This window comes from Paenibacillus sp. 2TAF8 (assembly GCF_052114825.1).
Lineage (GTDB): Bacteria > Bacillota > Bacilli > Paenibacillales > Paenibacillaceae > Paenibacillus.
This window is the reverse complement of record NZ_JBFRFN010000003.1, coordinates 115,344-173,014: the sequence shown is the minus strand read 5'-3', so window position 1 is coordinate 173,014 and position 57,671 is coordinate 115,344. Positions and strand designations below refer to the sequence as shown.

Sequence of the window (57,671 nt, the reverse complement as noted above, 5' to 3'; positions counted from 1 at the left end):
ATAGACAAGTTATAACGTGTATAGCTGCATTTCTTCTTTTTGTGCTGAAATTGGTAGAATTTCAGGGGGGAGAAGGTTTATTTTGTTCAGGGAAAGCGCATTCATTATCCGTTATGATGAAGAAATAAATCTGCGAGGAGGAACCAGGATGTCTACCGAAATTCCGTCCCTACATACTGCTTATGCCGATGCGTTCAAAATAGGTGCAGCAGTACATACAAGAATGTTACAATCTGAAGGGGAATTTATTGCGAAGCACTATAACAGTGTTACTGCGGAGAATCAGATGAAGTTTGAAGAAGTTCATCCGCGAGAACATGAATATACGTTTGAGGCAGCAGATGAGATCGTTGATTTTGCAGTGGGCCGTGCGATAGGTGTACGTGGTCACACGTTGGTATGGCATAATCAGACGCCAGCATGGATGTTTGAGGATACTTCCGGGGGCCCGGCTTCGAGGGTACTGATGTTGTCTCGCTTGAAGCAGCATATCGATACCGTTGTTGGCCGTTACAAAGGACAGATCTACGCATGGGATGTGGTAAACGAGGCGATCGAAGACAAGACAGATGTGATCATGCGAGATACAAAATGGTTGCGATTGCTGGGAGAAGATTACCTGGCGCAGGCATTCCATATGGCTCATGAAGCTGATCCTGATGCGCTGCTATTTTATAATGATTACAACGAGACAAACCCGGTCAAACGGGAGAAAATATACAATCTGGTTCGATCCCTGCTGGATCAGGGGGTTCCGGTTCATGGTATTGGTATGCAAGGACACTGGAATATTCATGGTCCGTCTATTGAAGAGATCCGTGAAGCCATTGAACGTTATGCTTCACTGGGTGTGCAGCTTCACGTCACTGAATTGGATGTATCTGTGTTTCAACATGATGATAAGCGCACTGATCTGACAGAGCCAACGTCTGAGATGATGGAGTTTCAGGAGAAACGGTATGAGGAGATTTTCCAGCTGTTCCGGGAGTATCAATCCAATATCACTTCTGTAACATTCTGGGGTGCGGCTGATAATTATACGTGGCTGGATAATTTCCCGGTGCGTGGCCGCAAAAACTGGCCATTTGTGTTTGATACACAGCTGAAGCCGAAGGATTCGTTCTGGCGTATTCTCGATAAGGCCAAGGTATAAGCAAGGTTCAATTTAGGTCTATATTCAAGCAAAACAACCAGCAGTCCACTGACTGGTCTGGCATCGTAGCCTTGCATGCAAACCCCATAAAAAGGGCGAGCCTGTAAGGCTTTTTTGAAGTATCTTATAAATAGAGCAGGTTTATTCTAATCTTAGCATTGTCACATTGACTTTACAGTGCCATACTGGAGAAAAAAAAAGGGGAAATGGCAGGTGAATTCATGTATAAAGTCATAGTAGCAGATGATGAGCCGTTTATGCTGGAAGGCTGGAGAACGATGATCGATTGGCAAGGCTGCGGATATGAGTTATGTGGAACTGCAACGGACGGAGAAGAAGCACTTGAACTGATCAACCATGTAAATCCGGATTTGGTCGTAACCGATATCCAGATGCCTGTGCTTGATGGACTCGGTCTGATTCGAACTATGCGTGAAGAATTAAGATATGATTCCCAGATCGTTATCGTTACAGGGTATTCCGAGTTCGGCTATGCACAGCAAGCGATACGATACCGGGTGAATGAATATGTGCTCAAGCCTCTGGTACCCGAAGAGATCCACGAATTATTACGGAACCTGATTATACCGCTGGATACACAGAGACAGGAAATAGAGAACAGGCAAGCGGAAGAAGATGAAGTAATAGGGATAATGGATACACATATGGAAGATGACGGTATGATGGAAGAGGCGGATCTGGAGAGGATGACATTTCTTGCAAAGCAACTCCTGGCTTTAATTGAAGCGGGGGATGTAACAGGCATTGATCGTACTGTGGATGATATGCTCCAGGAGATGCGTGAATCTCGGACTGCGATGCTCTGGACTCAAAGCGCAGTCAGGTATATCCACGGAGAACTGCTACGAAGATATGGAATGATTGGAGCAGATCAGGCCCTCCTTCAGGGACGGACATGGCATCATACAGAGAGTTGGTTCATGGGAGACTTGAAGAAATTGTTTATTCGAATTGCGGGCTCCTTTGCCTTAACGGCTCAGGCAGATCCGGGTTCCAGTGGGCTGGTGGCAGAGGCTGTCCAGTATTTGAAGGAGCATTATCGTACCAAAATCAAACTGCAACAGCTAGCGAATCACATTCATGTCAACGCAGCTTATTTAGGCCAGCAGTTCAAGCGAGAGATGGGAGTCAGCTTCAGTGAATACGTACATCGTCTTCGCATTGAAGAGGCGCGCAGGATGCTCCGTCGAACCAATATGAAAATATCGGATATTGCATTTGAATTGGGCTATCATGATGCGGAGTATTTCACGGAAAAATTTAAAGCGCTTACAGGTGAGCTTCCATCTCTATATAAAAACAACAATCAAGGGTGATTATGTGCATAAGAAAAAGAGGACTTTTCATACGGTAAACGATATCCCCCTTCGATATAAATTTTTGCTGATCTATGTGGTTAGCATCCTCCTTCCGATTATTGCCATTAATCTGTTTTTTTATCAAAGGACATCGGCAGATATCAAGGTCCGGGAACAGGAAAATTTGCGCAAATCGATTGACAGAGCCGCAGGTGAATTGGTCGGTATGATTGATGAGAGCGTGGCGCTAAGCCGCATGATTGCCGCAGATGATTCCTTGTATGAAGCTCTGGATCGTACCTACGAGTCACCTGTGGAGTATTACAATGAGTATCATCTTTTCCTGCGTGACAAATTGACACGGTATATGTCTGCCAATATTCTGGAAGTCCGAATTTATACGGATAACGATACCATCCAGACGGGCAGTCACTATATCGTCATGAAGGACAAAGGGGCATTACTGCCAGGCATGGAGGAGTTAAACCAAGCGAGTGGAGATATTTTAGTTATTGATTATGAGGAACTGTCCGGCTTCAGCCGGGGGAAACGAATCAGTGTCATTGGGAAGATGAAGACCTTTACTTCATACGCTAACTATGCGAAGTATTCCAAAATTGATCTTGAAGTGAATCGCATTCACAGCATCCTCAATCGTGAGACGAATAGTTTGCAGCTCCGGCTTGTGGATGGCACTAGCCGTCCGGTCGTTTCCAGTGCCCACTTTCCGGCAGATGAACAATGGTCTTCGAATGTGAATTCCGAATATATCATGGAGAAGTCACTTGGCAATTTGGCTTATCTGGATGGCTGGAAGCTGATCGGGGTTGCCGATACGAGGCATGTGGATCAGTTATTGGATGAAGCACGTAATTCTATTTTGTGGCTGGCAGTCATTAGTGTCATTGTACCTTCGGTGCTCATTTACTTTATTCTGCGTTCTTACCATTATCGTATCCGTAAATTGTCACGGCATATGGAGAAAGTACGGAATGAACGCTTTGACCTGATTGAAATCCAGGAAGGTAGGGACGAGATTGGAGGGTTAATTCGTACGTTTAATATGATGATCAGCAAAATCCATTCCCTGATTAATGATGTCTACAAACTGGAGATCAGGCACAAAGATCTGGAACTGGATCAAGTTCGAACGGAATTATCTATGCTTCAGAGCCAGATGAATCCGCATTTCCTGTTTAATACACTGAACGCACTGCTCGTCGTGAGTACCAAAAACGGCTATACCGAAGTGTCTGAGATTATCAAAAGCCTGTCTTTGTTGATGAGGCAACTGCTTAGCAGATCAGACAACCTGATTTCACTGGAGGAGGAGTTGCAATTCACAACGCTTTATCTTCAAATTGAGAAGTTCAGGTTCGGAGAGTTGTTCGATTATACCTTGGATATTGATCCACAGGCTGCAGGTAAGCGTATTCCGCGCATGAGTATTCAGCCGTTAGTGGAGAATGCGTGCAAGCATGGTTTACAGGCCCGCAAAACGGGACGATTAATTCATATCATTGCTAAGCTCGGTGAATCCGGACTGGTTATTCGTGTCGTTGATAACGGAATCGGAATGGAGCAGGACAAACTGCGACAATTAATACAGGATGTACGCTCAGATCAGGCGAAAGACGGATCACATGTGGGCATTCGTAATGTCTATCGTCGCCTGGAATTATTTTATGAAGGGGACGCAACGTTCACGATTCGCAGTGAGAAAGGCAGCGGTACAGAAGCTGGATTTCATATTCCGACAGAGAGACTGTGACTTATGAACAAGGGGGCAGGAAGATGTATAAAGTGCTACTTGTAGACGATGAGCCGTTTGCAATCGAAGGTCTGCAGTTGTTAATTGATTGGCGAAAATTCGGTTTTGAAATTAACGGTGTATGTGCTAACGGAGAAGAAGCAGTTGAAGCTATACGTACAAGTAAACCTGATCTGGTTGTCACGGATATTCATATGCCCGCAATGAACGGGCTCGAATTAATTGAGGAGGCACGCCGTCTGGGCCATGATTCCACGATGTTTGTCATAACAAGCGGATATAGTGATTTCAATTACGCAAGGCAGGCTATTCGTCTTGGCGTAAGCAATTATTTAACCAAACCCGTGGACACGGTGGAAGCAGATGACATGCTAGAGCGTCTGGCGCAGGAATTGAAGGAGAAGCAGCAGCGTGAGACTGTGCGTGAACAGGCCAAAATTCAAGAAATACGGCATATTTTGGCTACACTGGTCAACGGACAGGAAGTCGAGGACGAAGAACAGATGGCTCATGATATCGCTCATTTATATGAGCAAGCTCAGAAGTGGACGTATGTAAAAGTAAGATTTCAGCGTGCTGATTCTGGTCAGATTCGCTCGATTATTCATGAGGCAGTGAGCCGTGAACATTGCTCTTATGTTGTGGAAAATGAACAGGATACCTGCGGTATTGTATGGGGTGAAGTATCTTCGGGTCCAGAAACATGGCAAAGAAGAAGTCACCGGGATTTTGCAAAGGAGCTGTTATCTGCCTTGAATGAAGAAGTCCCGGGTGGAGTTCAGCTTGCTGTAGGTCTGCCTGTTCAGCAACCGGAAGCCTTGTCTCTTTCCAAAAGTATGGCTTCCGAGACGGAGCGATTTTTGTTTTTGCACCAGGGAAATGTGCTATTCGCCGAAGATATTCAGGAGCAACGACTGAGATTTAATCCCGAATCTCTTCGTGAAGTAGATCTAATTATGGAGTGTCTGGAAAACGGTTCGCCTGAACAGTTAAGTCTTTCTATAAGAGAGGCCTTCCAACAATTTGTGATTAACAAAACCGCACCTGAATTTGTACACATCTTCATGACCCAGATTTTGTTCCGCGGCTTTTCTCTATGCAAGGAGCTTGGGGGAGAAACCAAGGATTTAATGCTAGATACAGCCTTTCACCCCAATGACAGGTATCACTGGAACATTGAAGAATCAGAGAGCATGCTGGAAGAGTTTTGCCTGAAGTGTCAGGCTGTGGCGACATCTCTCCGTCAAAAGCAACTAGGCGGAACACAGGCGATGGTAGCTGAGTATTTGCGGGAGCATTTCAGAGAGACCTTTACGATTAAGGAGCTGGCCGAACGTTTCTTCATGCATCCGGTGCATCTGGGCCAATCTTTTATGCGCAAATATGGCAAGGGTGTTCTTGATATGGTGCATGATCTAAGAATAGAGGAAGCGATGAGACTGCTAAGAGATTCGGACGATGCCTCATGTGCAATTGCAGAGCAGGTTGGTTATAAGAGCTACCAACATTTTCTAAAACAGTTCGAGCGGAGAACGGGGCTGAAACCGGCTGAGTATCGACTTAAGTGTGTGCGATAAAGCACACATGGGGAGGTATGATCCGGTTCAAGACCTCCTGAAATTAAGGGGGGGAGATGCTTAAATCTGTTTATTTTGAAACCGCATACATTTCCTCATAATGAAATCAGTAAGGCAAACCACTTCCAAGGAGGCGCAATACATGGGGGGATTGAAGAAAAAGAAGCTTTGGGGTTCCGTTTCTCTTGTTCTGGCATTAACTCTGGCACTGGCAGGATGCAGTGGAGAAGAAGCCAAAACGACCACACCCGATGGTAAGGAAATATTAAACATTTCAGCATTTATTAGTGAGCCGAATCAGGCACCGGCAGCGGATAACCGGATATACAAAAGGATTGAAGAAGAGCTGGGTGTCAAATTAAACATGGAGTTTCTGGTCGGTGACCTGCAACAGAAGCTGGGGGTAATGATTGCGGGTGGAGATTACCCGGATCTGATTACGGCAGATACCAAACTGGTTGCGGCTGGTGCGGTGATCCCGCTGGAAGATCTGATCGAGCAACATGCTCCAAACCTTAAAAAGCATTACGCGAAAGACTGGGAACGGATGAAAGATTCCAGTGATGGGCATATTTACTGGTTGCCTAACTACGGTGTATATACTGGTGAATTCATTAGTAACTATTATTCCGGACCTGCGTTTTGGGTTCAAAAGCAGGTGCTTAAAGAAGCTGGATATCCAACACCGAAAACACTTGATGAGTACATGAAGCTGATTCGTGATTATGCGGCTAAGCACCCGACGACATCGGATGGTCAGCCAACCATTGGTTTCACAACACTGGCTTCTGACTGGAGAACCTTCCCTCTCCTTAATCCGCCAGAGCACTTGACCGGTCATCCAAATGATGGTGGTGTTGTTGTAGATGACAAAGGTGTTGCAACCGTATTCGCGGATAAAGACATTTCAAAACGATACTATAAAGAGCTGAACAGTCTCTATAACGATGGACTGCTCGATAAAGAAGCCTTCGTTCAGAACTACGACCAGTATTTGGCGAAAATTTCTTCGGGCCGTGTTATCGGCATGTTTGATCAGCACTGGAACTTCCAGCAAGGGGAGGACCCGCTTGTAGCTCAGAACAAAATTGCTCAAACATATGTTGGCTTCCCGCTGGTTTATGACACAAGCATCAAGGATCATTACCTGGATCGTCCGGTAATTAACTTGAACAACGGTTTTGGTATCAGTAAAGATGCTAAAGATCCTGTTGCAATTCTGAAATTCCTGGATAAGTTGATGGATGAAAAGTATCAAAAGTTGCTGTCCTGGGGTGAAGAGGGCGTAGACTACATGGTTAACGATAAAGGCAGATTCTATCGTACACCTGAACAACGTCTTCAACAGGACGACCCGGCATGGAAACTGGCTAACAAAGCGGAAGGTTTCTACAAAGCATCACCGAAGCTGGAGGGGACTTTTGAGGACGGTAATGCTGTAGGAGCGCTTAACCAGCCTGAGGAATTCTACGATAGCTTGAAGCCGGAGGATAAAGAATTGCTGGATGCATACGGTTTCAAAACATGGAGTGATTTCTTCTCTCCTGCACCTGAAAACCCAGTGTATTATCCAGCGTGGCAAGTGGACTTGAAAGAAGGTTCAGATGCTTCGGTAGCCAACAAACAAATGACCGATACGTCGCTGAAGTACTTGCCTAAAGCAATCATGTCCAATGCAGATCAATTTGATTCGATCTGGAGTGAGTATGTGGACGCTTACAAGAAAATCAACGTGAAAGCGTATGAAGACCGAATCAATGAGCAATTACAATGGCGGATTCAGAACTGGACCGTGAAATAAATAAAAGCGGTTGTTAGATTGGCTCGGAAGGTGTCAGGTACATTGGATATAAATTATGCCCTGTGCCTTCCGAACAATCTATCCTCAAAATCCGCGTACGTTGATAGGAGGAGTGAAAGATGGCGAATACGCCAGGAGCCATACAGGAAAAATCTGCTCCAACCGTTGTGACCAAGACGCCTCTGATGAAGCGCCTGCGCAGTCAAAAACAACTGATGTTTATGTCTCTGCCCATCGTCGCTTATATTTTGGTTTTCTCGTATTATCCGATTTGGGGCTGGGTTATGGCGTTCCAGAATTACAGTCCAGCGAAGAAATTCTCGCAACAGGAGTGGGTCGGACTTAAGCACTTCAAGTTTCTGCTTACGGACGACGCGTTTCTGAACGTGCTTCGCAATACGATCGCGATGAGTTTAATTAACATGATTCTTGGCTTTGTGACAGCCATTGTTTTTGCAATTTTGCTGAATGAAATCAAACACAATCTGTACAAGCGCACGATTCAAACGATCTCATATCTGCCTCACTTCCTGTCATGGATCATCGTTACGGGCATTGTAGCCAGTTCGTTATCTGTTGATGGCGGGATTGTGAACGTGGTGCTGATGAAGCTCGGATTCATTAAAGAACCCATTATGTGGCTCAGCGTACCAGAGTATTTCTGGGGTATTGTCGGTGCATCACACGTATGGAAAGAAGTCGGCTGGAATGCAATCATCTATCTTGCGGCGATCACTTCCATTGACCCCTCACTCTATGAAGCGGCTGAGATTGATGGAGCTAACCGGTATAAAAAAATGTTGTATGTTACGTTGCCCGGCATCAAGTCCATCGTCATTATCTTGTTGATTATGAATATGGGATGGATTCTGGAAGCCGGATTCGAAGTACAGTACTTGCTTGGAAATGGTGTAGTTGTTGATTGGTCTCAGACCATTGACATCTTTGTCTTGAAATACGGGCTACAGATCGGTAACTATTCACTTGCTACCGCAGCCGGTATATTCAAAACCGTCGTAAGTATAACACTGATCTTTGCAGCTAACTCCATATCCAAACGATTCGGCGAAGACCGATTAATATGAGGAGGGCACATCGATGGGAATAAACAAGTCTCGGATTGAGCCGATTGTCTTCCACACATTTAACGGCTTGCTGATGATCTTTATTGCAGTAGTGACCTTATATCCATTTTTGAACACGCTGGCTATTTCTTTTAATGCGGGTAACGATACGATTCGAGGCGGAATCTATTTGTGGCCGAGGGAGTGGACCAGCCAGAACTACAAAGCCGTATTTGCGGGTGGTACCATCTTCGCGGCTTTTGGGATCTCGGTTGCCAGAACTGTACTTGGTACTGTGCTCAGCTTGTTCCTCACTTCCATGTTGGCGTATACGCTGAGCCGCAAAGACTATATTCTGCGTAAACCGATTACGATTATCGTTGTAATGACCATGTATTTCAGTGCAGGTCTCATTCCAACGTACTTCCTGATCAAAGACTTACATTTGCTTAATAACTTCCTGGTGTACATCATTCCGGGGCTGATTAGTGCATTTAACATGATCGTTATTCGGACGTATATCCAGACTTTGCCTGAAGGACTGATAGAGTCAGCCAAGATTGATGGTGCGGGAGATTTTAGAACCTTTATGTCCATCATCTTGCCACTCTGTCAGCCAGTACTTGCAACTGTTGCGTTGTTTATAGCAGTAGGGCAATGGAACTCTTGGTTTGATACGTTCCTGTACGCTTCATCCAAGCAAAACCTGAGTACGTTGCAGTACGAGTTGATGAAACTGCTGTCCTCCTCTATGAACACCAACAGCAGTGCTTCGGTATCCAACGGGGCAAATTTGGGGCAAGCGCGTAACATGGTTACGCCAATATCAATCCGTGCAGCGATCACTATTGTTGCAGCATTGCCAATCCTGGTCGTGTATCCGTTCTTGCAGAAGTACTTTGTACACGGATTGCAACTGGGTAGTGTGAAGGAATAGTAAGAAGCAGAAGCAACAGTGTAAATCAAGGAAAAGAATGAAATCGGTCTAAAGTAATGATCGATTTCATTCTTTTTTTTGTATAAATTGTAACCTTTTGATTTTTTAGATGTTTATTTATTATAGGCGATCAATTACACTAAAACCATTTTGAAATTTTTGATAACTTACTATTGATAAAATAAATACAACTATAATACAAATTGAAAGTTCTAATGGTTTGTTCGACATGGTTGGACTTCCTTTATGTCGGAGGATCTGCAGCATGCCGCGAACCAGTCTTGCAGCATCGTCTTACTAGGAGGGAAATATGAGGATTAAATTTTTTGCTGTTACTGTGCTTATTCTTATGCTTATGCTTATGGGTTGTTCAAACAGGGTGATATCTTTTGATGGGGAGAGCGATAACTGGAAGGTGATGCTCACAAACAGTTCTGAAACAGAAATGGCCGAGTTCACTATACGATATATCGGTGACGAATATGCCGTGAAGGATGTACATTACCAGTTCAGCGGTCAAGAATTCGAAGCAAACGGATATGAGGAAAACCTGGGAAACCCGCAACGAGATATCAAACATGCTTCAGGCGCAAAGTTTCTAGATCTTGAGCAATTTCCTCTTTCCATTCATATTCAATGGAATGAAGATCGAGCCGAAACGATATCTCTTGAAAAGCTATAAATTGAATTCAGACGGAGTTGAATAAGATGGAAAGTATCCGTAATATTGCGGTAACCTTTATCGGCAATTTTGCGATGACCTATTTTATATTCGGTGAGGGAACGATCGGTAGGCCGTTGCTATTCGCACTCTTTATGCTCATGTTGATGATGGGGATGGACTGGTACAAAAGCAGGGGGAATCATACGCTGAATTAGCATATGTGTACTTTGGAGCCGATTCTGGCAGAGGGTCGGCTATTCGCTGTACAATTTTAGAGAGGAGGTGCTGGATCGTTGTTACGAATGCTTTCGCTTGACTCATTCCGATGTTGGATGCAGCGGAAACAGGAACAACTGCAGGTGCTCCAGATCTCAACGGAAGAGAGAAAACAAAATCCTGAAATGGAGAGGGATAGTACTTTCGATCCTTTCATTGGATATGTTCATGAATCGGAGAGAACTATTGGCCAAGTCACGATTTGGGCTTCTGGGCAGATGGAATTTGAGGTGATTAACATCGGCACAGAAGAACGTTTATTGTGGACGTATGTTGAGCAGATTGAAGAACAAGACGCAAATTTCGAAACGATGTTGGAACCTTACTTTGTCGCACTACAGTCCGGGGTTAAGACTTAGAAGAGCCTATGGTAACCTTATATTGAAGTGAGAATGGGGACTGCCATTTACATTAGAGCTTTTGTTCATTACACTTGATAAGTAACGCTTATAAATAGGGTATATGTAATATCAATTCAGATTATCAGGAGGACGTTATTATGCATCAATCAGCACACATTCAGGAAGCACGCGATTACATATTAAACCGGATCAACTCCAAGCCAGTGGTAGGTATGATTCTGGGTTCAGGATTGGGAGCACTCGCGGACGAGATTGAGAATGCAACGGTAATCCCTTATACAGAAATTCCGTATTTTGCTCAATCTGAAGCCATCGGACACGCCAATGAATTGGTGATTGGAGAATTGATGGGTCAGACGGTTGTGGCTATGAAAGGCCGTCTTCACTACTATGAAGGTTTTACATTGGATGAAGTTACGTTCCCGGTTCGCATTATGAAGGCGCTGGGCGTTGAACAACTGATCATCACCAACGCATGTGGTGCGGTTAACACCGGTTTTGAACCGGGCCAGCTCATGCTGATTACCGATCACATCAATTTGGTTGGTAACAATCCACTGATTGGGCCGAATAATGCTGAACTGGGTGTTCGTTTCCCGGATGTATCCCAAGTATATAACCGTGAATTACGCAGTATCGCACTGCAGGTTGCTGAGGAGCAAAATGTCAGCTTGCAACAAGGGGTATACGCTTGGTGGAGTGGCCCGGCCTATGAAACACCTGCTGAGATTCGCATGATTCGCACGATGGGTGCGGACGCTGTAGGGATGTCTACTGTACCAGAAGCCATTGTTGCTATTCATGGCGGCATGAAGGTGCTCGGTATTTCCTGTCTGACAAACATGGCTTGTGGTATTCTGGATCAACCGCTCAGCCATGAGGAAGTTATTGAGGTAGCCGCGAAAGTGAAGACCACTTTTATTGGCTTAGTTAAAGGCATTTTGCAAAAAATGTAACATCGCATCTTACTATACTAGTAGAACCAATTCGCAAGCATTGTCTCATCAGAAACCTCTGATGGGGCAATGTTTTTTTGTGAAAAAGAGGATGCAGGAATATATTCCTGCATCAGCTTGTGCCACTTATAACTTATAAGTGGAAATATATCTATATGAAGATATGTATAACTTAGCCATCCATAGCGTTCATAAGACCTACTCTAATGAATTCATGAGAATGACTCTTCTTTCTTGAGCGTTGATAAATCTCCATCCAAGAATTTCAGATTCGGCAGAAAGGCTGCGGCTATGGAGCAGAATATAGGAAGCAATCCAATCGTTAGGAATAATATGGGTATTCCGAATTTCTCAGCTATTGCCGCACCTGCAAAAGCACCCACAGGTTGTAACCCCCCACCGATTAAGAAACGAATTGAATTGACTCTACCTTGGAGTGAGACAGGTACAAGTGTGCCATGGAGTGAGGAACTAAGCACACCAAAAAAGGGACCTGCTGCCCCAGATATACATAAAATAAGGAGTGCAAATGGATAACTGGGAAATGCCCCGAGTAAAACGTAGCTGAGCCCAATCGTAGCTAAACTGCAAAGCATAACAACTTTTCTCTTCTTAAACTCACCTAGCTTGGATATGATCAGCAGCCCGCCGAGGGTACCGAATGCAGAAGCTGAGGTCAAGGTACCCATAGTCGCAGCATTTTTATGTAACACTTCACGCACAAACGGAATCATCATCGTCCAGACAGCTATAGAAGACATATTACTTACGGAAACCATGAGCATGATGGTTAACATTGCGGGGAACTTTCGATAGAAGGAGAACGCTTCACCAATATCTTGAATATATTCTTTGAATGAAAATGTAACGTTAGAAATGGATTGTTGATGGATCGTAGGCATATAGAGCAATGCAGTTAATGCTAAAAGGTAACATGCAGCATTGACACCCAATGTGGGCAAGGAACCGGCAAGTGCGATCAGAGCTCCAGCCAAAGCGGGGCCAATCAAGGCAGAAGCATTGCGAGCACCATCGATTACAGCGAATGAGCGTATCAATTGATGCTTGTCTACTGCACCAGGTATCACGGCCATGGCTGTTGGCATAAACAGCGCAGAACAAGCACCGCTGAGTGCTGCTGCTATGAAGAGATGCCAGAGGTGCAGGTGACCTGTAATACTCATAGTCAATGGGATTAGAAGAGCCGCTAGCCTAATGACTATAAGTCCGATCATGAATTTCCGTCGGTTCAGCCGATCGGATAGTGGTGACCCAAACAGGCGGAATAAAACCTCGGAAATACTGAAACATAGTGCCATAGCACCCATAGCCAGTTTGGAAGCTGTTAATTCATAGACGATCCATTCCATAGCCAATAGACCAAAAACATCGCCGAAGGAACTCAGAGTAACGGTGCCTAATAAATAGTAGTAACTTCGCTTCAGCATGAAAATTCCTCCGTAGATGTCAAATAGAACTTAGTAAATACGAAACCAATGAGATGCAATCCTTAGCTATGAATATAGTCATCGATCTGCTGAGGAAGTTTGTCCAAGGCCTCCGACCGCAAGCTATATTCCGTATTTTTGTGATTATAGTGAACGAGAACTAGACCGGCTGCTCGCAGAAAAATCAGATGATAGTGTATTGTACTCTTCGAAAGCTTGACTTCACGGACAATCTCGGAAAAGGATAACTGCTTACCCGTAAGCAGACGTAGAATAACTAATCGCGTCTCATCGGACAAGGCTCTTGTAAGACGAAGCAATTTAGGGTCGGGCCGACCCGGTTCTATCGGCATGATGTCACAAGCGTAATTCGTGAAAATGACCTCGTCTAAGATGGTTGACGTGACAAAAGGACGAGCATGATACTGGGGAATCAGAATGACCTTTTTCAACTTAGAGGTGGGATAAATGCGCATGCCTTGTGTTGCATCTTCATATACCACTTTGTCATTAGTACCATCAAGAAGAACACGTCTTTCCTCTGCTTCGCTTATGAGCTCATCTATGATGATTGGATTAACTTGACTGAAGTACTGGCTATTCCATTCTCTTAATACCTCTAAAGTTTGGTTGCGCAGTGACGATAAATTAGAGGGCACAGACATGTGAAACCGGGATGCAATGTCGAATAACTCACCTGTTGACAGTTTCTCAAGCCAAACCATAAATCCATTCACCGATCGTTCGCCAGGACAAGTCCAAATGTAAGGAGCAAGAGTAAAGTTGTCTGTCGCTTTCATCATATCGCGCATCAGTTGGAGCTTGGCTGGAGTGAAACGGTTCTGGACTTCACGTATCCAAGATTTTCCCGCGTCTAGGGCGTTATGGTTTTGTTTGTTCGTAAAAGCAATCAAGCTGTTTACGCACTCGTACATCGGAGAGAAATCAACCTCAACTTTGTAATCCATAAATATAGAACCTCCTATTTGTTCTATGTATATAGAACTAATTACTTTTAATATTATATGATCCAGCATTTTTTTTCAACTTCTAACCAATTCGAATGTAATGACCTATGTTCTCATACAACCGAAATTGCTATGGATGGATATATAATAAACACGAATAGACCTATTCATTGAATCCATGAATGGGCCTATTCGTGTTTGTATTTTCATTTTTTTGTTGAGTTAATGCACAATGTAGAGTCATTGTTCATGTTGAATTACCATGATTAGAATGCCTGAAATGCGGTCCAGATGGCGACGATCATGCACAGGACGCCTCCTATTTTGCACATAACATAATAAAAGTCACTAGGCTCGGGATTATTCACCCATACCCATTGGAAGGAAATCCAGAAGAGCAACCGCTGAAATGGTTGGTAATAAAATGTGCACCACCCGTAGATGAATACGGCAATGGCGAGGAATAGAAAAGCAGGCATACCTGGTTTCTCGTGGTACTCTGGGAAGGCAGCCGTTACGAGCATAACCGGTGTATATTGTTCCTCGCCCTCTGCAATTATGCGTTCCCCGTTTAGAACGTCACTTTCCGGAGGAGCCATATTTCCTTGTTCATCATAACTCAATAAAATACCGTTCTGTTGCTCGACTTCATATTTGTTCCCTTGAGGGTAAAATACATTATACGTTGCAATGGGCTTGGAATCGGTTTGAGTTACAGTGTAATTCTGCTCGCCAATCGTTACGATACGTTTGTGTTGTTCGACTTGTACCTGAATGGGGACTGCATCTTGGCTTCGACAGATGATGCTTGTGCCATCCTCTTGATCTGATACATATTTGTGTTGATCGATATAGAATACAGGCTGTGTAAAATAAGATTTCGAACTGATCCCGACAATGATGGATAGGGTTGCAATACAAATTAGCATAATGAGGGTAGGCCCATGTTTTTTTAATAAAGAATTCACAGAAGAATAACCAATCCTTTCCTGTAAGTAAGTGTTCTTTTTAATACGCAATATTTGGTAAAGGGTTGTGTTTGTTCTGTTGGCGAGTAGGCATTTCGTATACAATGGAATAAGCATCTGAAAGGACAGACAGGAGGCAAAGTTATGATTAAGGGATTGACCAAGGCAGGACTTGGCAAGCTGGAGTCCGATGAACAATATATTACGTATGCAGCTAGGTATAGTTTTGGGGCAGTTGATTTGAATCCGCTTTCATTCGTACAGACATATGGCACAGGACAAGCCCAGCATCTGCTGGAAAGCAATCAAATTATCATTGGATCAGCGGATTTTCCAGTGGAATGGCGTTCAGACGATGAACAATTCCGAGAGGGGATACCGAACCTGGTAGCGATGGCCGAAGCATCTGCCGCACTGAACGTAGACAAGTGCTGTACCTACATTCTACCCTCTACCGATCAGCCTGCTGCGACATTTATGGCTGCAGCAACCAAACGATTAAGACTTTGTGCTGATATTCTGGATGCGTATGGTATCCGGCTCGGACTGGAGTTTGTGGGATGTCATCACTTGCGTACGCAATGGAAGAATCCGTTTCTTTGGCGTGTAGAGGATACATTGGACTGGATCGATACGATACATGCACCCAATGTGGGTCTGCTCGTCGATTCGTATCACTGGCACACGAATGGTCTGAAGATGGATGAGCTGTTGAAGCTGAAGCGGGAGCAGGTGATTCATGTGCATATCAATGATGCGTATGATCTGCCAATTGAGGAATTGAAGGATGGCGAACGTCTCTATCCGGGAGAGGGAGTCATTGATCTGAGTGGTTTTCTGAAAAATCTGAAGGCCATCGGCTACAATGATGTCGTGGCTCAGGAAGTGCTGGCACCTGCATCCGAACTGGATGTGGAGACACGGTTTGCCAAGTCGAAGGCAGGCTATGATCTCGTATTTTAATTTTGAGAGATATCTTGTACAGGATTTTATTGTGTTTTAGCCATGAACGATTGAATCAAACGAGCTGCCGTTTGATTTCAATCGTTTTTTTTGTCGTTCTATACGCCCTTTCTGCTCCTCGGACTCATGTTCAGTGATTGTTAAGAGCGTCCTTGTATAGTGAATGATACAGAATGTAATAACAATTTTTAAGGAGGAAAAGGTTTGAAACTATATCCTGTCAATGCTGCGAAAATGACAAACATGCGCTGGACATTATTACTTACGCTCGTCTTTGCGGTATTCACAAGCGTGAGTTATCCGGCTTCATCCGCACTGGCCGCAACAACTTCCATTTCATTAAGCCGACCTACAGATATCGAGTTCTATAAGACGGCTAATGGCGAAACGCAAATGCTGATTGCAGACAGCGGTAACAATCGCGTTATTCGGGCTATGGGGCATTCGCCTTATAAGAAGAAGCCTATCGGTGCGCTATGAAAGCTTATTTATCCTTGGGAAAGCATGATCAGGTGCTGCGAATTTATCGAGATCTGGAAGCGAGGCTGAACGAATTGCACATTGGCCCTTCTGCGGTGACCAAACGTTTATATGAGCAAATTAAAGCCTAAGTTGTGAGGGAAAACCTTGCTAATACAGCATTATATACGATCAGACGAATTCAATAAGACGATCCAATGATTGAATAGAACATGTCCGGATGAAACCATTTCACCGGCACGTTTTTTTTGTTTTATGAAAACATTGACAATGCGTTAACAATTCCAAGATTTCCCGTTTACAAATCACTTCTATAATTACAAACGTGATAGGTCATTTTTACTATGAACGTGGATGGTTTGGGGGGATGGGCGAACAAGCTCTCATATTGACGATACATGCAAGCATACCAAACATACCAAGCAGCAGGGCACAGCATTATCAGGCAAGATTATATGGAGAATAGAAGGGTGACAAGAGACAATGTCAATGAAAAAGGCGTTTTTAGTGTCCATGGTAGCTACAGTATTAACAACTTCTGTAGTTGGTGCAGTATCGGCTGCTCCTGCAGCAAAACCTGCGGCTAGTTCAAGTACAACTCAGGTGAAAAACTCCACGTTTGTCATAAACGGTAACAGTGTCATTGTACGTTCCATTGTGAAAAATGGAGAAACGTTAGTCGCTGTTCGCGACGTCATCAAAGCGATTGGTGCACAGGCTGAAGTTGCCAGCGGAGCAACGGTGATTCAATTGAATGGTCACACAGTAAGTTTGCAGAACAAATCGAAGCAACTCGTGGTCGACGGAACAAAGGTGAATCTGAACCAACCAGTGACGATCATTGGAGGAGTAAGCTACGTTGCACTTCGTCCGTTGGTGGCTGGCGTAGGCGGTACCGTTGGATTGAAAAATGGTCAGCTTGAAGTCAGCACGATTGCTCTGATTGAAGGTACAGAGAACCCACGTTTTGCCGGAGCAAATGAGCTAATTGTATCCAAAAATGATGATGAGGGCAGAAGTGATTATCTCATCCATACACCCACTGGAAAATATGAGCTGTTGTTAACGACTGAAGGCGGTTCTGACCTCGTTGTGTCCCCGAGTGGTAATCAAGCAGCCTATACGAATGCAGAAGGAGCCGTATACGTTATCGATCTGAAAACGAAGGCTTCGAAGCTCATTACGAATGATACAAGCATCAAGCCGGAACTGGTCTGGGCTGCGGACGAGAGTTCGATCTATTTCCTGCAAGGAGATAAAGGATCGGTGATCGCGAACTTGAATCTGGCGGACGGTACCATCAAGAAACTGGTGGAAGATAAAGTCGATTACAAAGAAAACCTGAATGTGTCGGCAAACGGCAAACGATTCGTCTACACGGTGACCACACTGGGTAAAGTAACAGCGGATTCGACGAATGTAGATGAAGACAATGTAGACATTGATTTCTCAGCCAATCAACAGCAATTATTTTCATATAACAACGGTTCTGAAAAACCTGCTGCTGTGAAATTGACTACTTCAACCGATGATAAAGTATTTATCTATTCGGCAGATGGACAGAAAGCTTATTACGTAAGCGTACCGTCTGAGGATGGTAATGCTTCACTGATGTCTGTAGATGCATCCCAGAAGCCAGTCATCGTGTATAACGAGCATGATGTAGAACAAGCAGTTTTGTCAGGCGGTACCTTATACGTACTTGCTGCGCAGGATGACAAGAACAGCGTAATTCTGTCCATCGATACGGTAACCGGACAACAATCCAAGTTGTACACCGTGTCCTCTGATGTATCTTCTATCGTTGTGAAGGGTTCACAGATTGCTGTCGTTGAGAACGGACGAGTGCTGGTGCAAACAGATGGCAGCTGGAAAGCCGTAACGAAGTAAAAAGATAAGCTTCGATGCGTATGTGAAATGAAAAAGCCTAATTAAAAATGAAATGAATAATAAACCGCAAAATTCGAGAGGAGCTTTTTACAATGAAAAAATGGATTAAACCTTTCACAGCCATGCTGATGGCTGTATCCCTGGTTGGTGGACTTGGTGGTGCAATGACAGCATCGGCTGCCAAAAGCACGGAGAAAGGCAAAATTGTTATCAATGGATCTTCTGCACTCCTTCCATTGACGCTTCAAGCTGCAAGTGAATTCAAGAAAGACAATCCAAAAGTTAAAATCTCGGCATCCGCTGCGGGTTCCGTAACTGGCCCACAATCTGTTCGTAAAGGCATTGCAGATATCGGTGCGGTAGACTGGGATGCATCCAAGGATGTTCCTGGCTTCAAAAAATTCGATGGACAGGTTGCTCACCCGGTAGCTGTAACCGTGTTTACAGCGGTAGTAAATACAAACGTAGGTGTAACGAATCTGACTACAAAACAACTGCAAGACATCTTCTCCGGTAAAGTAACGAACTGGAAAGAAGTTGGAGGTTCAGACGGTAAAATCGTTGTCGTTAACCGTAAATTCGGATCAGGAACACGTGTTAACTTCCAACAAAAAGCGCTTGATGGTAAAGACTTCATGAGCAAGGGTGATAACTACAAAGAAGTAGGTTCCAGCGGTGACATGAAAACAACGATCGAAACGACACCTAACGCAATTGGTTATATCGACCTGCCGTACGTAACAAGCAAAATGAAAGCTGTATCCATTAATGGCGTAGCTCCAACAGAGAAAAACGTGTTGAACAAAACGTACAAAGTATGGGGCATCGGGTACTACATGACCAAAGGTCAACCAACGGGTGCAACGAAAGCATTCATCGATTACATCCAAAGCAGCAAGTTCCAGAACGGTTCCCTGAAAAAGCTGAAATTCATTCCGCTGGCAGCCGTTAAGTAAAACGTCCAGTCTGGTTCAGATCAGACTTCAGCTAAACATCCTGCATTTCATAAGAAAGGGATAGCCAGCTTCCGCGCGTGGTCGCCAAGCTGGCTTCTCTATGTGAAAGGAAGAGTCCTCTATGATGGAAATGAATCCACCGGCGAACAGCCCGGCTCCGAATGAGCTGGGCTCAAGCCTTGGCAAAGCGCCCGAGAAGAGAAGGCGTTTTGACCGTAAAGCACGCCTCCGGTGGTCTAACCGCATGTTTCGCATCCTCTGCATTGGCAGTGCGGCCTTTGTCTGCCTCGTTCTGCTCTGTATTCTGGTGCTTATGCTTCGCACAGGAGTTCTGACTTTTGAAGACGTCTCGCTGAAAGAATTCTTTTTCTCTACGAACTGGGACCCGGAAAATGAGCACTATGGTGCGCTGACTTTTATTCTGGGTACGTTTGCTCTCACCGGACTTACGATGCTGATGGCGATTCCTCTATCCGTAATCATTGCGATATTTCTGGCGGAAATGACACCGAAATGGCTTCGTCGCCTGCTGCGTCCGGTGCTGGATCTGCTGGTGGGTATCCCGTCCGTCGTATACGGTTATCTTGGTTTGACGGTTCTGATTCCATGGCTCCGGGACTTGAGCGGACGTGATCTGGCAGATGGTCTGCTAGCAGCATCTATTGTGCTCACCATTATGGTACTGCCGACGATTAGCCGGATTAGTGATGATGCGATCTCCGCCGTGCCGAACAAATACCGGGATGCGGCGTATGCACTCGGTACGAATCGGTTTCAAACGATTACCCGGGTCGTGCTTCCTGCGGCAAGAGGCGGCATTATGTATGCGGTCATTCTGGGTATGACACGTGCCATTGGTGAGACGATGGCGGTGGTGATGGTTATCGGGAATACGGCGCAGCTGCCGACCAGTCTGTTTACGCCAACCGCCGTGCTGACCAGTAACATTGTGATGCAAATCTCCAGTGTAGAGTTCGATTCGATCTGGAATCATGGCTTGTATATGATGGGCTTTATTTTGCTGGCGATCTCCATCCTGATGATCGTTGCCGTGAGAATGCTGCAGAAGAGAGGGGGCCGTCACCTGTGAGTGTGAAAAGAGAGGTTAATCCGGCTACCGCGTATTCCTTTGGCAAACGGCGAGCGTCCTCAGCATGGATGAATCGGCTGTTTACGGGGACAGTGTGGGGCGTAGGTATCATCGTTATTTTATTTATTGTGGGATTGTTGTTCCTGTTGTTGCAAAAAGGGTTGCCGATGCTCAGCTGGGATTTCCTGTACGGTGTACCGAGTGAGATTGAAGAGGGCGGAGGGATTGGCCCGGCACTATTTAACTCTTTTTACGTACTGATTCTCTCTCTTCTCATCTCGATTCCGATCGGGCTTGCAGCAGGTATATACCTTGCTGAATTTGCACCAAACAACAAACTGATTGAGGTTGTACGTATATGCGTGGAAGGGCTGTCGTCCGTGCCATCGATTATTTTCGGTTTGTTTGGGATTGCACTGTTTGTAGAGTATTTCGAGATCGGTCTGACGATTCTTGGCGCCGCGGTCAGCCTTGCCTTCCTGAACTTGCCTGTGTTAACCCGGGTGACGGAGGAAGCGGTTCGTGCTGTCCCAACCGAGCTTCGTAACGGTTCGTTTGCACTGGGTGCAACGCATCTGCAGACGATTCGGCAAGTGGTTCTTCCGGTTGCGCTGAACGGAATCATGACGGGCATCTGTCTGACCGCAGGCCGTGCTTTTGGGGAAAGTGCCGTTATTATTCTGACTGCGGGTGTATCCACGTCCGGCGAGATGTGGGATTTCAATTTGTTATCGCCAGGCGGAACGCTGGCGGTGCATCTGTGGTATATCCAGTCCGAGGCCATTGTGCCGGATGCGGAGCAGATTGCCCAGAAATCCACGGCCGTGCTGATTTTTGTCGTACTGCTTATCAATATTTTATTCCGTGTGCCACTGTGGTTTAATTCTCGTAAAAATCAAATGTAACGTAGAGCCATAGTCAATGCGGATGAACCTGTTATGTCTGCTGAAAAAAATAGTATATTCTAATTCATCGCCAGGAGGACACATGGTGCAATCGATTATTAAAACGAATAAGCYGAACTTATTTTACGGTACTTTTCAGGCGCTGAAAGACGTTTCTATTGAAATTCCGGAACGCGCCATTACGGCATTTATCGGTCCGTCCGGCTGTGGCAAATCTACCTTGCTTCGTACCTTAAATCGTATGAATGACCGAATACCTGGCACACGAATTGAGGGGAACGTGGCTGTTGGGGGAACCGATATCTACAGCGGTGATGTGCATGTGGAGACATTGCGCAAGAAGATCGGTATGGTCTTCCAGTCACCGAATCCTTTTCCGAAATCGATCTATGACAACATTGCATTCGGACCAAGACAACACGGGATTCATGGCAAAAAAAAGCTCGATGAGATCGTTGAACGCAGCTTGCGTTCTGCCGCTCTCTGGGATGAAGTCAAAGACAACCTGAAGCGCTCAGCGCTTAGTCTGTCCGGTGGACAGCAACAGCGACTATGCATCGCGCGTGCCTTGGCGGTTGAGCCGGATATTCTGCTCATGGATGAAGCGACAGCCTCTCTTGATCCGGTCTCTACCTTCAAGATTGAGGAGTTGACTCATGAGTTGAAGGAGCGTTACACCATCGTGATGGTCACCCACAACATGCAGCAAGCCGCGCGTGTCTCCCAGCAGACGGTGTTTTTCCTGAACGGCGAGGTTATAGAATATTCAGCTACGAAAAGTATGTTCTCCGAACCCGTCGATGCGCGCACACAGGATTATATCAGCGGCCGATTTGGCTGATGTATGCTTGCGGAGTGAGATTAATTTGGGATGAATGTGAGTGCTTATATCGTAGAGCAAGAATAGAGGAGCTAGCCCCTCTAGATATAGCTTATGTAGTAGACGAGAGCCTTTCAGAAGTGGTCTGAAGGGCTCTTTTATCGTTTACATTTTCCAGGGGAGATGAGGGTATTTGTAACGAAAAATGGTATTATTCTCATATTTAACATAAATCCATGGAGGTGGTACGGGGGTGCCGAACGCTTTGTATAAAGTTGTTCCGTCATCACTTGTCGAATATGCTTCAATGCCGCCCAGAATGTCCTCTGCATCAATTCTTCCTTGATAAGATAAGGTCTGTCCCTGCGTGCTAATCTGAGGTGCGTCTGAAATAAATCGGTAGGATGTATTGATCAAGCCCACCTTTTGGGAGGACAACATCATGAATTCGCTCAGGAGTAGTATGCTGATGAAAAGCATAAGAATTGCACTCGTAATCCAGCGTTTTTTCTTCATTTGCTTACCTCCAGCATCATTTTCGAATATAAAAATTTGTTTGAGCTAAATTTTGTCTCACCAGTATGTATTAGAATCAGAAGACGTTGTTAGAGGAATGAAGTCCATCCATGTAGTTACTACTATTCTGATCATACCAAAGTCAGGGTAACAAGTGCTGTTGAACACTTAGCTCATTGATAAAACCAACCGATATATAAACAAGAATCACAATACTTCCGTTGGGGGTTGAAGATCATTAAAATTTGGATGGTTGTGCCTTCACATAAGGCGATGAGAATTGGGCTTGAATCTTATGATCGGGATAGTGACAGGATGGAGGCTTATATCAAGGGAAAGAACGAGCATTGGGAGCCGCCAGTCTTTGTAACGCAGCGAAAGGGTAACAAAAGTGATTGCATTAAATACTCGATTACCTTTCTGGTTTTCTCAAAAAAAGCAAAGGAGGTTCTCACACCGTTAATCGGAATGGACGTCGAATTTCTCCCATTAATCCACGCTGAACAAGAGATGTTCGCTGTTAAGGTGAACCGGATACAAGATTTTATTGATATGAGTAATCCTGTTGAGCGAAAGACGGGATACGGTTATTTCTCAGAATACGTACATATTCTGCCGGAGCGTATTGATACAGATGCACACTTGTTTTGTTTACCGCAGCATCATCACCTTCAATTTTATGCCACAGATACATTTAAACAAGTGGTGGAGGAAAATAAACTTAAGACTTTTGAATTTATTGAGCTATGGGATACAGAAAACACAGAAGATATGCGAAAAGAACGTCTAAAGGCTTATGATACATATTATGCAGACATTGCTGCAAGACAGCAGGTGTCTTATGAAACGGCGAGAAGCATCGTTGAATCAGGAAATATTTGTCGTCATGATGATCACATTTTAATACAGAGTAGCGGCCGGTTTCTGATTGGGAAAATACTTGATAATGAATCGATTCAGTGGATAAGTCCAACGCATATCCCGCCGATTTATTTAGTGTGGCAATGGTACGTATATGAGGCTAATGAGCTGGAGAGAGTGAAACAGGAGTATTTTGCAGAAGTTTCTTATAAAGTTAATGGGCCTAGAGGTAACAAGGTCTTTTTCAAGGACGAACACTTGGAACAGGCTATTCGGTCTAAGCTTCAAGTGTTTAAAGAAGATTTGACGGATATGAACCTGCTGGAATTGAAAGTTATCATCAGCTATTACTTCAAAGGACCAGTGTATCATCTGGATGGCATTCAGTATGCCAAAAATCTGCGAAGTTACAGTGTGGAAGAAAATCCGGATTTTGATCTTGCAGAACTCTGTTATCTGCCTGAGAGTGTCGAAACATTATGTATCAACAATATGAAATTGAACAGTATATCGGAATTGACCAGGCTGACCCATCTTTCTAATCTGGAAACCATTCACATTGATAATAACAAGCTGGTCGATGTATCTCCATTGTTGACGTTTCCTCATCTAGACTGGATCAGAGCTGATTATAACCAGATAGAGGATATCACGCCACTTAATCAGCTCAAGAAATTACGTAATTTGATATTGAGTCATAACCCGATCAAGAATATTCATTTGTTAGCTTTACCGGAGCTTCTCAACTTGCGCATTGAGGGAGTGCTTACGGAAGACTGGGGGTTTTTGCTTACACAGTTTCCAAAACTGGAGTACTTGGAAATTTCGGAGAGTGGCATGTCAGAGGCTTCGCGTAAAAGTATGAGAGCGGTCATCAAAAGTAAGAAGTTTGAGGTTGAATGGGGACTGGCTGATGGAGGTAGCAGGAGGTATAACAGGAAGAGATAGAAGTGGTACTTTTGCTGATTTTTTAGGCAGCCTTTTTTCCTTACAAAAGGAATACCTTGTTGTAGCCGTTTACGGCAACGATGGTCTCATCCATGATATGATTAAACATGTACCGGAAGCATGGAAGTAAACCATAGGGGACTGAATGAAGCATGAACAAAACAGAGCGACAGCTCGCCATTACGCTTGAATTACAACGAACAAAACTGATCAGGGCGGAGGATCTAGCTGCTCAGTTTGAGACAAGTGTTCGTACAATATATCGCGACATCCAAGCATTAAGCGAGGCTGGAGTGCCCATTGCAGGTGCACCAGGTCATGGATACTCTCTGATGGAGGGATACTTTCTTCCCCCAGTTAGTTTTACTGCGGAGGAAGCCGTATCTCTGCTCATGGGAGCGAAGTTTATCGAACAGAGATGGGATACTGCCTATGGTATTCAGGCCAAGTCTGCACAGCGCAAGATTGAAGCGATTTTACCAGAAGCTGTTCGCAAACAGTCGACACGTGTACAGGAAACGATGCGTGTGCTTCATCCGATGGGACCTGATACAACCGGGATGGTGAGAAGCTACCTTAACGATATACGTAATGCGATTCTGGAGCAACGTAAAATCAGTTTGATGTATCTGAAAAAAATGCCGGGAGCGGACGGGGAACGCTCGAATCAGCGTGTGGTGTCTCCATATGGACTCACCCTGGTGCGGGAAAATTGGGTGTTGATCGGAAGGTGTGATCTGCGGCAAGACATTCGTCATTTTCGTTTGTCCCGCATGTCGGAGCTTTCTGTTCTGGAAGAGAAATTTGGTCTGCCGCCAGATTTTGATCTAAATCGGTATCAGCCGCCTGATGATCGCCATGAACTTGTAATTGTCCGCGCAACATCAGAAGTTGCTGACAAAATAATGGAGACCCTTCACTTTTATATCGATCACGTGGAAGAACACGAGGACGGCATTCATTTCCACTTTCGTGTCCGCTATCCTGAGGAAATTCTGCATCATCTACTTGGTTTGGGTGGAGATATCGAAGTGATGGAGCCGAAGTACCTGCGTGTTCGTATGCGGGAGATGGCGACAAATATCTTAAAACACTACTGACATACTCTTGTCAGTAGTGTTTTTTTATACTGGAATTAATCAAGATGAAGAGGAGTTGTTTGCAGGATGAAAAGCACAAATGAAATATTACAATCTTTCGAGACTACAGTAGAGAGGTATGTAGCAGAATTAAATCTTTTGAATATGGATGAGTTACTACAAAAAGAGAATGAGGAGGAATGGTCGATCGGACAGATGTACATGCATTTGATTCAATCGGCGCTGTTCATGCAATTGCGTAATATCGAGCATGGTTTGGCCAAGAATGAGCACACAGTAGATGTGGATGCGGAAAAAACAGAGCTGGGCAGTCAGGTATTTGAGGCAGAACAATTCCCTTCTGTTCGGGTCAAAGTACCAGCTTCGCCGCAATATACACCATTGCAACCCGAAAGTAAGGAACAACTGGCTCAGGGACTTCAGCAGGTTGTGGATCGGATGCGAAGTACAGCAACTGTCCTTGATCTAGAAGAAGCGGCTAGAGGCTCTAAAGTGCTTCACCCCCGTCTTGGAGCGTTAAATGCACAAGAGTGGTTCCACTTGATCGAGATGCACTATAGACATCATCTTTTACAGCTGGATCGCTTGAAAATGAATCTGGGAAAGTGAATTTAATAACTAGTACGGACTGGAGTGAATTGTCCGTAATTGAGTTCGGGACAGAAAGAAGGTGATGGTTAAGCGTTGTCGAATGAAGTAGTAATACTTCAAAGGAGTTGTCAGTTTATGCGGTATGATCCGGATGTATTAACGGCTCAGGATGTTTTTGAATATGAGTCTCATGAGGTAAGAAGTGTGTTACGGTCTGTTAAATATAGCATAAGGGTAGGAGACCTTTTTTTTATTATTACTCCTTACGACGATAAAATGTATGTTGTAGAAGAGATCGAGGAACATTATGACAGTTGGACTGTTATCTATAATGGTGGAAGAAGAGTAGCAGAGAAAGATGTATTTCCCCTATTCACCGTGGGTTCATTAATAAATATGTTATCTTATGATAATGATTTTGATTTACGGACTGCTGGGGCTAAGTGGATTGTAATTATYGATCATTGTCATGAGTATGCTTCAGAGGAAAGTGAGCTTCTTGTTACATTTTTATGGTATGTGCTTGTTGATTTGAGTGTACGGGGACTAATTAGTCGTGATTAAGCAGACGAGAGGAAGATACCTGTGGCAGTCCAGAATACCAATCCCAAAGTAGATGCGTATCTAAGCAAAATCAAAACGTGGAAGGATGAATCTGTGAAGCTGAGAGAGATCATCCTGGATTGTGATCTGACCGAAGATTACAAATGGATGCATCCGTGTTACACGGTAAACGGGAAAAACGTAGTGCTGATTCATGGCTTCAAGGAGTATTGTGCGATCATGTTTCTCAAAGGCTCTCTGCTCAAAGACCCGCATGGTATTCTGATTCAGCAAACGAATAATGTGCAGGGAGGTCGCCAGATTCGTTTCACCAACCTGGAGCAGATTATTGAACAGGAAGAAATTCTGAAAGCTTACATTCGGGAAGCGATTGAAGTGGAACAAGCCGGATTGAAAGTGGAGAAAAAGGAAGTAGAACAATTCGCTGTTCCAGAGGAACTTCAACAACAATTCGCCGCAAATCCTGCCTTCCAGGAGGCATTTGAAGCGCTAACCCCTGGACGCCAACGGGCGTATCTATATCACTTTTCACAGCCAAAACAATCCAAGACCAAGACATTTCGCATTGAAAAATGTATGCAGCCTATTATGGAGGGAAAAGGATTGAATGACTGATGCTTCAAACGCTAACGATCTCCACGGAGCTTATTTGGTGGTTTTCTCGCGTCGTAAAATTCTAACGATCCTGAGGAACGCTATTTGATCCAAAGTAGGCTTCAAATCCTGAAAAAGGTCGAACTTCGTCAAAATAACGTCTCCTGAGATCGTTAGAACTTTTAAAACACCAAAAGGCCATTCCCTGTCATCTGCATGACGTGTGGAATAGCCTTTTTATATCCAAACGAAAAACAAACGATTCCCAAATTCACTTTTTGGTAGGGAAAGCTTTGTTCTAGCTGTCAAGATAAACCATCTTTATTTGCATGTCATTGTACCATTGTTATAGTAACTTAAGAAGCACATTAGATGTAAATGGCAAGAAGGAAAATATGGGATTTGCTAAAGGATAGCAAAACAATACTTCATATTATATATGAAGCAGCAAAATTTGTTGAAGTATAAGCTGCTTGGTTTGAATTCATTTACTGTATCATTTGATGTTTTTAGCCACGCTTGTTTTTTAAAGCATTGCTACCCTTTCACTAATCCATATTTGCTGTTACAACCAAAGGGGGGAATACCCTACGGTAATCTTATTTCTGTCATAGTGATGATAATACTTATTGACCTATATCAGTTTTTGATTGTCTTGTTTGACAGCTATTGTGGACAAGAGCATGACGTCTCAATCCATTGCCCTAATCATATTTTATATTCAGATTTTTTTAAGCGTTTACCCAAAGAGAGGAGAGAATTGAGCAAAATAGAATTCTATTTTCTAAACTTCCTTTAAATAGACCTTAAATTTGGTTTTAATTGAACTTAGAAGTAAACAAAAAAATGGTGGTGGGCGAATGACGAAGAGTATACTGAGTGAAAAGTTAAAGCAGTATCGTCAACAAAAAGAAATCACACAACAGGAACTTGCAGAGTTATTAGATGTTAGCGACAAATCGGTCTCCAAGTGGGAATTAGGAAATGGCTATCCAAGCAAAAAAAACATGATCAAAATTGCAGAACTGCTTGATGTTTCATTAGAGGTTATGTTAATTGAGGAGAAGCATGRGGGGAATAACTTCAAARGAAGTTTGAAATACAGATTAATTAGTTACTGTGTCATTTTTGCGGTGATAATACTAGTTAAAGGGTGGAGAGAGCAAGAACGTTATCAAGATTTGTGGAGTGAGAATTTAAGCGAAGTGGTTAAATTAGTGTTTATTACGTTTGGACAGAACATATTTACTTCTCTAGTTCCATCTGTGATCATTGGTTTAGTTTTTTATTTTTATATTATACCGCGACAGGAAGTCGATTGAATTTTAGTTGTAATTTTGTGCTAATTGTAGGGGGAAGCACACACATTCTATGCAATTCAACGCCGGGAGAGTAAGTAGAGTAGCTCTACGTGGTAGTTTATAGACTGCTGATCCCCACAATGTTAGCAAAAGCAAGGATCTCCGGATAGCGGGTCCTTGCTTTTATCGAGGTGTCTCTGAATTAAATTCATCTATATTTATAGGGATAAACGATTTATATATCGTTTTTCTAGAAGATTCGTAAAGTTGGTCTGCTTTTAATTCGAGATTTAAATTGGTGATCTTCTTTTGAATGAAATAGTCTTTGGGGATCTCAAAGTGGAACTCATAAATTATGCTATCTGATGTTTTTGAAATTGTCTTTTGTTCAATGAGAGTGGCTATTTTATTTATAGACTCAGGCACTGCAAATTCAATGGTTGATCCTTCAATATTAGTGAAATCAATAGTATATATTAGCGTTCCATTGATTTGTTTATAGTGCTTATTACGAATAAATACTTCCTTATCGGCTGGAATCGTATCATCAGTAATCTGACCTTCGTAATAGTAATCACCGACAGGGATCTTTATATTGTTTTCTTGATCATCATTAATTACTACAGTATCAAAGTGGGTCAATCGCTGATTCGTATTTAGAATACGAATATGTTTATCATTAACTATGATATTGTTTTTACCAGAGATTTCAGTAACAACGGATCCATCAGAAAGTAATTTTATTTTATGGGTATCTATAGAATCTATGGCATCAGGAAAATAAATATCAACCTCTTTAGATTGGAAAAAATAGCTCTCTGTTGGAGCGGAGTTTTCTAAATGAATGGAAGAAGAATCATTTGGAGAACAGCCGAGTAATAACAAGAAGATTGAGCAACTAATTAGAAATTTTATCATGTTTCCTCCAAATCRCGAAAGGCGGCTTATGCCACCTTTGTTTTTATTAAATAGGGTTCGTAGCTAGCTAGTGTAGCCATGTGCTTTGGCCGCTTCGTCCCAAGCATTTCCTCCCATAGTTCCAATGTCACCTGATTCGGGAATGTTGACTAATTTTACCGTTTCAATATATATTTCCATATTTACACTCTTAAGTAAATGCTCAATTGTTATCACTAGTATCTAATTCGGACCCTGTAACAGGAGCAGCTAAAGGTAATAGCATATGTTAATGACTTTCAGGAGGGGCTATAGGTAGGACAATAAGATTCATTTCAACATAATAAAAGAAAGTGATTTGTGATTACATATAAACAAGTCGAACAAGTTGGTCTGAAAGTGGAGAAAGAAAGCAGAATGATATCGCTGTTCTAGAGAAAATTCAGCAACATTTTGTGAGAAAACTCACTTTTCAGTCTCTGAAATAAGTACTTACTATCAGCAATATATGTATCTATAGTACTTTTCACAATCAGATAAATACAAACAAAGGTGTCCTACATTGAAGCTCTCCATGAGGAAAGTTCAAAAGGATTGATAAGTGCATTAAGTAAGTATTAATTATTTGCTATAGGTCGCTGTTTTCTATCTCTGAATCTAGCTTGCGTGGATGAAGCCCTTCTATAAATGCTCATTACAGTCGATCTGCTATTTCGTACAAAACAAAAATTTCGTCATAATAATAACATTTTCGAGGTGCAAATGTTTTATTGAGAAAGTATATATTTCTTTTATTCCAATATATTTACAAAAATACTGTGTAAGTGTATAATTCATAAAAACCTTAATTTAACTTTAAAGGGGGTAAATGTAATTGTTTAGATGTAGGTTTTTAATATGAGAGGTGGACGATAGAATGAAAAAATTATCCAAGTTTCTACTTACTATTTCTGCTGCTTTGCTTTTGTTAGTCCCGGTTACTGTAAATGCTCAAGAAAACGCTATTAACGAAGAGGATTTATCGATCGATAATATTATCATAGACTCTAATCTTAGTTTGGATAAGAAAGCTGACGGAAGGGTTTATCTTCAAATGAGAAATTCAGATAATTCTCTTACAGTATCTCAACAAAGATCAGTTTTAGAAGAAATGGGGTTTTCGAAGAAAGAAGTTGAAGAAATGAGTCCAGCTTTAATTCAGGAAATCTCTTTGAATGGTGGAAAAAAAGTTGATACTCAAACCACAATAAAGCAATACTATAATTCAACTGACGGTGAAAAATATCCTGTAACAAACGAGAATAGAAAAGAAATTGAAGCGTTACGTCAAAAAGAAACAGGGGTTGTTAATAAAACAGTAGCTCAATCATCAAACATTGGAACTATGTCAGATGTTTACCAGGAATACCCTTTTACTGGAACAGGCTATGTTATATATAGAGGGAAAACGTCGAACGCCAAAGAGTTTATATATGACTACTACAACACTGCATTTTGGGCCGAGTCCCCTTACTATAAGTACATCGATAAATTAGCAAGTTCTTGGCAATCATTTGCTACCAGTGTTGGTAGAGAAGCAAAATTAACAACGTGGTTATCACCACAGTTAAGTAATGTAAATGAAAAACAGGTTACGATAGAGGGGATAAATGGTTCATCTGTAAAGTTTGATCACTCTGGTCTGTATCTCTCTAAAAATTTAGTTCTGAAAGAAACTGTTACTATACCTGTTTCCTATAAAGGATTAACAGGAAAACATATTGCGAAATACGCTCATCCTTATACTCTTTTAACTCCTAGCGTTACTGTGGGACCTATTTCTCTTAGTTTTTCTAGTTATATAGGGGATGAGTGGGATTGGGATGTTACATTTACAATTGATAGTAAGTAACAACATAAAGTTTTAACTTAAAAAGAACAATATTGGACTGAATCATAGTTTCCCTCCAAGTACTCCATCCATATAAATAGTGGTTGAAGTACTTTGGGGGATTTTGCTATGTCTGATTAAGTAATAAATTAGCAACTCTAGTATTTGTGTTTTAATTAATTTTGTTAGTACCATCAGAAATGTTTTTTTTTGTTCTCATCTAAAATTTTTTTTAAATCCAAAACTTCATTTTGTAAATTATCAATTTTTGATTTTAAACCTGAATTATTAAGAACAGAGCTAACAACAAGATACACGATTAGATAGTTGGCAGCCATTATCATTAGAAAAATAATGAGCTCGGGTACTCCTCGTACAACTAATGGCATATAATTTTCCTTTCTTTAAAATAATATTTTGGATTACTCTTTATATGGCTAATTATAACATAATACAATCTTTTATATATAAGGTCTTCATTATCATTGCATCGGTGCAAAACTTAAATTTCAGTAACATATTAAGTGGATTTTATAAATGAAAAAAACTAAGAAGTAATTTATCGTTAGAAGATATTTATAAATAATATTTCACTTAGAAGTTGTTAAAGTTGTAATAGATGCGGCCTGTCTGAAAATACCATTAACTGCTAAAAGGATCAATAAAGAATAGTAAAAATAAAAGAAATGGCTAAATCAATGAGAGTATATGTTTTGCTGTAAAGAAGAAAATCTGCACAATTGTTGGCTCACCACACTGCATTAAGAACCTCATCTACCTCTTTGATGCGTGTGACGGATGGATTCTGAATCAGATTACCTTTGACCATAACCATTGACATGTTGGATAAAGCTTCGATCTGTTCTAGCGGATTGTGATCCAGAACAATCAAGTCGGCCTGTTTGCCGATATCCAACGTACCTGTCACATCGTCGATCCCTAGAATTTTAGCGTTGTTGCGAGTAACCATGTCGATGACCTCTTTATTGGTCAGTGTGGTCTGTCTCATGTAGTGATCCATCTCTCTCCACATATCATAGTGGGTCACGTAGGACATGGCTGCATCATTTCCGATTCCAATAGTGATGCCGTTGTCGATGGCCTGTTTCACCCCTTTGAGCATGGAGTCGTAGACCAGTTTGGCGTTTTCTTTGACCGTTGCACTTAACTTCGTCACACTTGGATCGAGCGAAGCGGATGGATAAGCAGCTTGCAGGGTAGGGATCAATGCGGTGTAACCATGAAGAGCCTTGGGGTTATTTTTATACAAGTGAATAATCTCGTCATCCATCTCAGCCCCATGCTCAATCGTATCCACGCCCCCTTGAAGCGCAACGCGCACACCTTCCGTGCTCTCCACATGAGCGGCAACCTTCATCCCAATCTTGTGCGCTTCCTCGCAGACCGCCGTGACCTCGTCCACCGTCATCTGCAGTCGTCCAGCTTCCCCAACCATCTTGGCATCCGTTACGCCGCCCGTCACACAGATTTTAATCCAGTCCACACCGTTCCTCACATTAATCCGTACATTCTTACGCATCTCCCAAGGCGAGTCACCCACCAGCGACAAGTAAGGAGCACCATGTCCACCTGTCACACTCAGGAAAAATCCCGAAACAAGCAGATTCGGACCGACCCACTCCCCCCGGTTAATCTCATCTCGCAGCTGCACATCGGTATAAAAGAATTCGCCCACACTGCGCATGGTTGTCACACCAGAATGGAGTGCGGTAAGAGCATTGCGTTTCATGCGTTTCTTCAAAACATTTCGACCGAATCGGGTATTCAGAATCCGATGATAAGCAAAATCCAGCAATCCTTCACTGACGGAGAGGGTGAGCGGTTTACCATCGGCGAATAGATGCACATGTGCGTTGATCAGCCCTGGCATCACATATTTCCCGGTAAGGTCGATTGTTGTATAGTGACCGGGGATATGCAGTTCCTGATCTGGAGCGATATTCTCAATACGTCCTTGTTCGTTGACAAGAATCGTCATGTTGGGCTGCAGATTGCGGCTGGCGTCGCCGTGGATCAGGTTGACATTTTTCAAAGCGTAAGCAGTGTTCATGGTGTGTTCCTCCTTGGGTGTGGGTGGTGTTACATGATGTTAGATGTTGAATTTAGTTAAGTGATACGGTTCTGTGCTATTTGGTTTCTCTGTGAAAAGTATTCTTGTGGTCTAAAAGTGAATTAATAATTCATTTTTGAGTTAAAAAAATAGATCGGCTTGCCTATGCTTATTTTTTTGCGTGCAAATCAGGGGAAAGCACAACTGATCTGCACGCTGTGCGACGCGTAGTGATCTATGGTATAAGTGGTTTTTTGCTTTGCAGTGATCCAGCATTATTCCTTATTCGTTCAAGCTCTTCATGCCGTACAGTCGGTATATATACAACGCTTCAAAAATTTGCTTGCGGCTGTCCTCGCTCATGTCTCGTTTCAATAAATCCAGATTCATGTCGATGACGTTATGTGCCAGAATGTTCAGCAGAATCAGGTTCTCCTTGGTGTCGATCTCATAGTGTTTGTATTGATTTTTGAGATAGGCCTTCTTGGTTTCGATCATCAGCTCAACCAGCTCGTTCTTGGCATTGGTGTAGATGGTGCCTTTGTTCTTTTCAAAAATAATGACGATCTGATTCCGATACTTCCGCAACACATCAATTTGTTCTTGCATGAGGACGGATCGCTGCTCACTGTTCGTTTCCTCAAACGCGTTCTGGTTATCAAAATGAATCGTCTCCACCAGTACCTTTTTGAGATAATCCACCAAATCCGGCGGAACAACGGCGTAGAAAAGCTCTTTCTTGTTCTTGAAATAGGTATAGATATTGCCGACCGATATATTGATCTCATTCGCAATATCATTCATCTTGGCATCCGCATAACCCTTCTCAAAAAAGACCTTGAGCGCCGCGTATTCAATCTCTTTCCTGACTTCATCTTTCTTGGCCTGCACCATCGGGAACGACTCCTTAAAAGTGAATGGATGATTCGTTATTAGGATAGACCTTTTTGGAGGGGGTGTCAAATGATAATATGGGAACAGTTATTTACAATAGATAGTATTTACTATGATATACTATCTGTGTAATTTAGACCTTTGTAATTTATTATGTCATTTTATTTATTAAGTTTATGACGAATACATTTTAAAGAATTTACTATGAATAAAGTGGGTGAAAGCTTGAAATCAAATTACTACACATTAATTAAATTTTTCATTTTAGGAGTCCTTATCTCTGAAGTGTTTTTTATCGTGGGTTTAACATTAAAATCATTTTATAACCTTTCCTTGCAAAGCGATAAATTGTATGTTTTTTTTAGTATGATTCTTCTTTACTTGTTTATAGCTTATTTAAGTTTAAGAGAAGATAAGAAATTTAGTAAAGTAACATCTATGCTTAAAAGTAGACGATTCGATCTATTAATTGTATTCATAGCAGGAGCGATAACATTAATAATAATTGATGGATTAGGGACTGATTATATTGAAAATATGATCAAAAAAATAGAGTTATCACATCTACAGATATTTTTATTTATTCCAATAGTATTATTTATAGCGAATAACTTAAAAAAACGTCAAGATAAGTATAAAGAGAAAGCTGAAGAAGAATCAGGTTTCTTGAGTGATGTAGAAATTATCACTTCTGAGGAAGATGCCTTTAATTTTACCAAATCGGCTGAAAAATTTTCTGAGAGTGTTTTTAATTACGGATCGTATGAGAGTTTAGTTTTTGGAATTGATGCACCATGGGGAACTGGGAAATCCACATTTATTAATCTATGTCAAGATATTTGGGATAAGAAATACGAAGAAAAGGTGATAGTTTACAAGTTTGATGTAATGAAATTCGAAAGTGATGAAAACATATTAAATAAGTTTGTGGATGGACTCATACAAGTCATAAGAAGTAACCTCTTTGCTCCTGAACTTGAAACTATGTTTGCTAAATATTTGAAGTTACTGAACGATTCAAAAACTAATTTTTCAATATTTGGAGTGAGATTTGGCATTCCGTCTGACAATTTATCAATAGATAAGGCATTTGAAAAATTAGAACATTTTCTAAAAGGATTAGACCGAAAAATAATCATTATTGTAGATGATTTAGATAGACTTAACTTTTCTAGTGTTAAGGAAGTTTTATTTGTAATAAAAAAATCATTTATTCTTCCCAACATGTCATACATACTTTGCTATGATACGGAAAATATATCCATTTTTGAAAATCAAAAACTAGATGCGGAGAAAACTATCGAATTCTTAGAAAAATTTATAAATATAAAGTATAGTTTATTCATAGACTCGGCATTACTTTTGAATTACTTCATTAATTATAAAGACAAAGTTGCTTCAAGAATCAATCTAAAAAATCCCGATTTAATCTCGGTTGCATCTGAAGGACTGAAAGATATATTTAACTCAAAAGAGTTAGATCAATATGCACCATTTGTAGGAAATGCTCGAAAAATTAAAAGATTAGTCAACACCATTTTACTGCTCGAAGTTGATAGGGTAGATTTTACTGTAATGGATTTCAATAAGTATGATTTGATTCATCTTATAATAATCTATGTTAATTACCCAAATATTTTTAGGAAGATATACCATGCAGAAACTGGCGGTGGTTTTGGTTTCTTCTCAGTCGTCACAAAATATGATGACTATTACCCTAAAAAAGGAGATACATCAAGTTCTGATTACAAAAATTCAACAAGGTATACGGATTATGTAGAAAGTCTAAATGCAAATCAAAAATTTATTCTTGATAAGGTGTTTGATGCAGATGTGAGACTGAATAAAAATAGATTTTCTAGACTCTCAAATGAAGCAAGTTTTTCTTATGCTTGTTTTAATAAGGATTATAGAAATTTAAATAGGTACTTGGATCTTATTGTCCATTCAACTATTACATCAGAGAATAATCATTATAAGTACTATGTTAGTTTGAAGAATGATTTACTTAAAGAAGAAGCCAATTTCTCAGTGTTGCTAAAAAATTATCCCTTATTTGATCCTGAATTCAAAAGTAAACAACTATGGAGCATTATTGTGAATGAGCCTTATTACAATTTTACTCCTGAAAAAGTAAAGGAAATCATAAATTCTCTTTTAGATTTGCTTCCAAAGTACTCTGTTGTAGAAATTGATTCTATCAGCGAAGGACTTAGAAATTTTATATTTCCTTACTTTATTGCTAAACTTTTAAATGATTTTGGTTGGTTTAAAGAAAAAGTTGATTTGAAGAGAGAAACTAGAAACGATAATCACAGAATTGCTGAGTGGGTTTTCGGAAAAAAAGATTTTTCTGGAATGGGTATACTTGATACATTGTCCCAGCCTGGTAGGGGAGTATTGGGGATTTACGATTTAATGTCATTTAGGTCTAATTGTAGTTCTAGAGATAAGGGAAGTTTGTACGTCCTATCAAGGTCATTATCCATGTACGAAAACAATAACAATCCTAGTGAAGGCATAGTAAAAGATATAATTATTAGTGAATTGAGAGGGGTTTCTCAAGCGATATTCAAGATTTTTAAAGAAAAATATATTAAAGAGAGTAAGAATGTCATTGAAGAAGTGTTTAATCTCTCAGCAAAAGAGATCTTTGGTGAAGAGTATAACTACATTTATTCAAATTCCAATAAAGGGGATTTGGATGCCCACATTGTTAGTATAAAGTCAATAATTGTTCATTATATTTTATATAATTTAGTTTCTAAAGAGGACTCCGAAGAGATTGGGTGTGGCTTTTATGATGAGTCTGGTTACAATGACCAGGGCAACATCTACAATATGATTATTGAATATCTATACGAAGTTTGTTTTAAACCTAGCATTCATGGATATAATTATTTCTTGTTTGTTTTAATTGCATTTAGTAACATGTCCAGAGAAGCTTATCCTAAAAAAGGTTTTTTGGAACTTTTAAATAGAGGACAACTAAAAGAATACTGGAAGGCTAATGAGAGTTCCATTTTGGAAATGGAACTTTCTAAAGAAAATAAAATTCTACTAAATTTATATGAAATGACTTTTACCGGAGATATTAAAGACTTACAAGTAATTAAATCAATTATGGCATTTTAATAATGTTGCTTAGTAACTTAATGTAATTGTTACTTCTTTGCGTACCACATCTATCCTAATATTTATGTTACCTTCTTCTTAACAAAGGAGTGGTGACATGACAAGTACCCACAGCGAAGAATTCGCTTCGCAGTACGCACAACTCGTAAAGCAGGAAGACGATTACGTCGATCAACTGGTCACATGTAATAAACTCATCTTGGATGCCATGGACATTATTGCGAAGCGGGCAGGGGTGCTGCACATGGATACAGTAAAACAGGCGGCTTATCATCTTCACGCGATGGAACAGGATCTGAACCGAAAGTTATTTGAAGTCAGGCTGGAGAAAAGCATCTTGGCCCATCATATGAGCCAGTCTATATAAGCATTTGAACCAAAGGACAGCACAGGAGCATCGCCAAGATGATCGTGCACTGTCCTTTTCTCTTTTAACTAGCCCTCAAACCATTTCCCAATAAGCATTGACTTTCCACACCAATCCCCCTAAACTTCAATTATTAAAATACTTTTAAAAACTCCCCTCCAATACTTTCTCGAATACATGATCACCCTTACACATACAAACGAAAGGAGGCACACAACAAACGATGTTACCCACATCCCACAACACCCAACAGGTCAAACGCATTAACGTTGAAATTGTAAAAAATACACTACGGTCGATGGGTGTAGGCACGAAAGCTTCCATCGCAAACCTGACCAAACTTAGCGTGGCAACATGCGGCACAATTCTGAACGAATTACTCCAGACGGGGGAGATCATTGATCTGGGCCCGGATGAGTCCAGCGGGGGCAGACCGGCGAGTCGGTATCAGTTTAATGCGGACTATGCGAGTGTACTGTGTCTGATTATTCGTACGGAAGGCGGAATTCATTCGATCACACATACATATGCCAACCTGAACGGAGAGATGGCAGACGAACAGACTCTTTTTTTGGATGAAATTAATGTCACAGTGGTCGAGGAACTGATTGCTGAACTGATCGAGCAGCATCACAATGTGCAGGCCATCGGAATCGGCATACCAGGGGTGGCGCACAATGGTGTGATTGGCATCTGTGATGTACCGGAGCTGATGTATCAGCCGCTGGGGTTAAGACTCAAAGAGCAATACGAAGACATCGAAGTGGTCATTGGCAATGATATGAATCTGACCGTGTACGGACTTTACAATGAACAGCAATTTGAGGAAGAGAAAAACTTTGCGGTAGTGACGTTCCCTGAAAATCATTTTCCGGGGGCAGGTTTTATTATCGATGGTCGGCCGCTTACCGGGAATACGCAATTTGGGGGCGAGGTGTCCTTTTTACCATTCGGTGTGTCACGGGAAGAGCAGCTGCGCATGTTGAAAACGACAGACGGATTGCAGGAACTTGTCGTACAGACACTGGTCTCTATCATTGCAATCATTAACCCGGCGAACATTGTAGTTACAGGCGACACGATGGACCCCGCGATGCGGGATGACCTGTTACAAGGCTGCCGAGATCACCACATTTCAGAGGAGCATATGCCTGAACTAATGATACGCCGCGACACCCGGCGTGAGTATATTACCGGGCTGGTAGCCGTAACGCTGGAAAGCCTGACCTACCGTATACAGGTAGTTGAGAAGCAGTGGTAAAGGATCGGAACGTTAATCAGAAGAAGGAACTCTCTTCGGATCAATGAATTGTAATAACTCTTTTATATAAAATGAACGATTTCATTAACAAGTAACGGAGAGGACAGAAAAAACTTGGAGAAGCGGAGCGGTCGCCTTTATCACCGGATTTTCCCTTTAGAAAAGGGAATTCAAAAAAATCTGGGGATAACAGCAATTGTAAGGTTATTCTGTCATCGGAGTGGCCAGGTTAATGATCCTTGCTTCAACTTATATGGACACAATGGAGGAACTTATTTTGAATCAGCAAGCAAGTACACAAGGCAACAAACGAAAGTTTAACAAGCTGTACGCCATGCAGCTGGCAACAATCTTTCTTGGATTTATTGTATTTGGTATATCGGAAAATATTAAAGGCCCAGCTATCCCGCGCATTCAGTTCGACTTTAATCTGGATGAGAAACAGCTCGGCACGTTATTGTCCCTGAACGCTCTGGGATATCTGATCGCCTGCTCGTTCACCGCTATACTGGTCCGCAAATGGGGCATCAAGGCGGTCAGCATCATTTCGTTTGCCTCGATGATTCTGTCGGGTGTGTTCATCTATGTGTCGCATACGTATCCGCTCTTTGCGTCATCATACTTCTTCATGTACATCGGTAACGGGATGCTGGAGATTGCGCTGGCGATTCTCGGGGCGCGGATTTTTGTGAAAAATACAGGCACGATGATGAACCTGTCCCATTTCTTCTATGGACTCAGTTCAACGGTGGCGCCATTGCTGGCGACAGGGGTCATGTCTCTTACCGTATTTGGGCACCTGCTGGACTGGCGCGGCATGTATCTAGTGATGTTGTCTCTCTGTCTGTTGCCGATCATTGCGGCACTGCGCAGTAAATTTCCGGGGGATGATCTTGCCCATGAAGATCGCACCTCGCTTAAGACGTTAACACGTGATCCGGCCCTGTGGCTGATGGTACTTATTCTTTCTTTTGGCGTGGTATCAGAACTGGCGGTTGGGGGCTGGCTCGTTAACTTTCTGGAGAAAGCCTACACGTGGGACACGGTTAAAGCCTCGGGGCTATTGTCGGCATTCTTCCTGACGTTCTCGCTGGGACGTTTGCTGCTTGGGCCGTTGACGGATCGGATTGGATTTGTACTCTCGTTGATCTTGTTCTCTGCTTTTTCGGCGGTTTGCACGTTTGTGGCGCTTGCAGGTGGGGAAAGTCTGGCGATTTTCTTTGCGATATCGGGCGCAGGTATTGCGATGATCTATCCCACGGTAATGGCCTTTATCGCGCGCAGATACCCGAACGGCAGTGATACGGCGATTACGTTTACCGTTACACTCATGGGGGTCGGCAGTGTCATCGGCAATTATGTAATTGGCTGGGTCATTGAAGGTGTGAAAAACATGTATGGAGCTACCACTCAACTCGGCTTGCTGCGCGGACTTCAGGCTGGATATGGATTTATTGGCTTATGTGCAGTTATTTGTGCGGCGTCTGGCGTGGTGTTGTATGTGTATTTGAAAAGAAAGCAGGAACTTATTTGAGAACAAGTTTTTCATTAGAAAGATTATAGGAACAATTAGAACCTCTCTCTTTACGTTCGTGTAAAGAGAAAAGGTTTTAGTTGTTTCTTTTCAAATAAGAGCACTGTTTTTGTTGAAAAAAATTGACAATTCCCATTTATCGTTACATGATAAGGTATGTTAAAAGTTAAAATCAAAGGGGAGTGAACACGTGGAGAAAAAATTAGAGATTCATACTCCATCCATACAAACTTTTTTAAACCATGCATACCCACTCGCTATCTTAGAGAAGGAAGAAAAATTTTTAGGCTGGTTTTACACGAACTATACTCAACTTTATACTTTTAATAATAGAAAAAATCCAATAGAGGATTTTAAAATAGATTTTTTTTCTCATAATGGAAAATACCCTAATATACCCTTTTTAGAATACTCCAATATAAATAAAAATACGATCCATACCCTTAATAAAGACATTTTGGATATCGTGATTGAAAATATTGACTTGAATTATTATGTAGAAGTGGGGATAGATGAATATTACTGGTCCAATAAGTTAAGTTATATGAAAGAACACTTCCATCATGATAATCTAATATATGGTTATAACAAAAAAGAAAGTATATTGTATTATCTTGGATATAATAAAGAAAGAGTATTTGGTCAATATTCTGTGACTTTTTCAGAGTTTATACTATCTTTTACAGAAAATGCTGAATCAACAATTAAATTCATAAGAAATTTCACTCCAGAATTAACAAGTAGCACTACTAGGTATGTATATCATACCAATTTTGATTTTGATGTTCATATTTTTAAATTATATCTGGAAGACTATCTGGATTCCAGAAACTCATTCCTTTCACACAAGGGTACTAAGGATTCTGTTTTTGGATTAGCGGTATATGACGAGTTATTACTTAAATTCTCAGAAGACATAAAAATAAGTAAGGATCTTAGATTTTATAGAATTATTTGGGAACACAAGAATGTCATGAATAGGAGAATCGCTTATCTTAAAGAAAAAGAATACCTATCTGCTGATGACTACGAGAAGTTATCAAAGCAATCTACATCTTTATGCAATGAGTGCCTTTTGTTAAAAAATTTATCTATGAAATATATCTTGACTGAAAATCCGAAAATTTTTTCAACAATCTTGGCAAAACTAAAAGAAATAAAGTATCTTGAGGAACTTTTGATAATTAATTTATTGTTAGCTATTACATAAATATTATGAGCTTGTGAGTTGCGCAACGGATTACGAAAAACATATAACGAAAGTCAATCAAGAATTCAAGTACTTGATGGCCAAAAAGGATTTCCTTTAAAGCAGATTCTTCTTTTTTCCAAAACAAACCCCACCGATTTTCTCGGTCAAGACCCCATTTAATAGACAGCGAAAAAAGACCTTCTGGAACTCTACCCGAAGCAGTTTATTTAGTTTTCGTTGTGGTCGATGGTGGTCCGTTCGTTTTGAGATGCGAGAAGAAGCTCTCCATCGAGGCACCTTTAATTGCTGACATAAAAAATGTACCCCTTAGAATTTCATTGGATAAACCAGGGGTTTAATCCAATGCCTATTCTAAGGGGTGCACTTCACACAATCGCTTGGGTTTTGAATTTATTTCCATATGTGAATGAGCTCCAAACCACCTCACCGACTCATCTCACTTCCCTTACTTCAACAAGCCACTGACTGACTTGTCTAAGCCGGTCTTTTTTTCCAACGTTTCAACAGCATGTACAGTCCAAAACCAATCAGGAAGATCATGCCTGCCGGAATGACATACGGTTTAACCACTTCGCCGACTTCTTCCCATTGTGCGCCCAGTTTGTAACCGAGGTACACGTAGATGGATGTGATCGGAAGCATGGCCAGGAAGGTAAAGATGCTGAACTTGAATACGTTCATTTTCGCCATACCGCAAGGGATGGAGATGACGGTTCGAATGCCGGGCACAAAGCGTCCATAGAAAGCGACCCCGCTGCCGTATTTTTCGAAAAATTTATCGGATGCTTCCACATGGTGGGGGCGAATGAGGAAGTATTTTCCGTATTTCTCCACCATCGGTCTGCCGCCGTAACGTCCGAGCGCATATAATGTTAACGGGCCAAATGTGCCACCAACGGTTCCTGCCAATATAGCTAGCCATAGCTTCATATCCCCGAGATATACCCAATATCCCGCCATGGGAAGAACAAGTTCAGCAGGGACAAATTCAAAGGACAAGGCAATAACCAGTCCTGCGTAGGACAAATCCTTAAAGAACAGTATGAACTGCGTGATCCACTCCGTCATGCTTTCCCTCCACGAATCTATCTATTTTTGATATAAGTACACATCTCTCTCTTCAGAGTAACAAGGGCGAATAGTGCTTGTCAAAACTCACAGGCAAGGCAATTTTTCCTTTCACCACCGTATATGTTAGCCTATACATAAGCATAAGACAGCCCCTAGATAGATACGAACGACTACAGTCTAAGGTTTCTTAATTACTTATAATCGTTCTAGAGCCAATATGAATCTATGAGACGAAGATGCTCTGAAAATGTTTCCAAATATAGTATGATAAGACTATCGCTAGATTTGCCACACAGGGCCTGGTTAGTTTAGTAGCGATCAGACGAAGGCCAGTTAGTGTTCACGAAGACCATCCTATACATATAGAGAAGGAGAATTGAACATGAGTGTACAATCACAAACGATCATCGATCAAATCCGTATTGTTGAATACAACGCTTCTTATGCCGCTAGCTTGGCAGATATGTGGAACCAAAGTAATGAGAGCTGGGGAGGCGGCACGAGGCAGAGGACAGAGGATAGCATTCGCCAGGAGATGGAGAACTCATCTAATTTGCATGTATTTCTGGCGGTTCATAATGAAGAGGTCGTCGGCTTTTGCAGCTTTGCCCATTATCGTTTTGACGAGAATGCACTATATGTACCCCTGCTCAACGTACGTCCGGACTATCACGGTTACAAGATTGGACGTAATCTAATCTTAAAGGCAGTGGAGAAAACAGTAGAGGCTGGATGGCCGCGCCTGGATCTGTTCACATGGCCGGGCAATACGAAGGCTGTGCCGATGTACAAGAAATGCGGTTTCTTTTGGGAGAAAAAAGACGACAGCGTACATCTGATGAACTTTATCCCGACCGTATTGCAGACCGAGGCGCTGGTACCGTACTTTGAAACATTAGATTGGTACGCTGACAGCACCCGTGAACTGGTGATCGAGCCGGATGGACGGCAGGAGCGAGGCTTCGATTTTTTGGATTATACGTGGGGAAAAGAGGACCTCTCCCTGCGGGCATCTTTTGAAAAAACAGGCCGCGGTTTGGCCGCTCTCGAAACGCCGGATTACAGCATCCACACCGAAGTAGATCATCATGATCTGGTGTTTGGTTCGAGTTATCCCGTGCGTTATCATATCCAAAATAAATCCGATTCCGATCTTGAGTTCGAGATCGAAGGACGGGATGACAAAAATATCCGTTTTGCTATGGACGTCGCGCGAACGTTGCAGCCAGGCGAAACCATCACCGTAGAGGGAGAGTTTTATCTCGATCCGGTGACCGAAGAACAGAACAAGAACAAAACGCATCCGGTCATCTGCAGTGCCTGGTTGATTGGCGGGAAGAAGGCTCAGTTCCGTCTTGGCGTTCATCCTAAATTCCCGGCAAAGATTACGCCAGTTCTCCCCGTGAAGGAATTGTATCCGGGTATTCCGGCAGAGCTGATCCTGAACGTGGAAAACAATGTGACTACGGAAACAGAATTTGTTATGGAACTGCCGACAGATGCTTTTCTGGACTGGACAGAGCGCATACTGCGCTTCACAGTACCTGCGAAGGGAAAACGCTCCGTGTCCGTTCCGTTTACAATGCAATCATATGGCATATACGCCCAGGATGTGGAGATTACGGCTGTTCCCGCGGCGGGATCAGAGATTACTTTTACAAGAAAACTGTCTGTACTGATGAAAGGCATTGAAGGCAGGTATGGTGGAGAGGCGAATGGACAATGGATCGTGGTGAACGGTGCATTCTCCCTCCATATGAACAAACATGATAACGTCATGTGGATCGAATACCCTGGGTCGCGTCACTCCTTTTGGTGGAATTATCCGAAGCTCGGAAAACCGTACTCGGAGGAGTTGTCCCTGAAAGAAGCCAAAGAAGTAAAGATTGTTGCTGAGGGGAATCAGCAGGTTATGGAAGCGGTCTATGAATTGGAAAATTTCCCGGGATTGCTGCTGAAGACAATGGCTAAACTGTCCGCTAACGGAATTGCTACGTTCTCTCATGAGATTGTGAATACACGTGATACGGCATGGGAAGAAGAGCTGTTCCTGATGGATCACTTCGGTTTCTTCGGCCATGGGCTCATTCTGCCTTATCAGGGTCGTTTTGTGGATATGGGGGATGATTATGCCGGTGATCCGAACCATTGGGATAGTGCACAGATTACAGAAAACTGGCTGTTTTGCAAGGAGGAGTATGGTGCTTGCGGAATTTACTGGGACCCTTCGCTGAAACTGATTAAGCCCGAATATACGTTGGCATTACAGCATGAGCTTGGACGGTTGGAGGCCGGGGCTTCGGTAACCACGAAGGAAACGGTATTTGCACTCAATACGTTTGCCAAGTGGTCGGATTTCCGTGCATTCGCTCGTAAACAACCTAATGGGGTTGTTCCGATGCTGGACAGTCATCTGGATGTGACACTGAATGATGGCAATCCATTTGCAGCGGATGTACTTCAGGCTGAATTAGTTGAGCGTAAGCTTGTTTCGCTAGCAGGTACGCTGGAGCTGTATGTACAGCAGGGTGGTGATTCGGAGATTAAAGCTCGTACGATCGAGTTCGATGCGACTGAGCATCTGGATGCGGTTAAGCTGGAGTTTTCACCTAGGGATACTGGAACAGCAACGGACCCGGCAATGCAAGCAGACTCCCTTCACCTGCAACGTTCTGACTCCCCAGACAGTCCCGGCCGAAGTGAGCACTTGAATATCTGGAAAGTACGTGGTGTCTATCGTGGAGAGGATCGTATTCAAGAACGAACGTCTCTTTGGTTCCCGCAGACACGATCTGAAGTGCAACAAGGGATTGAAGAGGGAGCAGAAGGGTCAGGAATGTTATATACCGTAAACAATGGTGTGTTATCGATCACAGCTGATCCAGCATTTGCTGGTGTTATACATTCTCTGAAAGTTCAGGGAGAAGAGTGGCTGAACAGCTCATATCCTGAACCTGCCGCTCGTTCGTGGTGGAATCCCTGGTATGGCGGGATGGCTGTCGATATTCCAGGCATGAACGGATTTAGCCGCCAATTGGAGCAAACGAGTCTATCCTGGTCGGAACAAAAGGATCAGTACGGCAACGTATGGAAAGGCATACAGGTGACCACCCGCATCGAGAAACATGAAGCGAACCGGGGAATGACCTTTCAGCAGCATTATCTGATGTTACCTGGCGTTCCCGTGCTCTGTACCTTGCTGGCTGTGACCAACAAGTCTGGTCTGACACGAGCAAATTATACTCTTACAGAAGCACGTTTCTTTAAACCTTCAGATGTGTATACAGAGGGTTGGATCGAACAAACGGGTCAAGATCGTTTTCCGCTCGGCAAAGTAGACATTGGCCTGCCTTTAAAAGATATTTTTCGGACGGGCTCGCTTTCACGTCAAAACATGCTACATGCGGTGAATCGTTACCCGAACCAGAATGCCTGGGCGTTTGCCAACAATCTGGTAACAGGACATCATGTAACACATGAGCTTACGATTAAAGACGGAGAAACCATCTGGACGGAGCCAACCTATCTTGTGCTGGGGCCGATCCCGCTTCATACCGTGGATATACATGATCTGTTGAAGCTGAACTTTGTAACAACGACAAGCGAAGAGGAGGCCTCCGATGCCCATCATTGATATTCACATTCATCTATCGGATATCGACAGTTTTCACCGCACCGCGATTGACCTGTCCAAAGTAGACTACAGCGCGGCGGGTCTCAAGGCAGAATTTGACCGAAATGACGTCATTCTTGGCATCGGCATGGGGGTGAGCGAGCAGACGAAGGGAGCCTTCCCGGATTCCAGTTCCCCTAACCCGATGGGGCTGGATCTGGAAGAAAAGGTTCCATCGTTTCTCATGGAATGTGTAGGCATTAACCCTAACCGACTGGATGGCAAACAAGCTCAAGACGAGCTGGATCGGATCGAAGCCAGACTGCAATCGCCCGAAGTTGCGGGAATCAAGCTGTATGCCGGATACTATCATCACTTTGTGTATGACAAAATCTATACCCCGGTCTATGAGCTGGCGGCAAAATACAATCTGCCTGTAGTCATCCATACGGGAGATACCTACTCGATGAACGGACTGCTCAAATATTCGCATCCGCTCACGGTGGACGAGCTTGCCTTGCAACAGCGCGGGGTAAACTTCATGATCTGCCATCTCGGTGATCCCTGGGTGATGGATGCAGCCGAGGTGGTGGCGAAGAATCCTAACGTATACGCGGATTTATCGGGACTTGTGGTCGGGGATCGTCCACACTTCGAACGGTTTATGAACGAACCGCTGTTCATGGATCATTTCCGCCGGGCTTTGGTCTACTCGGATCATTATGAGAAAATGCTGTTTGGCACCGACTGGCCGCTAGCGTCCATTGACTTGTATGCCGAATTTGTTCGCAGACTTGTGCCAGAACAGCATCATGAGAAGGTGTTTTACGAAAATGCGTTTAGCCTGTTTCCACGTATTGGTCAGCGTATTACGAAGCTATAGCAATCCCCAAACAAGCTCTTGCCATTCTGCTGGCTGGAGCTTGTTTTTCTTTTCGATAAGAGAGATCGCTGTTCATTGAATTCGCCACCATTCATTCCAATTTGTAATAAATTTAGATCATTACAATTTTTTTTGTGCAAATGCTCCATACACTGTCAGATTATTTGCTGAATGCCGATATTAAAATATCAAATATTATATGGGCCAATACAAAAAGAGGATGGATGGTGGAGGTATTTATGTTTTTTGCAAAAACAGGACAGCGCCTGAGGAATATGTCTTTTCGGATCAAATTACCATTAATGATCAGTCTTCTCGTGTGTATCGTACTGACCGTAACGGCTGTGCTGTGTTATAAGATAGCTGAAGGTATTACACAGGATAAAAGTAAAGATGAAATTCATGCCAATTCGGATCGGATTGGGGCAGGATTGTTTACCTCTCTGCAGTTGTCTAAGCAAGCGGCATTTCTCATGACCAAACATAAAGCCTTTGAACAATTGCTTTCCATACGGAGTGCAAATGAAGGACAGGAAGCAAATGTCTTTTTTGAGGAAAACCAAACTCTAATCAATGAATCTAATGATATCTTAGCCCAAAGCTTGGAAGGCATTGAGGGCGCCGTTGTGCTTATGCTGATTGATAAGAATGGCACGGTAGTTGCAGCGAACGACCCGAAGACCGTAGGCGGAGATCGCGCGGATCGGGGCTATTTTAAGGAAGCGATACAAGGGCGTCAGGTCATCAGTGAAGGTATTATTTCCAAAACGTTGGGTACACTGGGCACCGTTTTTGCCTCTCCGATGTATGATGAGAATCAGCAAGTAAACGGAGTGCTTATTGCCACGATATCTACGTCATTTTTTGTGAACCAATTGCAGATCGTCAAGATTAACGATGAAGGTAAAGTTATTGTTCTGGATCGGGTGGGTAAGGTGATGTATCACTCGGCAGATGCAGATATGGCAGGGAAACCGCTAGAAAGTGGGGAATACAAGTCTCTTGTAGATTTGCCTCCAAGTAATGAATTACAACAGGGCGAGGTAAGCACGGACGAGAAAGTGGTGTTTTATTCCAAAATTCCTCAATCGGATTGGACGATTATTGTTGAGGATTCTTATATAGATGTCAATCAACCATTAACAAGCATGGCGAACAAAATGTACATTGTGCTATTCAGTTCCATTGCCTTTTCAATCGTTGTAGGGATTCTTCTCTCACGCGTGATGACCAGACCAGTCACGTCCATTACCACGTTGTTTAAACAGCTTGCCGGTGGAGATTTGACCGTACAGGCGAAGGAGAAATATAGTGGGGAGTTCAGCGAACTGGCGGACAGCTTTAACACGATGGCTGAAGGAAACAGACAACTGATCGAAAGCATGAATGCTTCTATTGGTGTCTTGAATAAAAGTACTGCGGAACTGGATCAGTCTGCACAGCAGACATCTACATCGATTACCGATACGACAGCCACTGCACTTGAAATATCCCGGGCGATGGAGTCGCAGGCTAACGATACTGAGGCGATCGTTGATCAATTTATGAACGTGGGTAGCAAAATTGTAAATGTAAACGGGATGTCTCAGTCTGTCATGGCTAAAGCCGATGAAATTACCGATGCATTCCGAGATAATCATGAAGTGATCGATGCCCTTATCGCCGTTAATGATCGGAATGAAGCAGAGGTGCATAACATCTCCAAGATAACCGTTCAACTTGCAGAGAGTTCATCCGGTATTCAACAGATTACAAGTACCATTGCCGAAATTGCGAATCAGACCAAACTGCTTGCGCTGAATGCGTCTATTGAAGCGGCACGGGCAGGAGAACAGGGCCGTGGGTTTGCCGTGGTGGCTTCCGAAATACGCAAGCTGGCAGAACAGACAACGGCACAATCCGAAGATATTCATCGCATCGTCATGCAGACGATTGAACATGTTGAGCAGAATAACCAGAGTGTACAGGCCATTGAGGCCATTGCTGAGCAGCATAAGAGCAGCGTGATGCAAACCAAGGAAACCTTTAATTTTGCAACGCGAAATATGCAAAATATGATGAATCAGGTGCAGGCGATTGCCTCCGAGATCGAATCCATCGAACGGGATAAAGACGAAGTCCTTGGCGCTGCACAGAACTTGTCTGCTTCGGGTGAGGAAGTGTCCGCATCCATTGAAGAAGTCACCGCCACCATGGAGGAGCAGTCCGGAATGACCGAGCATTTGGCGGAGCTGGTGCAGACCATTGATGCTTTGACAAAACAGCTGGCTGAGGAATCGGCACGATTTAAAACGAGCTAACAAGGATTGAATGAAGTATACCCAACTTTAAAACTTCAATGATCTCATAAAAATCTAAATCTTAGAATCTTAAAAAGCATAAAACCTCCTATCCAAAATAGGGGACGAATCCTTGTTTATGAGACAGGGATCAGTCCCCATAGTGGATTGGGAGGTTTTTATGTTTGGATGCTCACACGATAAGAATATTCATTAAATGAAGGGAGATATTCTTATTTCTTGCCTGGCTCCGATACCAGCGTGAAGTTATTGATGAACCCTTCTTTTTGCAGGAAAACAGTCTCAATCTCGTCCGTTTTCATATCATAATAGTAAATGCCTCGCTCAGTATTTCCATTTCCTTTTTCCCCAAGAAAATAAAATCCGTTACCGTTTTTGTCCAAAAATAATTCACTACCGGCCTTGATCGGCAGATGAAGTTCCTTTCGTTGTCCTGTCTTCAGATCCACTAGACTRTATCCGATGGGCATTTTATTAATGTATTTGGCAGTTGCTATGAGAAGCTGGTTTCCTCTGGCGGATAAAGTGAGAATCTGTTCATCTTTGAGTTTGATGATTGTACGAGTTTGCATGGACACGGGATCAATTTCGATAACAGTATGACTTGGTGGGACCATCGGTTTTTGGGTCTGATTTGATTTTTCCATCTGCTCGTATTGTTCTTCTTCAGAGTATTGTATGGTGTATGCTTTTTCTGTTTCTGGATCATATGCGATGTCCCATGTGGTTGTATCTGAATCTTGCTCATTCAATATCGAGATTTTATGTGTGGCTTTATCCAGAAACATGACTTTGACAGGGCGTTCTCCTTTTTGCACAGCAGCCATCATTAAGGTATTTCCAGTAACATTCGGGATGATCGCATTAATTGCAAATAAATTAGAGCTTAATTGCTGCACCTGCTGTGTTTTCATATTATAAGCGAATAACTCGTCCCCTTTATTTTGGCCATCTCCTGAATAATAGATGGTATCCTCGGCCAAAGAAACCACGGTCAAGGGATATTGAGAGTTATATGGCAAGTCAGACATTTTGTTGAGAGCTTTGGACTGTAATTCGTATGTATACACATTCATTTTCATTCCATCAGTAGAATCTGCCCCATTGACGTATTCGGTGTTAGTAATAGAAAGGTATTCGCGAGTCTGTGTTTCCCCAGGCTTAATTGTTGGTGGAGGGACTTTAATGCTGCTTTCACCGCTACTGCATCCTGAAATAAACATGACTGAGCTTATGAGTACGAAAATAGCTTGGTACAGGATATGACGTTTTCTCATCGTTAGTCCTCTTTTCTTTGATCGTACAGATGTTTAGGAAGCTTGTAAAATAAACGTTGCAAGTCGGAGAAGGGTTTGGTTATCAATCAACAAAACATGATTTCTAGATGTTTTGAGTGAAATGTGATATCTTCAATTTATTCCAAATTATTCTTCTCGGATTAAAAGGATATTAAATAGATCTTTGGGGGTAAACGATGTTTTTATCTGAGCGATTACCATTAGCAGCAAGCCTGTATCCAGAGGCAGCAGCATTATTACACCAAGGCCGCACGGTGAGTTATAGCGAGCTTAATGAACTTGTCGAGAAGATGAGCAATGCATTTTATGCAGAAGGGCTCCGTGCTGGCGATCGTTTTGCTTTATTAGGTGACCCGAATCCCAAACTTGTGGTCGCATTATATGCGGCAGTTGCTATTGGAGCTATACCACTCGTGCCTTCTCCATTGTTAACCGTTTCTGAACTGACCGCCATACTGCAAAATGCAGAGCCGCACATGATTATTCATGATGAACATCATCTCGAAAAAGTTAAAGCCTTAATCGATCTTCTGGCGTATGGCCCAAAATGGTTCTCAACACATGAGGAAAAGACTATAACCAGATCGCTACCAAAACTTTTGGAGAGGGAATTCGCAACTCGTCCCACAGAATTTATTAATCAAAGTGTCGAAGATACAGCAGTATTGATTTATACGGGAGGCACGACAGGACGGCCTAAAGGGGTGATGCATTCGCACCGGGGAATGGCTGCCTGGAACCAACTTACACCCTCCGCAGGCTTTGGTCATGATATCGGACGCAGGGTACTTGTGCTCAATCTGTCACATCTGGTTGGCCAGTTTCAATTGTGGGCAACGATGGCAGCCGGGGGATGTCTGGTGTTCCTGGACGAATATCCCGGGTCGGTACACCGGATTATTGAAGCGGTTGAACGAAACAGGATTACACACCTCAGTACGGTAGGACAGCTGCTTCGTGACCTTACTTATGAGGCGTCTGTTACAGGTAAATCTCTGAGAAGTTTAAAAGTGATAGGGTGCGGAGGGTCGATCATATCCCCTGATACGCTTCGGAATGCAGTGTCCCAATTCCCCGAAGCAATTATTGTGAACAACTACTCACAAGCAGAATGCGGGATGTCGATAAGCCGCCTTTTTCCTTCAAGTCATCTGGGAAATACTCACCGGCTCCGCTCCGTAGGCCGTCCCCTCGACTTAGCTTCTCAGGGGGAACAAGCTTTTGAGGTTCGAATTATACATACAGATGGTAGAGATGCAGAGACTGGCGAATCGGGTGAGATTGTTGTTCGAGGTCCACAAACGATGAAGGGGTATTGGCGTCAGATTGAAGTCTCAATCGAGACGATGACTGAAGGCTGGATACGAACCGGTGATGTGGGATGTCTGGATGAAGAAGGTTATTTGTATGTAATGGATAGGCTGAAGGATATGGTTATTGTGAACGGCTCCAATGTGTTCTGCGCTGAAGTGGAACAGGTCATTATGAGCCATGAGGCAGTCATTGATGCAGCAGTAATCGGAGAACGGCTTCGAGATGAAGGAGAAAGAGTGGTTGCGTTTGTCGTTTTACAGGAAGGTCGAAGTTTGGATTTGGCTCAATTAAGAGCGTTTTGCAAGTTACATCTTGCCCGTTACAAATGTCCAGCACAGTTGCATATTATCAAAAACTTGCCCCGGACCTCGGTAGATAAGGTGGATAAAAAGCAGCTGCACCATTATCTTGCTGTTCAATAATCTGTACGTATCGATAAAAAATCATCCCAAAGAAACTACGGTATATTTTATATGGATATTGAAACAATTCTCAATTTGTTACGTCTGTATAGGAAGGTTATGTAAAAAAGAGGTGGAGGGTGGGAATCTTGTGAGGAAAAGAAGTAAATTATTCATCTCCTTTATGTTATGTCTCTTACTTATTCCCCCAGTTGCTTCGGCAAAAGCAGCACAATTGAAGGGCCCTGTGCTCCAAAACTTCAAAACAGAGAAAAACAATTCAACCAGAGATACATTTAAAAAACATAAAGTAAATGATGCTAGTACTAAGAAATGTATTGTTATTCTGGAGCCACTCCAAACACTCATTGATGAATACAAACGTAACAAAGAAAAAGAGTCAATTGAAGTGAGCATTATGCTTAAATATGACTTGAATATCTCTAAGCATGACTTTATAAAAACAAAATTCTCTGAGTACAAGGATTCAATCACAGATCAGACAGGATTTGGAGGCTACAGTTTTTTTGCCAGAATGACGATTCAAGAAATCGAGGAAGTGAGTACATGGGAGGAAATCTCAACTATTTCGGTTCCTTCGGATAAGGTATCTATTTATTGATTAGTTAGTTAATTGAAAAAACCTTAATTTCGCATGTTTTATACAAACCAAGCGAATTAAGGTTTTTTTATTTATCCTCAAATAAGTGCGATCGTGACATGTACCCATTTCTTCTGTGAAAGATAATAAATCGGTTGTTATGGATCGGCTTTTACAATTGGCAAAATTCTTTTTCTATCTCACAGGCCATTCCGTAGATTCAGACATTACATTAGCTACATCCCGGAGATCATGGACCTTTACGTTGCTTCCGTAAATTATCGAATCACTGCTCAGACGGAAGGAAGGGAAGTTATTTTCGGATTGCAGTCGTAAACAGGATTCAAAGTAAATTTGTTGCTGTTTATTAATCACAAACGGAAGCGAACCCGCCTCAATAGGCACATCATCGCTATCCCGCTCATTTAAGATTAGCAATACCGTAATACCATCACAGCCGCAACCATCGGTATCATAAAATAACTTGAAAAAGCCCGGCTGGTCGCCCAGTTGTTCAACCAGTCTTGCTTCTGCCTGCGGACTCACTTGAATGATCATGGCGTCGTCACACTCCTTTATTTCCCAATGAATTCGCTTACAATTTAATATATGGACCACAATTGCCGATTAGAAGGTAAAATAATATATAAGGAAAGGAGAGATGCGATTTGAAAATACGGCTACTTAATGATGAACCTATTGAACAATTTGCGTATTTGAATGTGATTCCCGGTGGCGAGGTCATTCAAGCTCAACTTCCGATCTATCATGGGACATTAGATGGCTTGCCAGAAGGCATCGATGCACTGATTGTCGCTTCAGATTTGCAGGGAATTGTACCTGTAATGGAGAAGGAGTCCGGTGCCGCCTCTGACACGGAGTCTGTGGACAAGCTTTTGGGTGAGATGTTGCCTGCCTATGTACGTCTACTGATGGAGGTGGAGTGGCCTGAGCTCGATCCGCAGAAGACGGGTGTGCTGTTATGTGGAGATATGTATGCCCTGCGCGGGAAAAGGGGAGCGACTGGCAATCCGGTTCCCGTTTGGCTTGCCTTCAGGGCAGCCTTCGGCTGGGTTGCCGGCGTTCACGGCAACCACGATCTCACCGATGATGCGGACGCTCATCGGTTGCATCGCAGCGAGGGCATCCATTGCATCGATGGCCCAGCTGCGATCATCGGCGCTGGCCGCCCACCGGGTGGCCTTGCGCCAAGTGCCGCCAAGGCGCGTCAGCTGCGCATCGCGGGCCTTGGCGGCATCATCGGCAGGCCGGACAAGCCGAACCGGCTGCCGGCAGAGCCGTACTTGCAATCTGTGCGCAAGCTGCTGAAGCAGCAGCCGGATTGCTTGCTTTTGCACCAAAGCCCGGGCATCGCCGAGCTTGGGCTTAGGGGTGAACCGCTCATCCGGCAGGCCTTGGAGGCCGGTCCGGAGACGCTGGTGTTCAGCGGGCATACCCATTGGGATACGCCGCTGGTTCAACTGAGCAACGGCACGCAAACGGTAAATGCCGACAGCAGGCTGTTGATTTTTACGCGCTAGGCCGCTTGTGGAATGAAATGCATTTCATTCGTGATATCTTATCTGGTATGATAAGCAGGTAAATAGAGAAAAAAGGAAGGTTTCCCCCCTATGACATCGATCACCATATATGATATTGCGAAAGAAGCAAACGTATCTGTATCGACCGTCTCTCGGGTGCTGAATGATACGGCTCCGGTTCGTGCCAGCACGCGGGAGAAGATAATGTCGATTATCGAGAAACATCAGTTTCAACCGAACGCACAGGCACGTAGCCTGATTAAGAAAGAGACGGGCACCATCGCCATCATCTTGCCGGATATCACGAACCCCTTTTTCCCCGAGGTGTTCTGGGGGGCAGAGAATGAAGCCCGCGGACTTGGTTACACGTTCTTTTTGTGCAACACAGCAGGAGACTATAATCGTGAGTCTGAATATCTCTCTATTTTGCGGGAGAAACGGGTGGATGGGATTATCTTTCTCGGCGGACGTATCAACTTACAGGTCTGTCCAGATAATATGGCACAGGAATTGATGGATATGAGCAGACATATGCCTATTGTGCTAGTCAACGGTAACATTGCCAAGAGTGGACTTCACCGGGTATACACAGATGAGGGAGCTGGAGCAGCTATGGCTGCAGAGCATCTGCTTGAGCATGGGCATCGGGAGATTGCTTTTGTCGGGGGAATGAAGGAGTTATCTACCACGATGGTAAAGGTTAAAGCGGTACAGAAGAAACTACGCGAACATGGGCTTGAAATACCGAAAGAACGCCAGTTGTTAGGTGGTTTCTCCATCGATGATGGCAAGCGGGAGATGGCCAAACTTCTGGAGCAGGACAATCCGCCAACGGCAGTGATCTGTGTCAACGACAATAATGCAATCGGTGCAATTAAATCAACCATTGAGTATGGTTTGTCGATCCCGAAAGATATTTCGATCATCGGTTTTGATGACACACCTCTTGCGAGTGCCGTAATCCCTGAGTTGACAACGATATCCCAGAATACATATCAACTGGGCAAACAAGCCGTGGATGTGCTGCATGAGCTGATTAACCAAGGGAAACCGAAGAAACAAACTGTATTGGAACCTAGGCTGATTATCCGCCAGAGTACAGGACCTGCCGCCCGGTAGTAGGTCTGTATCTCAGGAAAAGAAAGCGTTGACATTTCCTTGAAGTGTGAAATATAATGAGGGCGTAAATGGGACCCTTTTCCTCATGTGGAACGGGTTTTAGTTTTTCTCTTAATGAAACCGATTTCATGAAATGGGTTTCAAAAATTTAACGCATTAACGGCGTATTCAAATTACCAACATCATATTAGATTATCAAATGCATCATGAAGGAAGGAAACTACGATGGCGGATCGTGAGCGGTATTCCAGAGGCAGACGAGTTTTTTTATTTGCAGGTACAGCCTTGCTTGCCTTGGTAGCCGTAGGAGGAATTGCTATCAATCATTATATGAATCCATCCCCCAAGGTACTTGTATTTCAGGAAGATCCGGTGCATCTGAAGCTGGAACAGTCATACGATCATTTTGAAGGCTGGGGTACGTCACTGGCTTGGTGGGCAAATGATCTAGGGGGCTGGGAAGACCAAAGCAAGGTTGATGAGGTTATGGATCTGATATTTGATCCAGCCAAAGGCTTGGGGCTTAACATCGTTCGTTACAATATTGGTGGTGAGGAAAACCCGGAGATGAATGCGCTTCGTCCAGGCGGCGATGTCCCAGGCTTTCAGCCTGAGCCGGGAAAATGGGACTGGGAGGCGGATGCAGGTCAGCGTTCCGTGCTGCAAGGTGCGATTAAGCGAGGAGTCAACATCACGGAGGCCTTCTCCAATTCACCTCCGTATTGGATGACGATTAGTGGTTCGGTCACTGGGGCTGAGGATGGCGGTAATAATCTGCGTGAAGATCAGTATGATGCGTTCGCCGACTATTTGACCGAAGTGGTGAAGCATTACCGAGATACGTGGGGCATTACATTTCGCTCCCTTAATCCACTGAATGAACCTTCTGCCAACTGGTGGAAGAAGGGCAATCAGCAGGAGGGAAGTCATTTCAATACCGAGAAACAGGCTGAGATTATTAAGAAAACGGCTGCCTCGCTCAAAAGGAAAGGGCTGGACGGCACGGTAATCAGTGCCGCAGACGATAACAGCATCGATGAGACCGTATTTAATTTCAGCTTGTACGACCAAGACACGATTGATGCAGTGAAGCAGATGAATACCCACTCGTATAACGGCAGCAAAATGGAAGAACTGCGTACTCTCGCTGACAAGCTAGGCAAAAGGCTATGGATGTCCGAGTACGGAACGGGTGGCAGTGAGCCACATAACCATGAGGATATGACCTCAGTACAGGAGCTGGCAGACCGGATCATGTTTGATCTGAAAGTCATGCAGCCATCCGCTTGGGTATACTGGCAGGCCGTTGAGGATGAAGGAGCGAAAAACAACTGGGGCTTCATCCATGCGAATTTTAACGGTGATGAGCAATATGAGATGACCAAGCAATACTACGCTATGGCTCAGTTCACCAAGTACATTCGTCCAGGCGCGGTTATCATTCC

The 57,671-nt window shown here is 43.0% G+C and carries 50 protein-coding genes (2 of these 50 cut by a window edge); 40 read left to right on the top strand and 10 right to left on the bottom strand.

Going from position 1 to position 57,671, the window contains the following annotated elements; all coding sequences use genetic code 11:
* The 12 genes from AB4Z30_RS06555 to AB4Z30_RS06500 form a co-directional block, all read left to right on the top strand.
* Window positions 1-15, top strand: the end of a protein-coding gene (locus tag AB4Z30_RS06555) for a hypothetical protein (RefSeq protein ID WP_441924786.1). The gene continues 333 nt to the left of window position 1, outside the view; the window shows 15 of its 348 coding nt (coding positions 334-348); the start codon falls outside the window, past its left edge; its stop codon occupies window positions 13-15.
* A gap of 133 nt (window positions 16-148) precedes the next feature.
* Window positions 149-1,153: an endo-1,4-beta-xylanase gene (locus AB4Z30_RS06550; RefSeq protein ID WP_441924504.1), complete on the top strand. Its 1,005-nt coding sequence runs from the start codon at window positions 149-151 to the stop codon at window positions 1,151-1,153.
* 221 nt (window positions 1,154-1,374) lie between these two features.
* Window positions 1,375-2,490 (top strand): response regulator transcription factor, encoded by a 1,116-nt coding sequence (locus tag AB4Z30_RS06545; protein ID WP_441924502.1) that lies wholly within the window; start codon window positions 1,375-1,377, stop codon window positions 2,488-2,490.
* Window positions 2,491-2,494: 4 nt separating this feature from the next.
* The gene (locus AB4Z30_RS06540) at window positions 2,495-4,243 is read left to right on the top strand and encodes a histidine kinase (RefSeq protein ID WP_441924500.1); all 1,749 of its coding nucleotides are present in this window, start codon (window positions 2,495-2,497) and stop codon (window positions 4,241-4,243) included.
* A gap of 23 nt (window positions 4,244-4,266) precedes the next feature.
* Complete coding sequence (locus AB4Z30_RS06535; RefSeq protein ID WP_441924498.1) at window positions 4,267-5,820, top strand: response regulator; 1,554 nt, start codon at window positions 4,267-4,269, stop codon at window positions 5,818-5,820.
* Window positions 5,821-5,962: 142 nt separating this feature from the next.
* Entirely contained in the window at window positions 5,963-7,621 is a 1,659-nt protein-coding gene (locus AB4Z30_RS06530) for an ABC transporter substrate-binding protein (protein WP_441924496.1), read from the top strand.
* A 119-nt stretch (window positions 7,622-7,740) separates the two neighbouring features.
* Window positions 7,741-8,706 carry an ABC transporter permease gene (locus tag AB4Z30_RS06525; RefSeq protein WP_311280870.1) on the top strand — a complete coding sequence of 322 codons (966 nt, stop codon included), beginning with the start codon at window positions 7,741-7,743 and terminating at the stop codon, window positions 8,704-8,706.
* Window positions 8,707-8,719: 13 nt separating this feature from the next.
* Window positions 8,720-9,622 carry a carbohydrate ABC transporter permease gene (locus AB4Z30_RS06520; RefSeq protein WP_441924494.1) on the top strand — a complete coding sequence of 301 codons (903 nt, stop codon included), beginning with the start codon at window positions 8,720-8,722 and terminating at the stop codon, window positions 9,620-9,622.
* 310 nt (window positions 9,623-9,932) lie between these two features.
* The gene (locus AB4Z30_RS06515) at window positions 9,933-10,304 is read left to right on the top strand and encodes a hypothetical protein (protein WP_441924492.1); all 372 of its coding nucleotides are present in this window, start codon (window positions 9,933-9,935) and stop codon (window positions 10,302-10,304) included.
* A 26-nt stretch (window positions 10,305-10,330) separates the two neighbouring features.
* A complete protein-coding gene (locus AB4Z30_RS06510; protein WP_441924490.1) occupies window positions 10,331-10,501 on the top strand; it encodes a hypothetical protein in 171 nt (56 codons plus the stop codon).
* A gap of 78 nt (window positions 10,502-10,579) precedes the next feature.
* Complete coding sequence (locus tag AB4Z30_RS06505; RefSeq protein ID WP_441924488.1) at window positions 10,580-10,921, top strand: hypothetical protein; 342 nt, start codon at window positions 10,580-10,582, stop codon at window positions 10,919-10,921.
* Window positions 10,922-11,061: 140 nt separating this feature from the next.
* Window positions 11,062-11,880, top strand: a complete 819-nt coding sequence (locus tag AB4Z30_RS06500; RefSeq protein WP_441924486.1) for a purine-nucleoside phosphorylase — start codon at window positions 11,062-11,064, stop codon at window positions 11,878-11,880.
* 212 nt (window positions 11,881-12,092) lie between these two features.
* On the opposite strand, the gene AB4Z30_RS06495 is transcribed toward AB4Z30_RS06500, so the two are convergent.
* The 3 genes from AB4Z30_RS06495 to AB4Z30_RS06485 form a co-directional block, all read right to left on the bottom strand.
* Window positions 12,093-13,328, bottom strand: coding sequence for an MFS transporter (locus AB4Z30_RS06495; protein WP_441924484.1), 1,236 nt, complete (start codon window positions 13,326-13,328; stop codon window positions 12,093-12,095).
* Between the two features lie 62 nt (window positions 13,329-13,390).
* Window positions 13,391-14,296 carry an ArsR/SmtB family transcription factor gene (locus AB4Z30_RS06490; protein WP_441924482.1) on the bottom strand — a complete coding sequence of 302 codons (906 nt, stop codon included), beginning with the start codon at window positions 14,294-14,296 and terminating at the stop codon, window positions 13,391-13,393.
* Window positions 14,297-14,562: 266 nt separating this feature from the next.
* Complete coding sequence (locus tag AB4Z30_RS06485; protein ID WP_441924480.1) at window positions 14,563-15,264, bottom strand: DUF6199 family natural product biosynthesis protein; 702 nt, start codon at window positions 15,262-15,264, stop codon at window positions 14,563-14,565.
* 144 nt (window positions 15,265-15,408) lie between these two features.
* On the opposite strand from AB4Z30_RS06485, the gene AB4Z30_RS06480 reads away from it, so the two are divergent.
* The 8 genes from AB4Z30_RS06480 to pstB all read left to right on the top strand — a co-directional run bounded on the left by AB4Z30_RS06480 (window position 15,409) and on the right by pstB (window position 22,389).
* Window positions 15,409-16,227, top strand: a complete 819-nt coding sequence (locus AB4Z30_RS06480) for a sugar phosphate isomerase/epimerase family protein (protein ID WP_441924478.1) — start codon at window positions 15,409-15,411, stop codon at window positions 16,225-16,227.
* 204 nt (window positions 16,228-16,431) lie between these two features.
* Window positions 16,432-16,707, top strand: a complete 276-nt coding sequence (locus AB4Z30_RS06475) for a hypothetical protein (protein WP_441924476.1) — start codon at window positions 16,432-16,434, stop codon at window positions 16,705-16,707.
* A complete protein-coding gene (locus tag AB4Z30_RS06470; RefSeq protein WP_441924474.1) occupies window positions 16,704-16,838 on the top strand; it encodes a BTAD domain-containing putative transcriptional regulator in 135 nt (44 codons plus the stop codon). Before AB4Z30_RS06475 ends, AB4Z30_RS06470 begins: the two co-directional genes overlap by 4 nt.
* A 358-nt stretch (window positions 16,839-17,196) precedes the next feature.
* Complete coding sequence (locus AB4Z30_RS06465) at window positions 17,197-18,597, top strand: stalk domain-containing protein (protein WP_441924472.1); 1,401 nt, start codon at window positions 17,197-17,199, stop codon at window positions 18,595-18,597.
* A gap of 92 nt (window positions 18,598-18,689) precedes the next feature.
* Window positions 18,690-19,553, top strand: coding sequence for a phosphate ABC transporter substrate-binding protein (locus tag AB4Z30_RS06460; protein WP_441924470.1), 864 nt, complete (start codon window positions 18,690-18,692; stop codon window positions 19,551-19,553).
* A gap of 121 nt (window positions 19,554-19,674) precedes the next feature.
* Window positions 19,675-20,643, top strand: coding sequence for a phosphate ABC transporter permease subunit PstC (pstC, locus tag AB4Z30_RS06455; RefSeq protein WP_441924468.1), 969 nt, complete (start codon window positions 19,675-19,677; stop codon window positions 20,641-20,643).
* A 68-nt stretch (window positions 20,644-20,711) separates the two neighbouring features.
* A complete protein-coding gene (pstA, locus tag AB4Z30_RS06450) occupies window positions 20,712-21,548 on the top strand; it encodes a phosphate ABC transporter permease PstA (RefSeq protein ID WP_441924784.1) in 837 nt (278 codons plus the stop codon).
* Window positions 21,549-21,630: 82 nt separating this feature from the next.
* On the top strand, window positions 21,631-22,389 hold the full coding sequence (pstB, locus tag AB4Z30_RS06445) for a phosphate ABC transporter ATP-binding protein PstB (RefSeq protein ID WP_441924466.1): 759 nt from the start codon (window positions 21,631-21,633) through the stop codon (window positions 22,387-22,389).
* A gap of 144 nt (window positions 22,390-22,533) precedes the next feature.
* Here the strand turns inward: pstB and AB4Z30_RS06440 are convergent, their stop codons facing one another.
* Window positions 22,534-22,884, bottom strand: a complete 351-nt coding sequence (locus AB4Z30_RS06440; RefSeq protein WP_441924464.1) for a hypothetical protein — start codon at window positions 22,882-22,884, stop codon at window positions 22,534-22,536.
* Between the two features lie 228 nt (window positions 22,885-23,112).
* On the opposite strand from AB4Z30_RS06440, the gene AB4Z30_RS06435 reads away from it, so the two are divergent.
* The 6 genes from AB4Z30_RS06435 to AB4Z30_RS06410 all read left to right on the top strand — a co-directional run bounded on the left by AB4Z30_RS06435 (window position 23,113) and on the right by AB4Z30_RS06410 (window position 28,864).
* The gene (locus AB4Z30_RS06435; RefSeq protein ID WP_441924462.1) at window positions 23,113-24,693 is read left to right on the top strand and encodes a leucine-rich repeat domain-containing protein; all 1,581 of its coding nucleotides are present in this window, start codon (window positions 23,113-23,115) and stop codon (window positions 24,691-24,693) included.
* Window positions 24,694-24,845: 152 nt separating this feature from the next.
* On the top strand, window positions 24,846-25,793 hold the full coding sequence (locus AB4Z30_RS06430) for a helix-turn-helix transcriptional regulator (protein WP_441924460.1): 948 nt from the start codon (window positions 24,846-24,848) through the stop codon (window positions 25,791-25,793).
* Window positions 25,794-25,859: 66 nt separating this feature from the next.
* Complete coding sequence (locus AB4Z30_RS06425) at window positions 25,860-26,402, top strand: DinB family protein (RefSeq protein ID WP_441924458.1); 543 nt, start codon at window positions 25,860-25,862, stop codon at window positions 26,400-26,402.
* 117 nt (window positions 26,403-26,519) lie between these two features.
* Entirely contained in the window at window positions 26,520-26,948 is a 429-nt protein-coding gene (locus AB4Z30_RS06420; protein ID WP_441924456.1) for a hypothetical protein, read from the top strand.
* 21 nt (window positions 26,949-26,969) lie between these two features.
* Window positions 26,970-27,563, top strand: coding sequence for a YdeI/OmpD-associated family protein (locus tag AB4Z30_RS06415; protein WP_441924454.1), 594 nt, complete (start codon window positions 26,970-26,972; stop codon window positions 27,561-27,563).
* A gap of 839 nt (window positions 27,564-28,402) precedes the next feature.
* Window positions 28,403-28,864 carry a helix-turn-helix transcriptional regulator gene (locus tag AB4Z30_RS06410; RefSeq protein WP_441924452.1) on the top strand — a complete coding sequence of 154 codons (462 nt, stop codon included), beginning with the start codon at window positions 28,403-28,405 and terminating at the stop codon, window positions 28,862-28,864.
* 162 nt (window positions 28,865-29,026) lie between these two features.
* Here AB4Z30_RS06410 and AB4Z30_RS06405 read toward each other — a convergent pair whose 3' ends face one another.
* Window positions 29,027-29,761 carry a hypothetical protein gene (locus AB4Z30_RS06405; protein ID WP_441924450.1) on the bottom strand — a complete coding sequence of 245 codons (735 nt, stop codon included), beginning with the start codon at window positions 29,759-29,761 and terminating at the stop codon, window positions 29,027-29,029.
* Window positions 29,762-30,656: 895 nt separating this feature from the next.
* On the opposite strand from AB4Z30_RS06405, the gene AB4Z30_RS06400 reads away from it, so the two are divergent.
* Window positions 30,657-31,631 carry a hypothetical protein gene (locus AB4Z30_RS06400; protein ID WP_441924448.1) on the top strand — a complete coding sequence of 325 codons (975 nt, stop codon included), beginning with the start codon at window positions 30,657-30,659 and terminating at the stop codon, window positions 31,629-31,631.
* A 727-nt stretch (window positions 31,632-32,358) separates the two neighbouring features.
* Here the strand turns inward: AB4Z30_RS06400 and AB4Z30_RS06395 are convergent.
* A complete protein-coding gene (locus AB4Z30_RS06395) occupies window positions 32,359-33,681 on the bottom strand; it encodes an amidohydrolase family protein (protein WP_441924446.1) in 1,323 nt (440 codons plus the stop codon).
* Window positions 33,682-33,963: 282 nt separating this feature from the next.
* Window positions 33,964-34,575 (bottom strand): TetR/AcrR family transcriptional regulator, encoded by a 612-nt coding sequence (locus AB4Z30_RS06390; RefSeq protein ID WP_441924444.1) that lies wholly within the window; start codon window positions 34,573-34,575, stop codon window positions 33,964-33,966.
* Window positions 34,576-34,800: 225 nt separating this feature from the next.
* Here AB4Z30_RS06390 and AB4Z30_RS06385 point away from each other — a divergent pair, with 225 nt between their 5' ends.
* The 5 genes from AB4Z30_RS06385 (at window position 34,801) to AB4Z30_RS06365 (ending at window position 42,082) form a co-directional block, all read left to right on the top strand.
* A complete protein-coding gene (locus AB4Z30_RS06385) occupies window positions 34,801-37,710 on the top strand; it encodes a KAP family P-loop NTPase fold protein (RefSeq protein WP_441924442.1) in 2,910 nt (969 codons plus the stop codon).
* Window positions 37,711-37,807: 97 nt separating this feature from the next.
* On the top strand, window positions 37,808-38,077 hold the full coding sequence (locus tag AB4Z30_RS06380; RefSeq protein WP_441924440.1) for a hypothetical protein: 270 nt from the start codon (window positions 37,808-37,810) through the stop codon (window positions 38,075-38,077).
* A 223-nt stretch (window positions 38,078-38,300) separates the two neighbouring features.
* On the top strand, window positions 38,301-39,338 hold the full coding sequence (locus AB4Z30_RS06375) for an ROK family protein (RefSeq protein WP_441924438.1): 1,038 nt from the start codon (window positions 38,301-38,303) through the stop codon (window positions 39,336-39,338).
* Between the two features lie 334 nt (window positions 39,339-39,672).
* Window positions 39,673-40,872 carry an MFS transporter gene (locus tag AB4Z30_RS06370; RefSeq protein WP_441924782.1) on the top strand — a complete coding sequence of 400 codons (1,200 nt, stop codon included), beginning with the start codon at window positions 39,673-39,675 and terminating at the stop codon, window positions 40,870-40,872.
* 190 nt (window positions 40,873-41,062) lie between these two features.
* Window positions 41,063-42,082 carry a hypothetical protein gene (locus AB4Z30_RS06365; RefSeq protein ID WP_441924436.1) on the top strand — a complete coding sequence of 340 codons (1,020 nt, stop codon included), beginning with the start codon at window positions 41,063-41,065 and terminating at the stop codon, window positions 42,080-42,082.
* 477 nt (window positions 42,083-42,559) lie between these two features.
* Here the strand turns inward: AB4Z30_RS06365 and AB4Z30_RS06360 are convergent, their stop codons facing one another.
* Window positions 42,560-43,153: a DedA family protein gene (locus AB4Z30_RS06360; RefSeq protein ID WP_123062763.1), complete on the bottom strand. Its 594-nt coding sequence runs from the start codon at window positions 43,151-43,153 to the stop codon at window positions 42,560-42,562.
* A gap of 385 nt (window positions 43,154-43,538) precedes the next feature.
* On the opposite strand from AB4Z30_RS06360, the gene AB4Z30_RS06355 reads away from it, so the two are divergent.
* From AB4Z30_RS06355 to AB4Z30_RS06345, 3 genes are all read left to right on the top strand, one after another.
* A complete protein-coding gene (locus AB4Z30_RS06355; protein ID WP_441924434.1) occupies window positions 43,539-46,790 on the top strand; it encodes a GNAT family N-acetyltransferase in 3,252 nt (1,083 codons plus the stop codon).
* The gene (locus tag AB4Z30_RS06350) at window positions 46,777-47,652 is read left to right on the top strand and encodes an amidohydrolase family protein (protein ID WP_441924432.1); all 876 of its coding nucleotides are present in this window, start codon (window positions 46,777-46,779) and stop codon (window positions 47,650-47,652) included. Before AB4Z30_RS06355 ends, AB4Z30_RS06350 begins: the two co-directional genes overlap by 14 nt.
* Before the next feature lie 239 nt (window positions 47,653-47,891).
* The gene (locus AB4Z30_RS06345; RefSeq protein ID WP_441924430.1) at window positions 47,892-49,952 is read left to right on the top strand and encodes a methyl-accepting chemotaxis protein; all 2,061 of its coding nucleotides are present in this window, start codon (window positions 47,892-47,894) and stop codon (window positions 49,950-49,952) included.
* 212 nt (window positions 49,953-50,164) lie between these two features.
* Here the strand turns inward: AB4Z30_RS06345 and AB4Z30_RS06340 are convergent, their stop codons facing one another.
* Window positions 50,165-51,229 (bottom strand): hypothetical protein, encoded by a 1,065-nt coding sequence (locus AB4Z30_RS06340; RefSeq protein ID WP_441924428.1) that lies wholly within the window; start codon window positions 51,227-51,229, stop codon window positions 50,165-50,167.
* 197 nt (window positions 51,230-51,426) lie between these two features.
* Between AB4Z30_RS06340 and AB4Z30_RS06335 the strand changes: the two genes are divergently transcribed.
* Window positions 51,427-52,986, top strand: a complete 1,560-nt coding sequence (locus AB4Z30_RS06335) for a class I adenylate-forming enzyme family protein (RefSeq protein WP_441924426.1) — start codon at window positions 51,427-51,429, stop codon at window positions 52,984-52,986.
* Between the two features lie 130 nt (window positions 52,987-53,116).
* Entirely contained in the window at window positions 53,117-53,587 is a 471-nt protein-coding gene (locus AB4Z30_RS06330) for a hypothetical protein (protein WP_441924424.1), read from the top strand.
* Between the two features lie 174 nt (window positions 53,588-53,761).
* On the opposite strand, the gene AB4Z30_RS06325 is transcribed toward AB4Z30_RS06330, so the two are convergent.
* Window positions 53,762-54,124 carry an iron-sulfur cluster biosynthesis family protein gene (locus AB4Z30_RS06325; RefSeq protein ID WP_441924422.1) on the bottom strand — a complete coding sequence of 121 codons (363 nt, stop codon included), beginning with the start codon at window positions 54,122-54,124 and terminating at the stop codon, window positions 53,762-53,764.
* Window positions 54,125-54,234: 110 nt separating this feature from the next.
* Here AB4Z30_RS06325 and AB4Z30_RS06320 point away from each other — a divergent pair, with 110 nt between their 5' ends.
* From AB4Z30_RS06320 to AB4Z30_RS06310, 3 genes are all read left to right on the top strand, one after another.
* A complete protein-coding gene (locus AB4Z30_RS06320; protein WP_441924420.1) occupies window positions 54,235-55,107 on the top strand; it encodes a metallophosphoesterase family protein in 873 nt (290 codons plus the stop codon).
* A gap of 90 nt (window positions 55,108-55,197) precedes the next feature.
* Window positions 55,198-56,226: a LacI family DNA-binding transcriptional regulator gene (locus AB4Z30_RS06315; RefSeq protein WP_441924418.1), complete on the top strand. Its 1,029-nt coding sequence runs from the start codon at window positions 55,198-55,200 to the stop codon at window positions 56,224-56,226.
* Between the two features lie 225 nt (window positions 56,227-56,451).
* Window positions 56,452-57,671, top strand: the 5' portion of a protein-coding gene (locus tag AB4Z30_RS06310) for a glycoside hydrolase family 30 protein (protein WP_441924416.1). Its footprint extends 277 nt past the window's final position; the window shows 1,220 of its 1,497 coding nt (coding positions 1-1,220); its start codon is at window positions 56,452-56,454; its stop codon lies beyond the right edge, outside the window.

Excerpts from the sequence above, each read along its gene's own strand:
- AB4Z30_RS06550 (WP_441924504.1), top strand. The coding sequence starts at position 149 with ATGTCTACCGAAATTCCGTCCCTACATACTGCTTATGCCGATGCGTTC.
- AB4Z30_RS06545 (WP_441924502.1), top strand. The coding sequence starts at position 1,375 with ATGTATAAAGTCATAGTAGCAGATGATGAGCCGTTTATGCTGGAAGGC.
- AB4Z30_RS06535 (WP_441924498.1), top strand. The coding sequence starts at position 4,267 with ATGTATAAAGTGCTACTTGTAGACGATGAGCCGTTTGCAATCGAAGGT.
- AB4Z30_RS06530 (WP_441924496.1), top strand. The coding sequence starts at position 5,963 with ATGGGGGGATTGAAGAAAAAGAAGCTTTGGGGTTCCGTTTCTCTTGTT.
- AB4Z30_RS06525 (WP_311280870.1), top strand. The coding sequence starts at position 7,741 with ATGGCGAATACGCCAGGAGCCATACAGGAAAAATCTGCTCCAACCGTT.
- AB4Z30_RS06520 (WP_441924494.1), top strand. The coding sequence starts at position 8,720 with ATGGGAATAAACAAGTCTCGGATTGAGCCGATTGTCTTCCACACATTT.
- AB4Z30_RS06515 (WP_441924492.1), top strand. The coding sequence starts at position 9,933 with ATGAGGATTAAATTTTTTGCTGTTACTGTGCTTATTCTTATGCTTATG.
- AB4Z30_RS06510 (WP_441924490.1), top strand. The coding sequence starts at position 10,331 with ATGGAAAGTATCCGTAATATTGCGGTAACCTTTATCGGCAATTTTGCG.
- AB4Z30_RS06500 (WP_441924486.1), top strand. The coding sequence starts at position 11,062 with ATGCATCAATCAGCACACATTCAGGAAGCACGCGATTACATATTAAAC.
- AB4Z30_RS06495 (WP_441924484.1), bottom strand. The coding sequence starts at position 13,328 with ATGCTGAAGCGAAGTTACTACTATTTATTAGGCACCGTTACTCTGAGT.
- AB4Z30_RS06490 (WP_441924482.1), bottom strand. The coding sequence starts at position 14,296 with ATGGATTACAAAGTTGAGGTTGATTTCTCTCCGATGTACGAGTGCGTA.
- AB4Z30_RS06480 (WP_441924478.1), top strand. The coding sequence starts at position 15,409 with ATGATTAAGGGATTGACCAAGGCAGGACTTGGCAAGCTGGAGTCCGAT.
- AB4Z30_RS06470 (WP_441924474.1), top strand. The coding sequence starts at position 16,704 with ATGAAAGCTTATTTATCCTTGGGAAAGCATGATCAGGTGCTGCGAATT.
- AB4Z30_RS06465 (WP_441924472.1), top strand. The coding sequence starts at position 17,197 with ATGAAAAAGGCGTTTTTAGTGTCCATGGTAGCTACAGTATTAACAACT.
- AB4Z30_RS06460 (WP_441924470.1), top strand. The coding sequence starts at position 18,690 with ATGAAAAAATGGATTAAACCTTTCACAGCCATGCTGATGGCTGTATCC.
- pstC (WP_441924468.1), top strand. The coding sequence starts at position 19,675 with ATGATGGAAATGAATCCACCGGCGAACAGCCCGGCTCCGAATGAGCTG.
- pstA (WP_441924784.1), top strand. The coding sequence starts at position 20,712 with ATGAATCGGCTGTTTACGGGGACAGTGTGGGGCGTAGGTATCATCGTT.
- AB4Z30_RS06440 (WP_441924464.1), bottom strand. The coding sequence starts at position 22,884 with ATGAAGAAAAAACGCTGGATTACGAGTGCAATTCTTATGCTTTTCATC.
- AB4Z30_RS06430 (WP_441924460.1), top strand. The coding sequence starts at position 24,846 with ATGAACAAAACAGAGCGACAGCTCGCCATTACGCTTGAATTACAACGA.
- AB4Z30_RS06425 (WP_441924458.1), top strand. The coding sequence starts at position 25,860 with ATGAAAAGCACAAATGAAATATTACAATCTTTCGAGACTACAGTAGAG.
- AB4Z30_RS06405 (WP_441924450.1), bottom strand. The coding sequence starts at position 29,761 with ATGATAAAATTTCTAATTAGTTGCTCAATCTTCTTGTTATTACTCGGC.
- AB4Z30_RS06400 (WP_441924448.1), top strand. The coding sequence starts at position 30,657 with ATGAAAAAATTATCCAAGTTTCTACTTACTATTTCTGCTGCTTTGCTT.
- AB4Z30_RS06395 (WP_441924446.1), bottom strand. The coding sequence starts at position 33,681 with ATGAACACTGCTTACGCTTTGAAAAATGTCAACCTGATCCACGGCGAC.
- AB4Z30_RS06390 (WP_441924444.1), bottom strand. The coding sequence starts at position 34,575 with ATGGTGCAGGCCAAGAAAGATGAAGTCAGGAAAGAGATTGAATACGCG.
- AB4Z30_RS06380 (WP_441924440.1), top strand. The coding sequence starts at position 37,808 with ATGACAAGTACCCACAGCGAAGAATTCGCTTCGCAGTACGCACAACTC.
- AB4Z30_RS06375 (WP_441924438.1), top strand. The coding sequence starts at position 38,301 with ATGTTACCCACATCCCACAACACCCAACAGGTCAAACGCATTAACGTT.
- AB4Z30_RS06370 (WP_441924782.1), top strand. The coding sequence starts at position 39,673 with ATGCAGCTGGCAACAATCTTTCTTGGATTTATTGTATTTGGTATATCG.
- AB4Z30_RS06360 (WP_123062763.1), bottom strand. The coding sequence starts at position 43,153 with ATGACGGAGTGGATCACGCAGTTCATACTGTTCTTTAAGGATTTGTCC.
- AB4Z30_RS06355 (WP_441924434.1), top strand. The coding sequence starts at position 43,539 with ATGAGTGTACAATCACAAACGATCATCGATCAAATCCGTATTGTTGAA.
- AB4Z30_RS06350 (WP_441924432.1), top strand. The coding sequence starts at position 46,777 with ATGCCCATCATTGATATTCACATTCATCTATCGGATATCGACAGTTTT.
- AB4Z30_RS06345 (WP_441924430.1), top strand. The coding sequence starts at position 47,892 with ATGTTTTTTGCAAAAACAGGACAGCGCCTGAGGAATATGTCTTTTCGG.
- AB4Z30_RS06335 (WP_441924426.1), top strand. The coding sequence starts at position 51,427 with ATGTTTTTATCTGAGCGATTACCATTAGCAGCAAGCCTGTATCCAGAG.
- AB4Z30_RS06325 (WP_441924422.1), bottom strand. The coding sequence starts at position 54,124 with ATGATCATTCAAGTGAGTCCGCAGGCAGAAGCAAGACTGGTTGAACAA.
- AB4Z30_RS06315 (WP_441924418.1), top strand. The coding sequence starts at position 55,198 with ATGACATCGATCACCATATATGATATTGCGAAAGAAGCAAACGTATCT.